The organism is Actinobaculum suis, from assembly GCF_900102025.1.
In the GTDB taxonomy this organism is placed as follows: Bacteria; Actinomycetota; Actinomycetes; order Actinomycetales; family Actinomycetaceae; genus Actinobaculum; species Actinobaculum suis.
This window is the reverse complement of sequence record NZ_FNAU01000001.1, coordinates 173,015-230,685: the sequence shown is the minus strand read 5'-3', so window position 1 is coordinate 230,685 and position 57,671 is coordinate 173,015. Positions and strand designations below refer to the sequence as shown.

The 57,671-nt window shown below is 57.4% G+C and carries 33 protein-coding genes (2 of these 33 running past the window's edge); 29 read left to right on the top strand and 4 right to left on the bottom strand.

All coding sequences use genetic code 11. The features are described 5' to 3' along the window. From BLT47_RS00905 to BLT47_RS00870, 7 genes are all read left to right on the top strand, one after another. On the top strand, positions 1-292 hold the final stretch of the coding sequence (locus tag BLT47_RS00905) for a GNAT family N-acetyltransferase (RefSeq protein WP_049618793.1). 350 nt of this gene lie to the left of the window's left edge; 292 of the gene's 642 nt are visible here — the last part of the coding sequence; its start codon lies off the left edge, out of view; it ends in the stop codon at positions 290-292. Positions 293-728: 436 nt separating this feature from the next. Then, entirely contained in the window at positions 729-2,333 is a 1,605-nt protein-coding gene (gene tig, locus BLT47_RS00900; RefSeq protein WP_256332487.1) for a trigger factor, read from the top strand. A gap of 479 nt (positions 2,334-2,812) precedes the next feature. After that, the gene (locus BLT47_RS00890) at positions 2,813-5,743 is read left to right on the top strand and encodes a metallophosphoesterase family protein (protein ID WP_074660727.1); all 2,931 of its coding nucleotides are present in this window, start codon (positions 2,813-2,815) and stop codon (positions 5,741-5,743) included. Between the two features lie 625 nt (positions 5,744-6,368). Continuing rightward, a complete protein-coding gene (locus tag BLT47_RS00885; protein WP_049618790.1) occupies positions 6,369-6,986 on the top strand; it encodes a ClpP family protease in 618 nt (205 codons plus the stop codon). Between the two features lie 87 nt (positions 6,987-7,073). Then, the gene (locus BLT47_RS00880) at positions 7,074-7,700 is read left to right on the top strand and encodes an ATP-dependent Clp protease proteolytic subunit (RefSeq protein ID WP_049618829.1); all 627 of its coding nucleotides are present in this window, start codon (positions 7,074-7,076) and stop codon (positions 7,698-7,700) included. Positions 7,701-8,116: 416 nt separating this feature from the next. Next, positions 8,117-9,385 carry an ATP-dependent Clp protease ATP-binding subunit ClpX gene (clpX, locus tag BLT47_RS00875; RefSeq protein ID WP_049618789.1) on the top strand — a complete coding sequence of 423 codons (1,269 nt, stop codon included), beginning with the start codon at positions 8,117-8,119 and terminating at the stop codon, positions 9,383-9,385. Between the two features lie 501 nt (positions 9,386-9,886). After that, a complete protein-coding gene (locus BLT47_RS00870; RefSeq protein ID WP_049618788.1) occupies positions 9,887-10,195 on the top strand; it encodes a chorismate mutase in 309 nt (102 codons plus the stop codon). Between the two features lie 425 nt (positions 10,196-10,620). On the opposite strand, the gene BLT47_RS00865 is transcribed toward BLT47_RS00870, so the two are convergent. The 3 genes from BLT47_RS00865 to valS form a co-directional block, all read right to left on the bottom strand. After that, positions 10,621-12,438, bottom strand: coding sequence for an AMP-dependent synthetase/ligase (locus tag BLT47_RS00865; RefSeq protein ID WP_074660725.1), 1,818 nt, complete (start codon positions 12,436-12,438; stop codon positions 10,621-10,623). 383 nt (positions 12,439-12,821) lie between these two features. After that, complete coding sequence (locus BLT47_RS00860) at positions 12,822-14,579, bottom strand: AMP-dependent synthetase/ligase (protein WP_083329975.1); 1,758 nt, start codon at positions 14,577-14,579, stop codon at positions 12,822-12,824. A gap of 1,147 nt (positions 14,580-15,726) precedes the next feature. Then, a complete protein-coding gene (gene valS, locus BLT47_RS00850) occupies positions 15,727-18,423 on the bottom strand; it encodes a valine--tRNA ligase (RefSeq protein WP_074660720.1) in 2,697 nt (898 codons plus the stop codon). Between the two features lie 344 nt (positions 18,424-18,767). Here valS and proC point away from each other — a divergent pair, with 344 nt between their 5' ends. Continuing rightward, positions 18,768-19,610, top strand: coding sequence for a pyrroline-5-carboxylate reductase (proC, locus tag BLT47_RS00840; protein ID WP_231583022.1), 843 nt, complete (start codon positions 18,768-18,770; stop codon positions 19,608-19,610). A gap of 692 nt (positions 19,611-20,302) precedes the next feature. After that, positions 20,303-23,524 carry an isoleucine--tRNA ligase gene (ileS, locus tag BLT47_RS00835; RefSeq protein ID WP_256332486.1) on the top strand — a complete coding sequence of 1,074 codons (3,222 nt, stop codon included), beginning with the start codon at positions 20,303-20,305 and terminating at the stop codon, positions 23,522-23,524. Positions 23,525-23,721: 197 nt separating this feature from the next. Here the strand turns inward: ileS and BLT47_RS00830 are convergent, their stop codons facing one another. Then, positions 23,722-25,794, bottom strand: a complete 2,073-nt coding sequence (locus BLT47_RS00830) for an HAD family acid phosphatase (RefSeq protein WP_143021728.1) — start codon at positions 25,792-25,794, stop codon at positions 23,722-23,724. Positions 25,795-26,694: 900 nt separating this feature from the next. On the opposite strand from BLT47_RS00830, the gene BLT47_RS00820 reads away from it, so the two are divergent. The 20 genes from BLT47_RS00820 to ffh form a co-directional block, all read left to right on the top strand. Next, positions 26,695-28,020, top strand: coding sequence for a thymidine phosphorylase (locus BLT47_RS00820; RefSeq protein WP_074660710.1), 1,326 nt, complete (start codon positions 26,695-26,697; stop codon positions 28,018-28,020). A 272-nt stretch (positions 28,021-28,292) separates the two neighbouring features. Further along, complete coding sequence (gene deoD / locus BLT47_RS00815; protein WP_065414641.1) at positions 28,293-29,021, top strand: purine-nucleoside phosphorylase; 729 nt, start codon at positions 28,293-28,295, stop codon at positions 29,019-29,021. A gap of 308 nt (positions 29,022-29,329) precedes the next feature. Continuing rightward, the gene (deoC, locus tag BLT47_RS00810) at positions 29,330-29,956 is read left to right on the top strand and encodes a deoxyribose-phosphate aldolase (protein ID WP_065414660.1); all 627 of its coding nucleotides are present in this window, start codon (positions 29,330-29,332) and stop codon (positions 29,954-29,956) included. Between the two features lie 116 nt (positions 29,957-30,072). Continuing rightward, complete coding sequence (locus tag BLT47_RS00805) at positions 30,073-32,034, top strand: phospho-sugar mutase (RefSeq protein WP_074660863.1); 1,962 nt, start codon at positions 30,073-30,075, stop codon at positions 32,032-32,034. Positions 32,035-32,120: 86 nt separating this feature from the next. After that, positions 32,121-33,197, top strand: coding sequence for a BMP family lipoprotein (locus tag BLT47_RS00800; RefSeq protein WP_049618780.1), 1,077 nt, complete (start codon positions 32,121-32,123; stop codon positions 33,195-33,197). A gap of 484 nt (positions 33,198-33,681) precedes the next feature. Next, on the top strand, positions 33,682-35,202 hold the full coding sequence (locus BLT47_RS00795; RefSeq protein WP_049618779.1) for an ABC transporter ATP-binding protein: 1,521 nt from the start codon (positions 33,682-33,684) through the stop codon (positions 35,200-35,202). Next, entirely contained in the window at positions 35,199-36,755 is a 1,557-nt protein-coding gene (locus BLT47_RS00790) for an ABC transporter permease (protein WP_074660707.1), read from the top strand. Before BLT47_RS00795 ends, BLT47_RS00790 begins: the two co-directional genes overlap by 4 nt. A gap of 3 nt (positions 36,756-36,758) precedes the next feature. After that, on the top strand, positions 36,759-38,057 hold the full coding sequence (locus BLT47_RS00785) for an ABC transporter permease (RefSeq protein WP_256332485.1): 1,299 nt from the start codon (positions 36,759-36,761) through the stop codon (positions 38,055-38,057). 206 nt (positions 38,058-38,263) lie between these two features. Next, positions 38,264-38,698: a cytidine deaminase gene (locus BLT47_RS00780; RefSeq protein WP_074660702.1), complete on the top strand. Its 435-nt coding sequence runs from the start codon at positions 38,264-38,266 to the stop codon at positions 38,696-38,698. 968 nt (positions 38,699-39,666) lie between these two features. After that, positions 39,667-42,759, top strand: a complete 3,093-nt coding sequence (locus BLT47_RS00770; RefSeq protein WP_074660696.1) for a CshA/CshB family fibrillar adhesin-related protein — start codon at positions 39,667-39,669, stop codon at positions 42,757-42,759. A 195-nt stretch (positions 42,760-42,954) separates the two neighbouring features. Next, positions 42,955-44,484 carry a SpaH/EbpB family LPXTG-anchored major pilin gene (locus BLT47_RS00765; RefSeq protein ID WP_176764462.1) on the top strand — a complete coding sequence of 510 codons (1,530 nt, stop codon included), beginning with the start codon at positions 42,955-42,957 and terminating at the stop codon, positions 44,482-44,484. A 377-nt stretch (positions 44,485-44,861) separates the two neighbouring features. Further along, a complete protein-coding gene (locus BLT47_RS00760) occupies positions 44,862-45,905 on the top strand; it encodes a class C sortase (RefSeq protein WP_074660861.1) in 1,044 nt (347 codons plus the stop codon). Positions 45,906-46,120: 215 nt separating this feature from the next. Next, positions 46,121-47,917: a bifunctional folylpolyglutamate synthase/dihydrofolate synthase gene (locus BLT47_RS00755; protein ID WP_231583019.1), complete on the top strand. Its 1,797-nt coding sequence runs from the start codon at positions 46,121-46,123 to the stop codon at positions 47,915-47,917. Positions 47,918-48,032: 115 nt separating this feature from the next. After that, complete coding sequence (gene ndk, locus BLT47_RS00750) at positions 48,033-48,446, top strand: nucleoside-diphosphate kinase (protein WP_049618772.1); 414 nt, start codon at positions 48,033-48,035, stop codon at positions 48,444-48,446. Beyond that, on the top strand, positions 48,412-48,603 hold the full coding sequence (locus tag BLT47_RS09240) for a hypothetical protein (protein WP_176764457.1): 192 nt from the start codon (positions 48,412-48,414) through the stop codon (positions 48,601-48,603). The genes ndk and BLT47_RS09240 overlap by 35 nt, the downstream gene beginning before the upstream one ends. Positions 48,604-48,782: 179 nt before the next feature. After that, positions 48,783-52,643 carry a chromosome segregation SMC family protein gene (locus BLT47_RS00745; protein ID WP_083329974.1) on the top strand — a complete coding sequence of 1,287 codons (3,861 nt, stop codon included), beginning with the start codon at positions 48,783-48,785 and terminating at the stop codon, positions 52,641-52,643. Positions 52,644-52,867: 224 nt separating this feature from the next. Continuing rightward, positions 52,868-54,181 carry a hypothetical protein gene (locus BLT47_RS00740; RefSeq protein ID WP_143021725.1) on the top strand — a complete coding sequence of 438 codons (1,314 nt, stop codon included), beginning with the start codon at positions 52,868-52,870 and terminating at the stop codon, positions 54,179-54,181. A gap of 130 nt (positions 54,182-54,311) precedes the next feature. After that, complete coding sequence (gene ftsY, locus BLT47_RS00735) at positions 54,312-55,481, top strand: signal recognition particle-docking protein FtsY (RefSeq protein WP_065414632.1); 1,170 nt, start codon at positions 54,312-54,314, stop codon at positions 55,479-55,481. A gap of 86 nt (positions 55,482-55,567) precedes the next feature. Next, positions 55,568-56,473: a diacylglycerol/lipid kinase family protein gene (locus BLT47_RS00730; RefSeq protein ID WP_074660688.1), complete on the top strand. Its 906-nt coding sequence runs from the start codon at positions 55,568-55,570 to the stop codon at positions 56,471-56,473. 357 nt (positions 56,474-56,830) lie between these two features. Further along, on the top strand, positions 56,831-57,671 hold the 5' portion of the coding sequence (ffh, locus tag BLT47_RS00725; RefSeq protein ID WP_049618768.1) for a signal recognition particle protein. The gene runs 809 nt beyond the window's last position; only the first 841 of its 1,650 coding nucleotides appear in the window; its start codon is at positions 56,831-56,833; the stop codon falls past the right edge of the window.

Below are 57,671 nucleotides of genomic sequence, written 5' to 3'. Positions count from 1 at the left end.
AATTCAGTGGCAGCTTTCGTGGTGTCTTGATCGTGAAGTGTGGGGCATGGGTTTGGCCACGGAAGCGGCGTTGAAAGTGCGCGATTACATGTTTGGGGTGATCAGGCTTCCGGTAATTGCGGCCTGTGCTCCGGCTGTGCATGGGGCCAGCCTGCGCGTCATGGAAAAAATCGGCCTCAAAGACGCGGGAACGTACGAGGAAAAGATGATGCCCGAAGAGATGCGGGAAACCGTGGTGCGGGCCATGAGTTACGAAGAGTGGCTTGCACATATCCAACACGCGCTCGCCTGAGGGCGAGTAGGTTTTCTTTGAGCGCGCACAAATCGCGGAATTAGTACGAGAGCGCGCACCCACTTGCGACTAATTCCGCGATTTACGTATCCACGAATGGCTTAAGTAGACACTCTCGAATCGCGGAATTGGTTTGAAGCTTGGTTTGTGAAACGAAAACGCGGAATTGGTGCGGAGGAGAGAAATGGAAGGCTTTTGGCTCATCGCGCGCAAAGAGCTCGTGTGTAAGAATCCTCACGGCCAGTTTTCCCTCCGTGCCGACTAATTCCGAGGTTTGCGTAACGCGCTCCACTTAAAGCGCGGCCCTATGGGCGCGCACGGAACCGCGGAATTAGCTTAGAATTAGCGGGTATGCCTGAACGCGAATGCGCTTCAGGCCTGTCAGTGGCCACGTGCCTTCAAGCGGGGCGATTTTCGCCCCTTACATACGTAGTACATGGAGAAAGTAGTGAAGAGCTCCTACGAACTTCTCGAAGAGACCCGAGCAAAGGTGTCTATCGAGGTTCCCTTCGAAGAATTTAAGCCCGAAATTGATAAGGCTGCCAAGAAAATTGGTAAACAGGTCCAGATTCCCGGCTTTAGGCGCGGGCATGTTCCCACGCGCGTGTTGGAAGCCCAAATCGGGCGGGAAGCGATCGTGGAGCAAGCCGCGAACGACGCTATGGACAACTATTACACGCAGGCACTGACCGAAAACGAGTTGGTGCCTCTCGGGAGCCCGGCGGTCGACGTCGTCGAACTTCCGCTCGATCCGGGTTCCGAGACCCCCTTCTCCTTCGACGTTACCGTGGATATTCGCCCCGAGATTATCCTTCCAAACCCGGCGGATATTACGCTCGAAGTCGATCCGGCTTCGGTGAATGAGGACGACGTCGAAAAGGAACTCACGGACCTGCGGGAACGTTTCGCTTCCTTGAAGACGGCGGATCGGGCCGCGGCCGACGGGGACTATGTGACAATCGATTTGACGGCAACGATTGCAGGCGAGGAAGTGGATTCCGCTTCCGGCGTTTCTTATCGCGTGGGTGCCGGCAACATGATTGACGGTTTGGATGAGGCTCTTACCGGCCATAGCGCTGGCGAGGAAGTCACCTTCACTTCGACGCTGGTTGGCGGCGAACACGAAGGTGAAGAAGCTGAGGTTTCTGTCAAGATTGAAAAGGTACAGGAACCTGATCTGCCGGAAGCTGACGATGACTTCGCCCAGATGGCGTCGGAATTTGACACGATCGAGGAACTGCGCGCCAGCTTGCAAGAAAAGGCAGAAAAGGCGGCGAAGGAAGCCCAGATTGCGCAAGCGCGGGGCAAGTTGCTCGAGCACTTGCGGGAAGTCGTGGACGTGCCGCTTTCGGATTCGCTGATTGATGCCCAGGTTGAACAGCATCTGCAGGCCGAAGGTAAGGAAGGCGACGACGAACACGGCGAAGAGATCCGTGACGACCTTGCTTCCAGTCTGCGCGATCAGCTCATGCTTGACGTCCTGGCCGATAAGTTCGGCGTGCAGGTGCAGCAAGATGAGCTGCTCAACTTCTTGGTGCAGCAGTCTCAGTTGTACGGCATGGATGCGAACCAGTTCCTTTCCGCGGTTATGCAAACCGGCCAGGTGGGGGCCTTCTCCGGGGAACTTACTCGCGGTAAGGCGCTCATTTCTGCCCTGCGCCTAGCCACGGTAGTAGACACCGACGGGCAAGACGTAGACGTTATCGCGGTAGTTGGGGAAAAGCCGGAAGAAGAAAACGCGGAACCTGACTTCTCGCAGGAACGCAAGCGTCCGGCCCCGAAGAAGTCTGCGGCCAAGAAGGCGGCGGCTAGCACCGCGAAGTCGGAAGAAACCGACGCCGCAGCGGAAACCGAAACCGCGGAAGCGGAAACTGTAGATGCGGGTGACGACGACGCTTTTGATCCGGCTGATGCGAAGATTGACGACGTAATGGAATACGTCGAGGGCCAGGACGCGGCGGAAGTGCAGCGTGTGCTGGAGGCTGAAAAGGCTGGCAAGGCACGCAAGTCGCTCATCGCCAAGCTGGAGAAGCTGATCTAATCAGGATCTAACGGCGGCCCGAAGCCCTCCCGGATTGGATACAAGACGGGGAAGCTAAAAGCCAAAATGTAATACCGAAAAGCGCGTGGGGGTGTGCTCAGAGCACACCCCCACGCGCTTTTCTTTCCCCAGGGGGACCAATTCCGCGATTTCGGTGTGTCGGGCGCGGGCTTCGGTGTGTCGGGCGCGGGCTTCGGTGTGTCGGGCGCGGGCTTCGGTGTGTCGGGCGCGGGCTTCGGTGTGTCGGGCGCGGGCTTCGGCGCGTCGGTTGGGGTTCTCTGTGTAACTGGTGTGGGACGGTGCGCTTCTTCTTTTCTTCTCGTGTGGCGTTAGTTGCACCGGGGTGACGAGACGCTCTCGCGGAAACCGCGGAATTGGTGCACCGAGTGAGCGGGTGCCGGAATTTCTTTCTTGGTTACCAAAAATTTACGAGGATTCCGTACTTTTAACGCGTCAACCACGCGATTGGAAAGGCAAACATGCAATCCTCGAAACTGCGCAAAACGGTGGCGGCAATGGTTAGCTTTGCTTTCCTGCCGGCCGCCTTGTGGGCCGTGCCGACGCCGGCCCAGGCGGAGCCCGTTCTGCAGCCAGGGGTGGACTCGCCCGCCTTGGCTTCTACGAACGAAAACCCGACAGTTGTTGACGGGCGTACCGTCCCGTTAGATCCACGGCCCGGCTTCCGGGTTCTTCCGTATCTGCAACGTCCCTCGGATACAGGGATAACAATCAATTGGTTTACCGAACTTGGAACGGAAGCGAAAATCACCGTCACCGGTCCGGGACTGCCTGCAGAAGGAAAAACCGAAACAGTAGCCGGTGTGCATAACCCGGTCAACGATTATCAAGATTATGAACTGACGCAGGGCGATCTTACCCGGAACAAAGAACTAAGAGTTCCGCAAGGAGCCTGGATCCGGGCAGATAAGCCGTACAAATACAGCGTCGACCTGACCGGCTTGCAAACTAATTCCGCGTATCAGTACACCGTAGAGGTGGATGGGTATGCGCATTCTGCATCTTTCCGTACGCTTCCTACTCCAGGTAGCGAACTCGTAGAGCCCATACACATTATTGCTTTCTCGGATACTGAAACTGACCCGATTGGCCGGGTGACCTACCGCGAATGGGAACAGACCTTGAATCTTGCGGAGGGCTCGGAGGAGCGACCCGGTGCCGGTTCTGCTTGGGATCAGAAATTCGGTGGTAGTACGCGTAACGGAAAATATGCCGTGAATTACGCGGTGACGGAGGATCAGGCGCAACGACTAAATAATGCAGCTATTGCGCAAGCCGCGCCGGATCTGCTTCTGCTCCCCGGTGATATCGCGGAAAGAGCTTCCTCGCAAAGCCATTGGGATGAATGGTTCCGCTATTTCGCGGGGGATCAGGGCCATATTCTTGACTCTATTCCGGTGATTACTTCTCTCGGTAACCACGAAGTTTATGGTTACGGAACCCCGGAGGATCGGACCGCGGTGATTCGGGCGCGCGCCGCTTATAACCAGGTTTTTGATACCCACGGTTCTGATAATGCGAATGCTCGCGATGCCTACCATCGCACGGATTACGGCCCGATTACCGTTATTTCTTTAGATTCGACGAACGGTCAGCCGGACCAATCGCCTAATTCGGATTCCGCGCCAGCCCCAATGACGGGTAATGACGCAAATATTACAAAGGAACAACTCGGTACCGACACGCAGAACCAGTTTACGATGGAGGAAATTAGGCGCGATTTCCCGAAAACGGTAGAGCTGGGCTGGTGGGGAGAGGGGCAAGACCCTAATTCTGTAGATCAGCCCGATTTTATGCCGGGTTCCGAGCAGTACAAGTGGCTGGAAAAGCAGTTGCAGGACGCGCGTGCGAAGGGACAAACGATCGTCGTGCAGTACCACCACGTGGCCTATTCGAATGGCGTGCATGGCACCACGATGGGCCATGAACATGCGGACCAACAGCCGGGAACGCCGATGCGCCACCTGCAGCCGCTTTTTGAAGAGTATGGTGTGGCCGCGGTGTTTTCTGGGCATGATGAAATGTTCCAGGCTTCCTATGTTGATGAGAATAACGACGGCGTGGGCGTCTACCACTGGGATGTGGGCGTGGCTTCGGATGGGCTACGCGGCGAGAAGATGGTCCAGCAGGAGGATGGCACTTACGCACCTTTGCGTTTCAACACGCATTCGGTGTGGATGGCCCAGGCGGATGAACCCGAAAAGTGGGAGACCAACGAGGCTGGAGTCAAGCATTTGGTTTCGGGCGGAAAACATTACGGACATCTAGATATTACGATCGCTCCATATACGGGGCCGGCCCTCGATTCTGGCAAACAACCAGCAGCGAGCATGGTGATGACACCGATTTCGCTGTTCCCGATTTTGGACGATAACTATGACCTCGAGCGCGTCGAGCGCCGCGTACTAGAATCCGGGATCCAAACGGTTTACCTGGATGACAATGGCCTCCCGCTTGCCGGCAAACCCGTTTCTACTAATTCCGAGGTTTCTGCCGAGGGCGGGGACGAGGTAAAGGACGACGCCGGCCAGACTGGTGCCGACGACGTCGGCCAGACCGGTGCTGAAGGTGCCGAGACCGGAACAGAGACGGGTGCTGAAGGTACCGAGACCGGTGCCGAGACTGGCGCTGAAGACGTCGGCCAGACCGGTGCTGAAGGTGCCGACAAACCTGCCGTTGAAAAGCCCGCTGGTGTGTGGGCGGTTGAAAATGACGCGCGTGGTGTGTTGTATGTGAATGCGTGGGGTCAGGGTAAGGCGGATCGTACGGTTAACTATGGTAACCCGAACGATGAAATCATCTTTGGTGACTGGGATGGTGACGGTATCGATACGCCGATGGTGCGCCGGGGCAACCTCTTCCTGGGCACGAATGGGTTTAGTGGTGTTGCCCAGTTCGAGTTTGCCTACGGTAATGCTGGTGATGAAGTCCTGGTAGGGGACTGGAACGGTGATGGTAAGGACACTGTTGCCGTAGTTCGCGGTAACCAAGTGTTCGTGCGTAATTCGCTGACCAGCGGTGTTGCTGACGCGGTTTACGGTTATGGCAACCCTTCCGATACCCTTATTGCGGGGGATTGGAACGGTGATGGTAAGGATACCTTGGCCGCTGTGCGTGGAAACGTTTTCTACGTGCAAAGCAAGCTGGAAGATACCAAGGCACCGCTTGAGTTTGCTTATGGTACTGCTGGTGACCGCGTGATTGCTGGTGACTGGAACGGTGATGGCAAGGACGGGGTTGGCGTTGTACGCGGCAACCAGTTCTTCTTGAAGAACGAATTGGTTTCTGGCGTGGCTGATGAGGTCTTTGCTTATGGTAATGCGAAGGATGTTTCGGTGGTTGGCGATTGGGACGGGGACGGAATTGACACCCCGGCCGTAGACCGCCGCTAACACGAAGCTAACACCGCTAGCGCCGTAGCTAACACCGTAGCTAGCGCCGTTGCTAACATAACGCCGGTTTTGAGCCGCTAACGCCGCTAGCGCGGAAACAATACGCTGGCGCCTAACAAGTAATGCGTAACGCGCTAGTGCCAAAGCAAACTGCTAGCGCGGAATCAAAACGCTAGCAGTGCGTAAGTAAACCGCTAGCGCCTAAGTAAATACGGAACCCGGGAGGTGCGAGGCCAGCCAGGCCCCGCACCTCCCGCTTTTTCTCCCGCGCACTAATTCCGCGATAAATGCGGGTTGGCACAAGAACACAAACCGCGGAATTGGTACCTAGAGGGTGGAGAATATGGGGCCGGGCAGGTCCGCTATGTGCCGCCTGCAGACAAGCACATCCTTACCCGCATAAATGAGCGATGGGGCGCAAGCAGCAAAAGTGGGTCTTGCCCGAGCAAGGCCTTCGGAATTGGTACTATGCGGGAGATGCGAGTAACCATGCGCCATAAGCGAAAAAGGGGCAACTTGGGATGATTCCGGTTTCATTCGACCGTTAAAGTCTTCAGTGGTGTTCAGGGCTCCAGTGGTCGCAAGGTGCCCGAAGGAAGGAATCTAAGTGCAAAACTCTGCAAGAATGGCAGCGGAGCAACCGAATATGCTCGGTGACTCGGTGTACCAGCGGCTCCTAAAGTCGCGAATCATTTGGTTGGGTTCTGAGGTTAAGCAGGAGAACGCAAACGAGATTTGCGCGCAGCTTATGCTTCTGGCGGCGGAAGATCCCGATAGCGATATCTACCTGTATATTAATTCTCCTGGCGGTTCCGTTACTGCTGGCATGGCCATTTATGACACGATGCAGTACGTGCAACCCGACGTCGTGACTGTGGGCATGGGCATGGCCGCCTCGATGGGCCAGTTCTTGCTTTCCGCTGGCACGAAGGGGAAGCGGTACATTACCCCGCATACGCGCGTGCTGATGCACCAGCCATCGGGCGGTGCGGGCGGCGTCGCGGCCGATATCCGGATTAACGCAGACCTCATCTTGGCAATGAAGCGTGAACTTTCGGAATTGAATGCTGAGCACACTGGAAAGAGTGTGGAGCAGATTCTCCAGGATTCCGAGCGCGACCGCTGGTTCACCGCCCAAGAGGCCTTGGAATACGGCTTTGTGGATCACATTATTCAACCGTCTCAGGCCATGCTCAAGGGTGAAAAATCAGACTCTGATAACAATGCGGAAGGCGATAGGTAAATGAATATCAATTTTAGTTCGGCGGGTGATTCACTGCGCGCGTTTGCCGGTTCCTCCCGCACCCTACCCGTGGGAAGGGCCTCTGACATGCCCGAATCTCGCTATATTCTCCCGGATTTCGAAGAACGCACCCCGTACGGGTATAAGCGTTCGAATCCGTATACGAAGCTTTTTGAGGATCGTATTATCTTCCTTGGTGTGCAGGTGGATGATGCGTCTGCCGACGACGTAATGGCACAGCTTCTGGTACTTGAATCGATGGACCCTAATTCGCCGGTGACTATGTACATCAACTCGCCGGGTGGCTCCTTCACGGCCCTTACTGCGATCTACGACACGATGCAGTACATCAAGCCGCAGATTCAAACGGTATGCCTGGGGCAGGCAGCTTCGGCCGCAGCGGTGCTGCTTGCGGGCGGTTCTCCGGGACGGCGCTTGGCTCTGCCCAATGCACGCGTCTTGATCCACCAACCGGCGATGGAAGGCACGCAGGGCCAGGCCACCGACATTGGGATTATTGCAGACGAGCTTGATCGGATGACGGACTGGCTGGTCAACACCTTGGCCTTCCATTCTGGGCAAGACCCGGAAACCATTCGTTCCGATATTCAGCGGGACAAGATTCTTACCGCGCAGCAGGCGAAGGAATACGGACTCGTCGATCAGGTGCTCGAATCGCGCAAGGAAGAGACTCCGGCGCAGATCGTCAAGTAGCACCGGCAAGTAGTATCGCCAAGTAGTATCGATCAACTTTTGTAAGAAGGTCCCGGGAAGTGTAGTGCCTCCCGGGACCTTTGCGTACCTATCTCCGCATACCAATTCCGCGGTTTCGGCGAAGCCGTCAACCAATTCCGCGGTTTGTGTTGGTGGGTCATTGATTTCGCGGTCCCAGAAATATGGTGTGCCGATTCCATTGGTCCAGAAGCATGGCCACCAATTCCGCGTTTTGTGGGGTATTTCGAGAATTTTCGAGCGCGGCGTCGTTATTCATGGTTTGGCCTGCGCAAATGTTATCGGCCTCGGCTGCGTGTGCTCGGCGCGCCACGAACAGGTCTAACGCTTCTTCCGCAGGAATTGTATTGTGGTGGTGTCGTTAGGAAAATGTAGGCGACCAAGGAGAATGTTGTTTTATGGCGCGCACGGTAGACGCTGCGGAAACCCTGAAGTGTTCGTTCTGCATGAAAAGTCAGCGGCAAGTTAAGAAGCTGATTACCGGTTCCGGAGTCTACATTTGCAATGAATGCATTGAGCTGTGCAATGAGATTATTCAGGAGGAGCTGGGAGACGGGGAAGGGAAACTCGCGCCGTCGAAGCTGCCAACTCCGGTCGAGATTTTCGATTTCCTCAACGAATACGTGATTGGCCAAGAAGAAGCCAAACGTACCCTTTCGGTGGCGGTTTACAACCACTACAAGCGGCTTCGCGAGCTAAATAAACCAAAGAAACAGGCGCAGAAGAACGACGTCGAAATTGGTAAATCGAACATTTTACTCCTTGGACCTACAGGAACCGGGAAAACATATCTGGCGCAGTCACTGGCCCGTATGTTGGACGTCCCGTTCGCCATTGCGGACGCGACGGCGCTGACTGAGGCCGGGTACGTTGGGGAAGACGTCGAAAACGTCTTGTTGCGGCTTATCCAAGCCGCCGGTGATGACGTCAAACGCGCCGAAAGTGGCATTATTTATATCGACGAAATCGATAAGATTTCGCGCAAATCGGAAAATCCTTCGATTACGCGTGATGTTTCGGGCGAAGGCGTGCAGCAGGCTTTGCTCAAGATTATCGAGGGAACGGTAGCTTCGGTTCCGCCGCAAGGTGGGCGAAAGCATCCGCAAGGCGATTATATTCAAATCGATACGTCTAATATTCTATTTATTTGCGCGGGCGCTTTTGATGGAATTTCGCAGATTATCGCGCAACGGGCCGGCAGTGGCGGGATCGGTTTTGGGGCACGCTTGCACGACGTAGAGGCCGCACCGGACCAGCTCGCTGACGTCACGCCAGATGATCTCCATCGTTTCGGGCTGATCCCCGAGCTAGTGGGGCGGTTGCCGGTGATCGCCACCGTAAACGCGCTTACCGAAGCTGATCTTATTAAGATCCTCACCGAACCTAAGAATGCGCTAACCAAACAATATCGGAAGATGTTTGAGTTAGATGGGGTGGGGCTGGAGTTCGACGACGACGCACTCCAAGCAATGGCGCACGAGGCCATGGAACGCGGCACCGGCGCACGCGGACTCCGCTCGATTATGGAACGGGTGCTGGCCAGTGCCATGTTCGAAGTGCCTTCGCGCGAAGACGTTTCAGACGTGGTGGTGACGCGAGCTGCCGTGCTCGGGGAAGACGATACGGAATATATCTTGAAGGGAATGGCTTCAGACAAGACCGCCTGAGTGGCGTTGCCGGGCCGTCTAAGTGAGTGGCGTTGCCGGGTCGTCTAAGGAAGCTGCCTCTGCAATCGGGGTTGGCCCCCGAACGGTTTAGGTCGGGGTTGGCCCCCGAGTAGTTCAAAACGCATTGACTAGCTGCTAACCATCCGTGCCACTAATTCCGCGATTTTGGTGGAGGTTGCGCCAGCGCTTCTACACGAACCTGAGCGAAGGCTGGCTTACTTACACGTGCCGGCTACGCACGGGTTTTTGCTGATGCATGGGGCTGGCTTACACGCGCGCTTTCGTTTACGTGCGGCTCGGTGGGCGCGGGTGCTGGTCGATTCATCGTTAGCGTCCTTAACCCAGCGTTCGTGCGGCTCGGTGGGCGCGGGTGCTGGCCTTGGCTCGGGTCCTACTTATGTGTGTGGCTTTGTTTTACGCGCAGGCCCGCGTTATGGTCGGTACTCGTGCACTGCCACATGAAATAATTGCCTCTGGAAAACGATAACTAGGAGAGAAACGATGGTCGCGGAAGAAAGTTATGGAGTCCCGCCGAAGCTAGCGGAGTTTCGCCGGCAGCTCGACCAAATCGATAGAGAACTGGTAATTCTGCTCGCCCGCAGATTTCGCGTGACGGACGCCGTCGGGCATTACAAAGCGGAAAACGAGATGCCACCCGCCGATCCAGAACGGGAAAAGCGGCAACGGCACCGCATGCGTGAGCTGGCCGAACGCGAGGGATTGGACCCGGACTTTGTGGTGCGTATCCACTCGACCATCGTGGATGAAGCAACCGAAAACCACCGCCGCATCCAGCGCGACCAGCAATAAAAATTATCTAAAACTGGCGGCACCGCGCGAGTTACATTCGCGTGCTGGAAGCAGAGATCTGAACATGAGGCAATAAGAAAAAGGAAAATCGACGACGCCGAACGTCAAGCGGCTGGTGAGCCCCGCACATAGGAAATCAGGGGATGGGGCGTGGTCGGATTCGCATCGCCTGCTCTCGGCGGATTCACATCGCCCGCTCTCGGATGGGCTCGCAGCCGCGCAACTGGCACAGAAGGCCCAACCTTCACTCGGGGCGCGGTACGCCAGACCCGCAACCGCGGCGGGGAAGTTTGCTTCTGAGCTACCAGGCACAGAAAGCCCAACCCTCACTCGGGGCGCGGTAGTGCGCTGAACTGACATGCATATACCAGAGCGGCCCGCGCGTAAAGATGACGCGCGGGCCGCCTAGTCTGCATCTTTCCTCTTTACTTTTGTGGCTCGGTGCCGTAGATCTGCTCGTCGATAACATTCGCGAAATCGCGGAGCACGAGCGCACGCTTCACCTTCAAAGAAGCCGTGAGATACCCATTTTGTACCGTGAAGTCGGTAGGCAGGATAACGAACTTGCGGATAGATTCTGCCCGGGAAACATGCTGGTTGGCGCGCCTGACCGCGCGGTCAATCGCGTCAATAATCTCGGGGTCTTGAGCTGCTTCAACAACTGACTTCGATTCCAGTCCTTTGTTCTTCAGCCACACCGGCAGCATCTCCGCGTCGAGCGTGATTAAAGCGCCAATAAATGGTTTCTCATCGCCCACAACCACCACTTGAGAAATTAGCGGATAGCCGCGCAGGCGGTCCTCCAGAGCGGCCGGAGCCACATTCTTCCCACCGGCAGTAACAATCAGCTCTTTCTTGCGGCCGGTGATCCACACGTATCCGTCCGAGTCGATATGTCCCACATCGCCGGTGCGGAACCAGCCGTCCGCGGTGAGAGATTCCGCGGTAGATTCGTCGTCGTTATTGTAACCAACAAAAACGTGATCACCCTTGGCAAGGATTTCGTTGTCTTCCGCGATAGCGACGTGGCACCCCGGATAGGCCGGACCCACGGAACCGATCTTTTGGTGGCCAATGCGGTTAACCGCGGTGGGGGCGGAAGTTTCGGTGGCACCGTAACCTTCGAGCACGAGGATGCCAATTCCGCGGAAAAAGTGGCCGAGCCGCTCACCGAGCGGGGCACCCCCAGAAATCGCGTAAGAAATATGGCCGCCGAGTTTAGCGCGAATTTTGCGGTAGACGAGCCGTTCGCCCAAGGCGTGGGCAGCACGCAAAGCTGCTGAGGGGCCGGCGTCTGTGTCCTGCGCGCGCGAATAAGCAATGGCTACCTTGGCGTAATAACGGAAGATCTTTTGCTGTGGGCCGGAAGCCTGTGCGTCTGCCGCGTTATAAATCTTTTCGAAAACGCGTGGCACGGCCAATACATATTCCGGTTTGAAAGACTGTAGGTCCGCGACGAGGTTTTTCGTATCGGGCGAATAGGCAATTTCGCCACCCTGGTAGAGCGCTACCAGATTGATGAAACGTGCGAAAGAATGCGCCATGGGTAGGAATAGAATGGTTCGCTTTCCGATCAGGATCGGGGCGAGGCATTCGTCGAGGGGCCCGTTCATTGCCACGTGAAGAAGGTTGCGATGCGTAAGCTTTACCCCTCTCGGCTTTCCGGTGGTGCCGGAAGTGTAAATAATCGTGGCTAGATCGTCTGCGCGAATCGCGTCGGTGCGCCGGTCGATTTCGGCGTCGAGATCTACGGAACCGGTGGCTGAAATCTTAGTGAGATCGTCGTTTTCAATAACGTAAATGTTTTTGAAGTGCGCGAACTCGTCGAGCATAGGTGCGAGGGTGGCGCGCATTTGTTCATTTTCGACGACGCCGAAGGTGCAGGCCGCATCTTCAATGATCCAGCGCGCTTGGTCTGTAGAATCGGTTTCATAGATTGGGATGGCTTGGGCGCCGATGGACCACAGGGCGAAATCAACGAGCGTGAACTCGTAACGCGTGTGGGACATGAGCGCCACGTGATCGCCCGGTTGTACGCCCATGGCAATGAACCCTCGGGCTAGGGCGCGATAAGCGGATTCAAACGTGCGCCAAGTAATCGATGCCCAGCCCGCATAAGACCTGACCGCGATTGCCTTCCGATCCGGCTGTTCGCGCGCAATATTACGGAAAAGCCAAGGAATGCTCATCTCCTCGGTAATGTGGATCTTTCCCGGCGTGAAGCTTTCAGGGCGGTCCGCCATATTCCCTCCAGATTTTACTCTAACTCAAATTAACCTACGGTTCCGTAACTAAGGTAACCGCTTGCGCGACCCGAGGTAGTGAAGATTTGATAAAAAATGCGTATATTCACATTTGGTCTTGCGTCTTCCGGCTCGATCCTGCACCACCAAACCTAAACCCAGAGACACCAATTCCGCGGTTTGTGCCGGGGCTGGCGCAGTTTGGTGCGGCTGGGTATGAACCTAAACCGCGGAATTAGTATCCCAGAGCGATGCTCAGGCACCAATTCCGCGGTTTGTGCGCAAGCGAACTTGGTTTGGTGCCGTTGAGTGTAGACGCAAACCGCGGAATTAGTAATCCAGAACGGCGCTCGGGGACCAATTCCGCGGTTTGTGCTCGGGCCTTATTTCCCGCCGTAAATCTCGTTTTCGATCACGTCCGCAAAGTCGCGTAATACCAGCTCTCGCTTGACCTTTAACGCAGGGGAGAGGTATCCGTTTTGGGGCGTGAAATCTGTGCTAAGAATCGTGAATTTCCGGATTGATTCGGCGCGCGAAACCGCGGAATTAGCACGTTGTATGGCGCGGTCTACAGCGGCCCGCACTTGCGGGTTTTCGGCCGCCTGTGCGAGCGACATCGGTGGCAAATTCTTGTTCTCTAGCCAGATCGGGAGCATATCGCGATCTAAGGTTATTAAAGCGCCAATAAAAGGCTTATTATCGCCCACTACTACTGCTTCCGAAATTAGTGGATGCGAACGCAGGCGATCTTCTAGCACCGCAGGGGAAACATTCTTCCCACCCGCGGTCACAATCAGTTGCTTAATTCGCCCGGTAACGTAGATGAAACCATCTTCGTCAATGCGTCCCAAATCACCGGTCTTATACCAGCCATCTTCCGTGAAGGCTGCGGCCGTGGCCTCCGGGTCATTCCAATATCCATCGAAGATGTGGTCACCTTTGGCCAGGATTTCGCCGTCGTCGGAAATCACCGCGCGTGTACCCGGATACGCCGGACCCACGGAACCAACTCGCATCCGCCCCGGCTGATTTACCGATATTGGCGCACATGTTTCTGTAGCTCCGTAACCTTCATAGATGGTAATGCCAACGCCGCGGAAGAAATGTGTTATCCGTTCGGAAAGTGGCGCTCCGCCAGACACCGTATGAGTGAGCTTGCCGCCCATCGCTGCCCGAATCTTCGAATAAACGAGCTTGTCGCCAACGGCGTGTGCCGCACGCAGGCCAGCGCGCGGTCCTTCCGGGGTCTCCAAAGCGCGTGAATACTCGATCGCTACCTTGGCGTAGTAGCGGAAAATCTTCTGCTTTGTGCCCGAATAGCGCGTGTCCAAAGAATTATAGACCTTTTCAAAAACCCGCGGCACGGCGAGTAAAAATCCTGGTTTGAAACTCTGGAAAGAGGAAACTAGATTCTTCGTATCCGGCTCATATGCAATGGGAACCGAATGATAAAGCGTCCCCACATTGATGAATCGCGCGAAAACATGCGCTAAGGGCAAGAATAGTAGCGTGCGCTTATTGGGGAAGAACATTTCCCGCATATTGTTATTCAGGGGTCCGTTAATTGCCTGGTGAAGCAGGTTCCGATGAGTGATGCGAGCGCCCTTTGGCCGCCCGGTCGTACCCGAAGTGTAAATAATCGTTGCTAAATCCGAAGCCCGCAAAGCGTCGATTCGTGCGTCCAACTCAAGATCCAAATCCCAAGAACCGAGCCGGATAATTCGAGTAAGATCGTCGGCCTCAATCACGTAGATTTCCCGTAGCGGGCCGGTAGTCGTCAACGGCGCTAGCATTCCGCGCATCTGTTCGTTTTCGACGACGGCGACCGCACAGCCCGAGTTTTCAATGATCCACGTTGCCTGCTCGGCAGAATCGGTCTCATAAATCGGGACGGAGACCGCGCCGATGGACCACAAAGCAGCGTCGAGCAAGGTGAATTCGTATCGGGTATGGCTCATAATGGCCACCTTGTCTCCCGGCTCGATCCCATCCGCAATAAATCCGCGCGCCAAAGCCCGGTACTCCTGTTCAAAAGCCCGCCAAGTAATCATGGCCCAGGTTCCGTACTCGGTTTTTCGGCCGATAATTTCTTGATCGGGCATATTTCGGGCATTATTACGCAGCGCCCGCGGGATAGACATCTCCTCGGTTACTTCCACCGCACCCGGGGTAAAACTCACGGGATTTCCGTGCCGTGTTGCCTTCTCGTAGCGGATAGGAGCGGAATGCCGAGTTGTGCCCGACGCCGTTGCGGCCGAGTTCTGCTGAGCGCTCTCGGTTGTGTGGGCACCGGCTGTTTTGTTGGTGGTCGCTTCAATGCCGGCAGGTTCTGCATTAGTCGGCTTCGTGCTGGCCGGCTCGGTGAGGGGCGGCGCGTTGTGAAGCGGCTTAGAATTAGACGTTTCATGATCATTTGGCACATTTCGGGTCGGCTCGTTTTGCGCCGACGCACGGGTGGCCCGATTGGTGTTGGTGATAGACACTGAATCAGCATTTTCGGCAGCATCTACATTGACGCTGCTCTGCGATGTGTGCTCGGTTCGATCGTACAAGCTCACATGTCCCTCCGTTCAAGACACCGTAACTCTAGCGGAGGTCAACGGTGTGCACATAAAACTCAGATAATTCTTCTGCGAGTGGAGACGGAAAACAGCGGAGCGGAGAAAACACGCGGAGCCGGAAAAATACAGTGGAGCCGGAAAATAGCGGCGCCGGAAAATACAGCAGAGCGGAGAAAACACGCGGAGCCGGAAAACCGCGGAGCGGAGAAAACACAGACACCTGGGCGGGCGTTACTAGCGCATCCATTGGTGGACAGTGCATCTAGTAGTGAAGTAGCGCATCCAATAATGGAGCCGGTCAAGGAATCTAGTGCATTGGGCGGAGGAAGTAATCGAGGAATTAGGGGGAAATAATCGCGGAATTAGTAGTGACGCGTGCAGCTGGTGCAAACCACCCAAAGGGGAACGAAAGGGTCCGGTGCGGGAATTCGAGAATTTGAATTCCCGCACCGGACCCGGTTATTAGCTAGGTCTAGGCGGATGTCCGAAAGCCTAGGAGCTTCCGGGGAGTTTCCCCAGCGGAGTCTCCATAGGAGCCCCTAGTAGGAGCATCCTGCGTGGAAACCCCAGTAACAAAGCCCTAGCGCGACATTCTGTTCGGAAGCTCTAACAGAAATCCTGGGCGCAGCTTCCTGCTTGGTTTTCCTTACAGGAACGCAAAGGCTTGGAAGTCCTAAGCAGAATTCCAAGGGGAAACCAATAGCCACAACCTCGCCATAGCACTAGGCTATTTTTTCTTCTTTTCCTTGGGCTGTGGCGGATCGAGTCGCGATGCTTCGGCGTCCGCTGCCAGTTGCGATGTTTCTAGCTGACCCGCCTGGAACATGAGGTCCCCGCGCACATGCGCGGCCCCAACCAGATCCGGGCGCACCTGTTCGAGCGCGTCCTCCAAGCCTGGCACTGCGTTACTGTAGATCAGCACCGCATGTTCAAAGGTGGTACGTTGCGAAACCTTCGCGGCCGTCTTCAGGCCGCGCAAGGCCGCCAGGGCCTCGCCGGCAATTGCCAGAAGATCGGCGTCGCCCCCAGCGGCCGCCGTGCGGATTGGTTCGGAAACTGGCCAATCAGCGCGGTGCACGGAACCGGTGCGATACCAGCTCCACACTTCCTCGGTGGCGTAGGGGATGAACGGCGCAAGTAAACGCACGAAAGTATCGACGCCGATGCCGAGGGTGACGCGTGCCGATTCTGCTCCCGTGCTTTCGCCGTAAGCTCGATCCTTTACCAGCTCCAGGTAGTCGTCGCAGAATTCCCAGAACGCGGATTCGGTGACTTCGAGCGCTCGCGCGTGATCATATTCGTCGAAAGCCGTCGTCGCCGTATCCACCACATTTGCCAACTTGGCCAGGAAAGCGCGGTCGAGCGGTGTCGTAACTTTAGACAAATCGAGGTCAATCTGCGGCCCGCGACCGGTGCTATCCGGCCGCCCAAAAACGCCGAAAGCAAACTTCGAGGCGTTTAGCACCTTCAGCGCCAGGCGGCGGCCCACCTTCATTTGCTGTTCGTCATAAGCGGCGTCGGTTCCCAAACGCGCAGCGGCGGCCCAGTAACGCACCGCGTCGGCCCCGTACTTTTCGAGCAAAGCCATCGGGGTAACCACGTTACCCTTCGACTTCGACATCTTCTTGTGATCGGGGTCCAGGATCCACCCAGAAATCGCGGCGTGCTCCCACGGGTTTTCCCCAAATTCAAGATGCGCGCGCACCATCGAGGAGAACAGCCAGGTGCGGATAATGTCCTGCCCCTGCGGGCGAACATCCATCGGATACACCTTATTGAACAGTTCTTCGTCGGTAAGCCACCCGGAGGCGATCTGCGCGGTAAGTGAGGAAGTGGCCCACGTGTCCATAATGTCCACTTCGGCCGCAAAGCCGCCCGGCTTCCCGCGCTGTTCCGCGGTATAACCGGCTGGCACGTCCACCGTGGGATCAATCGGCAAAACGGCCTCATCCGGCACCAAAACCTCGTCATAAAGGGTTTCGCCATTTTCGGAGATCCGGTACCAAACCGGGATCGGTACGCCGAAGAAACGCTGGCGGGAAATTAGCCAGTCAGTGTTCAGGCCCTCCACCCAGTTTTGGTAGCGCACGGACATAAACTCCGGGTGGAACTGCAGCTTTTTGCCTGCGGCAAGCATATTTTCACGCAGTTCCTTGCCATTGCTTTCCACGTAGGAGCGGCCGCCGTTGCGGATGTACCACTGGCGCGAAGTGACGATTTCGAGCGGCTTATCGCCCTTTTCGAAGAAGTTCGTCATACGCTTGGTGGGCTTTGGTTCACCTTGCATTTCGCCGCTGGCCTGCGCGGCTTCCACTACGATCTGACGAGCGGAGAAAGGGGTCTTTCCGGCCATATTTGCGTAAACCTCGCGACCATGCGCATCGGTAATCCACTCGGGGGTATCGCGAATAATACGGCCGTCCTTGCCGAGGATGGCACGGGTAGGTAGGTCTAGCTCACGCCACCAGGTTACGTCGGTGACGTCACCGAAAGTACAGCACATCGCAATGCCGGCGCCCTTATCCATTTCCGCATCGCGGTGGGCAAGGACGGGCACTTCCATGCCGAAGATCGGGGTCTTCACGGTGGTGCCAAACAGGTGTTGATAACGTTCATCATCCGGGTGGGCGATGAGCGCCACGCAAGCCGGAAGCAGTTCCGGACGCGTCGTTTCAATTGCTACATCTTCACTTTCCCCGTGGAAGAGGAGCGTGTGGTAGGCGCCGTCGTACTCCCGGGCCTCCAACTCTGCCTGCGCGACCGCAGTTTGGAAAGTAACATCCCATAAGCCAGGCGCTGCCGCCTGGTAGGCCTCGCCGCGCGCAAGGTTACGCAAGAACGCGGTTTGGGCTACCTTTTGGGCCTTATTACCGATTGTCTGATAATGCTGTTCCCAATCGATGGAGAGGCCGAGGTAACGCCACAGTGCCTCGAATTGCTTTTCGTCGTCAGCGGTAAGTTTCCAACACAGTTCGATGAAGTTACGCCGCGAAACCGGTACCTGATCGCGGTACTTAATTGATTTGCCGTCGCCGCCTTCGTGCGGGGGCGTGAAATCAGGATCATAAGGAAGGGTCGGATCACACCGGACGCCGTAGTAGTTCTGCACCCGCCGCTCGGTAGGCAATCCGTTATCGTCCCAGCCCATCGGGTAGAACACGGCCTTGCCACGCATCCGCTGGTAGCGGGCCATCGTATCGGTATGCGTGTAAGAAAACACGTGCCCGATGTGGAGGCTGCCGGAAACGGTGGGCGGCGGGGTGTCAATCGAGTAGACGTCGGCGCGCTCGGCGCTCCGGTCGAACTTATAAGTTTCGTTCTCATCCCAGGCCTTACCCCATTTCTGTTCGAGGCCTTCGAGATTCGCGCGGTCCGGTACCTCCGTGTGATCGAGGAGTACGGACGGTTGGGTGAATTTAGTCATGGGCTCATTCTGTCACGCTGGCGCGGCGGCACGCCGTGGGTGTGGTAAGTATGACGGCCTGGCGGGTTTTTACCAATTCCGCGGTTTGTGTTGGCTCCAATTCCGCGGTTTGTGTTGGCTCCAATTCCGCGGTTTGTGCGTTCCTACTAATTCTGGGGTTTCTGTGTTGCCGCTGGTTGCACAGTTTGTGCGTTCCTACTAATTCCGAGGTTTCTGTGTTCCTGCTAATTCCGCGGTTTCGGCAAGTTTTTAGCAGCAGGGCCGCGTTCTTAGCAGCGGGGCCCCGCGTCGCCAAAATCCGGCTGCGGGCCAAACTCTGAGCTAAGCCGCCACTCCCAGTAAGGTTGACGGGAAGAGTTTTCGCAGAAATCACGGAAAGAGTAGCCATGATTGGTTTTATCGGAATTGGCAATCTTGGTGGGGCTTTGGCCCGTGGCCTTATCGCGGCGGGCACGGATCCACAGCGCCTAGTCGTCGCCGCCGGCAAGCCCGCGCACGCGCGTACGTTCGCAGCGGAAACCGGGGTGAACGTTGCCGCTTCTAACGCGGAATTAGTGGCGCAAGCCGGGCGCGGCGCAATCATCGTTCTTGCCGTAAAGCCGCAGATTATTGGCGCGGTTTTAGAAGAAATCCGGGCGGAAGCAAGCCGGCAACAAAGCGTAATTGTTTCGGTCGCAGCTGGGCGGGATCTGGGATTCTTGGCCTCGCATCTGGAAGCCGAACAAGCGATAGTGCGGACCATGCCAAATGTGTGCGCGGCAGTCGGCGAGTCGATGACGGGAATTGCGCGCAACGAATTTGTGAGCGATACACAGCTCGCCCAGGTACGCGAGATTTTTGCGGCGGTGGGTCAAGTTGAAGATATTGACGAAGACCATTTTGGGGTCTTTTCCGCGCTCGCGGGTTGTTCACCCGCCTACGTTTTTACCTTTATTGACGCCCTTGCCAGGGCGGGGGTAAAAAATGGCCTGTCCAAGCAACTTTCGAGCCGGATAGCTGCGCAGGCGATGCTGGGGGCGGCGCGAATGGCACTGGAGTCCGATCTGTCTGCGGCCGACCTTGCTGATCTGGTGCAATCGCCCGGCGGGACCACCGTGGCCGGGGTAGTGGAGCTCGAACAACGTGGTTTTGGGGCGGCTATCGTGGCCGGCGCCCAAGCTTCCATAGATAAAGACCGAAGCATGTAACGGCGTACAATTTATTCTTTGTTGCGGGTACGGCGCTGAGAATTGTGGGTACGACGCCGCCGCACAAATCGCGGAATTGGTAGCAACCTCAGCTCGTTTGGCACCAATTCCGCGGTTTGAGCGAACAGTATTGCCATTATCTACGCATCCGGGCCGTGCTTGTACCGCAAGAATCGCGGAATTGGTGGCGACCTAAATCGCGGAATTGGTGGCGACCTAAATCGCGGAATTAGTTCGCGCGCACAAACCGCGGAATTAGTTCGCGCTGGGTTTTCCGCACCTGAAGAATTCGTACCCGTACACAAATCGCGGATTTAGTCGTGCCGGGGGAGCGTGGCGGACGTCAATGTGCATTACCGCAAACGCGCGGTACAATAAGCGGCGTTGGCTTTGACCCGGCTGTCGATCCGTTCCCACGCGGTTGCTTGCGGAGCGAATTGCAGGTATCACCGGCGAGCTTTCTGGAAGAACGGAATTGTACGGTCCTCCTTCGCTGTTCTTGTGTGCACGAATCGCGAACCGGGCGCCGTCGTTCTTATTAGACCCGGAACGGAAGGGCCCGTTATCGCCCCAAATAAGCGGCGTACGCATAGTTGGTAGCGGCTGGCGTTACGCAAAAGAGGTGGTACCGCGGGTGCCGGGAAACCGGGCTCGTCCTCAACAGTATTGATGAGCGAGTTGAGGAGAAGCACGTGAAGTACCCGCTTCACCGCGAAGGCGGCGTTAAAGCCAGCCCGAATTTCCCCGAACTGGAGGAGCAGACTCTCGCGTTCTGGAAAGAAGATAAAACTTTCCGAGCGTCAGTAGACCAGCGTCCTTCTGGGGACCACGGTTCGAATGAATTCGTATTTTATGATGGCCCGCCTTTCGCAAACGGGTTGCCGCACTACGGGCATCTACTCACCGGTTACATTAAAGACGTGGTGGCCCGCTTCAAAACGATGGAAGGCCGGCATGTAGAACGCCGTTTCGGCTGGGACACCCACGGGCTTCCTGCCGAGTTAGAAGCTATGCGCCAGCTCGGCATCGAAACCACCGATGAAATCCACGATATGGGCATCGCGAAGTTCAACGCCGAGTGCCGCACGTCCGTTTTGCGTTACACCCAGGAATGGGAAGACTACGTTACGCGGCAAGCCCGTTGGGTCGATTTTGAAAACGACTACAAGACGCTTGATACCCCGTATATGGAATCCGTAATGTGGGCGTTTAAGACCTTGTATGACAAGGGCCTGGCCTACGACGGATACCGGGTTTTGCCCTACTGCTGGCACGATGAAACACCGCTTTCAAACCATGAACTACGCATGGATGACGACGTCTACCAAGACCGTGAAGATCTCACCGTCACCGTGGGGTTGCGTCTCGAAACCGGTGAGCTCGCGCTGATCTGGACCACGACGCCGTGGACGCTTCCGTCCAACTTGGCGATCGCCGTGGGGCCGAATATCGAATACGTGGTGGTACGCCCCCGCGAAGGAGATTGGGCCGGCGAAAAGTTCGTGCTCGCCGCTGCCCGGCTCGAAGCATATAGCGCCGAGCTCGGCGAAGATCCAGAAATTGTGGAACGCCTTACCGGAGCCGATTTGGTGGGTCGTTCCTATGCGCCGATCTTCGACTACTTCCTGGACCGGCCCGCAGATGAGGCGCCCGGCCCGCAGGCCTACCACGTTATTGCTGGCGATTTCGTCACTACCGAAGATGGTACCGGGCTGGTCCATATTGCCCCGGCCTTTGGTGAAGACGATATGAACGTGTGTAACGAGGTGGGTATTCGCGCCGTCGTGCCCGTTGATGAAGGTGGCCGGTTCACCGCGGAAGTTTCCGACTACCAAGGTAAACAGGTATTTGATGCCAATAAGCTGGTGATTCACGATCTGGCCAATCCAGAAAGTGGGCCGCTGGGACGGCGCGAGCCGCACGACCGCTCCGTCCTCATCCAGGTGAAGAAATACGTGCACTCTTACCCGCACTGCTGGCGTTGCCGCAAACCCCTGATTTACAAGGCGGTTTCGTCCTGGTTTGTTAAGGTCACGGCTTTCCGGGATCGGATGGTGGAGCTCAACCAGCAGATCGATTGGACCCCGAGCCACATTAAGGACGGGATTTTCGGTAACTGGTTGTCTGGCGCGCGCGACTGGTCGATTTCGCGGAATCGGTATTGGGGTAGCCCGATCCCGGTGTGGCGTAGCGATGATCCGAATTATCCGCGCACCGACGTATACGGTTCCTTCGCGGAATTGGAACGCGATTTTGGCAGGTTGCCGCGCAATGAGAAGGGGGAAGTGGATCTGCATCGCCCGTATGTGGATGAACTAACCCGCCCAAATCCGGATGACCCGACCGGTAAGTCGACCATGCGGCGTATCCCTGACGTGCTGGATTGCTGGTTTGAATCCGGCTCCATGCCCTACGCCCAGGTGCACTATCCCTTCGAGAATAAAGAGTGGTTTGAAGATCACTATCCGGGGGATTTCATTACCGAATATATTGGGCAGACTCGCGGCTGGTTCTACACCATGCACGTGCTGGCCACCGCGCTCTTTGACCGCCCAGCCTTCCGGACCTGTATTTCGCACGGGATCGTGCTCGGTTCGGACGGGCAGAAGATGTCGAAGTCTTTGCGCAATTATCCGGACGTGTACGAAATGTTTGACGAGGTAGGCGCGGATGCAATGCGCTGGTTCCTCATGAGTTCAGCAGTGGTGCGCGGCGGCAATCTTGTGGTCACCGAGAAAGGCCTGCGCGATACCGTGCGCACCGTCCTGCTCCCCGTGTGGAACTCCTGGTATTTCTTCTCCCTATACGCAAATGCGTGTGACGGCGGGGAAGGGTACCGGGCTCGCACGGTTGGTGCCGATGATCTGGACCGACTCGACGTCATGGACCGCTACCTGTTGGCCTCGGTAAAGAATCTGGCTGATACCGTACGTAGTAATCTTGATGATTATGCGATTACGGATGCTTGCGAGGCAGTGGAAGCCTTCCTGGATTTGCTAACCAATTGGTATGTGCGGACCACGCGCGACCGGTTCTGGAATGAAGACGAAGCCGCTTTCGATACGCTGTACACCGCGCTAGAGGTACTCATGCGCGTTATGGCGCCGCTTGCCCCGCTGGTTACGGAGGAAATCTGGAAGGGCCTGACGGGCGGACGTTCGGTCCATCTGGAAGATTGGCCCGAACTGCCGGAGGCGTGGGCGGACGAATCTTTGCGCACAGCCATGGATGAGGTGCGGGAAGTTGTTTCTGCCGCCCATTCTTTGCGCAAGACCCATTCCCTGCGGGTACGTCAACCTTTGCGCCGAATGACGATTGTGACGGCTAAGCCCCTGGCACCCTTCACGGATCTCATCGCAGCGGAGGTGAACGTCAAGGAGGTCGAACTCAAGGACGCCGAGCATTCAGGGATGCAGATTGTGCAGGAACTCGCGGTTCTACCGCGCGAACTGGATCAAGATACGCGCAAACTTACCAGTCAGCTGTTTAAGGCAGCGCGGGAAGGCGCCTGGGATCTAGGCGACGACGGCGTAGCCGTCTTGCATCTAGATGGCCAGGATGTGCAACTTGCGCCCGGCCAGTTCACGGTGACCGTCCGGGTAGAAGCGGAAGAAGGAACGGTGGCAGCCGCATTGCCTTCGGGATCCTTCGTGTCGCTCGATACCGAATTGGACGCCGAGCTCTTGGCAGAAGGCTATGCCCGTGATGTAGTGCGGGCGGTGCAAGATGCCCGCAAGGCAGCTGATTTCGAGGTTTCTGATCGGATTCGTTTGCGCCTGGAAGTGCCCGAAGAGCATGTGGCAGATGTGGAAACACATTTGGACATGATCAAGCACGAAACGCTCTCGGTAGAAGCGAGCGTGGCAGGCGGGGACGCAGAGAAAGGCATCGTGGCCCACGTGGCCCGAATCTAAACAAAACGATCTAGCCGGCCTTGAATATGACACTGGTCCGTGGCTACCTTTCGGGGTAGCCACGGACCAGTGTTATTTCCTGCCGGGATTAAAACCCAGCTAGCCAAATCCCTTTTATTCTTTGACGGTTTTAGTCTTTTACCATTTCCCCCTTACGTTTTCCCTTGCGATATATAGGTTTTGCCCTTACATTGCCCTTACGGCAAATAGTACGTAGGGTTCGGGATCTTATAAGCACTATCGGCATAGCCGCCGCGCAAATCAGAGTACTGATCGCCGAAGTTCGCCACGATCCGGTAGCCCAGATCGTTTTCCAAATGCCGCCGCGTGGAGCTCTTAAACTCAACCGTCGTGCACTTTTCCTTTTCGCAACTCACGTAGCTGGGGAGCTTTTCCCGCTTCGAGGAGGCTTTCAGGAAAAGCTGGGTAGGAGCCGGATAACCGGCCTCGCTAAGATTGCGCAACGTAACATCCCGGTAATCTTCACTGCGCCCGGTAAGCCCAATGAAATCGCACCCGCCCGCGCGTGCTTCTTGCACAACGTCAACCATTCCGGGCACGGCCGGCATGGAATGATAGTCAGTTTTCAGGTATTGCTCCTGGAAAGCCGGGGAGAAATTGAATTCCATGGTTTCTTCCATGTCATACATCCACAGGGCCGTATCGTCCATATCGAGCACAATTGCCGGCTTTTCCCCACGCGCGGCAGCCGCCGCACACTTGCCCCGCACGTCCTGTGCGGCCGCAGCATGCTTTGCCTTCGTTTCCCGAATGTAAGGAGAATCTTCCCGGTTAGCCACCATCTTTCCGGTGTCATCGCGGTGCGCAGCATAGTATTGCCGAATCGTCGCCTTGACCACGTCCACGTTCGGAATGCTGTCGCCGCGTACCCCCGCCGCTTTCCCGGTGGAACCGTCGGCAGCTACCGTGTAGGTCACGGTTGCCGGGTCCATGCCGGCGGCGTCGTCGTGCGCCTTGCTTTCGGCATCGAGGTTGGGGCTAGGCAAGTAGTAGGAAGGGTTGGGTAATTTGATCCAACTGTCTGCCCGGCCGCCTTGCAAATCCGACCATTGATCGCCAATATTGGCCACGATCCTATATCCACGCTCATCGCGCAAATATTCGCGGGTGCCCGCCTTGTATTGGACCGTCGTACACTTTCCGGCCTTGGTATCGCACCGGCCTTGCGCCACCAAATAATCTGGCAGGGGCGCTCCCACAACAAACTTGGTGAAGAACAAATCAGGCGTGAACAGAGGGTTACCCGCTGCATCAACGTAGCCAGCGACCCGTAAATTCTCTAACGTATGCGCTTTTTCGTTATCCTTACGCCCCGTCAGCCCAATAATCTCACACCCGGAAGCGCGCACTTCCTGCACCAACTGCACCATGCCGGGAGTAGCCGGAAGCATATGTTCCGCAAAATATGCATCCTGTTTAGCCTGGCTGAAGAAGAAGTGCATGTAAGAATCTTCCATGTCGTACGTCCACAGCGTCGTATCGTCGGTATCGAGTACGACGGCGGGACGCTCGCCCGCATTAACCGCAGCCTTGCACGCGGCCGCAATTTCCGGTGTCTTTTGCGCGGTCAGTGCCGTCATTTCGGAAATATACGGGGAGGAAGTTTTATTGGCGACGCCGTCCGCACCGGCCCCATAGTAGGCGCGGACGGTTTTCTTCATAATGTCCCAGTTGAGGATTTCGTCCCCGGCGAGGGTCTTCCCGGACGAGCCATCCGCTTGCAGAGTGTACGTACGGGGTACGGACATCCACGATTCATCTGCGGCAGGCCGATCGACCGGCGTGGCAGGAGCCGGATTAGCGCCGGGCTGTTGCGGGGAATCACCTTCCTTCCCAGTTTGGCCACCTACTGGCTTACCAGCAGGGTTGTCAGTTTGCGCGCCCGCTTGCACATCGGTTTGGCCACCAGTTTCCCCGCCGCCGGCCACCGGCCCGTTGTTGGGCGCCTTAGCGTCTGTTCCCGGAGCGGCTGCCGGCTGACTTTTGGCCGGTCCAGCGGGCTTGCTGGCCGGCGCCTTACCAGCTGCTTTATGCGCTTTGGAAGCGTCATAGTGGTAGCCGGCCGGGCAATCGCGTTGTGGTGCGTTGGCACTGGCATTCGCATCTGGCCCGGTGAAGGGGAGTAATGCCAGCAGGCAGGCTGCGCTCGCGGCCACTGCCGTTCGGCGTCGCCCCCGCACTGCGAGACCAACAGCAATGAGAACTACCGCAAGCAGAATCATGCCCAAGAGCAAAGGACCGCTCTGCACTAAATCTTTCACACAATAGCTTGGTACCAAGATATCTCCCTACTCGTCGTCGAGTGGAACCGCGGTTAGGCGGTTGTGGATAGAGGGATAGCGAGGCAGGAGCGTGGAAACATGTGGCCGTGCCCCGCCAAACCGCCAGCGTGAAAGATACGAATGGGTTTCCGCGCCTTCCCGCAGGTACGGCAAGGAAAACATTACTCGCCGAAAGCTAGAAAGGCAGGCAAAATTTCGCGACTTTTAAACGCAGTTTGAAATCGAACATTTCGCGCCACGAGAGTTTCGAAACATGTCGCGTTGCCGGCCATTCAAAAGTTCGCGCGCACAAATCGCGGAATTGGTAGGAAGCGCAAACCGCGGAATTAGTGGGAACGCAAGTTGCGGAATTGGTGGGAGGCGCAAACCGCGGAATTAGTGGGAACGCAAGTTGCGGAATTGGTGGGAGGCGCAAACCGCGGAATTAGTGGGAACGCAAGTTGCGGAATTGGTAGGAAGCGCAAACCGCGGAATTGGTAGGAAGCGCAAACCCCGGATTTAGTACGAACACAAACCGCGGAATTGGTAAAAGCCAAGGTGGGAACGTTTGCAAGGATTGGTTTTGACAATTGATATGCTCTGAAATACCATAAAAGCAAGGATTACGGGGAACGGCGAGTTTAGCTCACAGTTCGCACGAACCATGTATAGAGATATACCTCTACGTGCTCACCGTTCGGTTGAGCCCCCGGGGTGCGCGTAGAATGTACGTGTGCTTTCTCGAGTGCCAAGAACCGTTTTAGGGCCGCCCGGCGAACGGTGTTCGCAAATCGCCCATTCGCCTTTTCCGTGTATTCCGAGAGGGAAAGCCGCGCCGTTGCGCGCGGCACAACCTGCGCAATGAGGCGCGGAGAGGAAAAGAGTCAAATGGCTGAAAACCTGCACGCTGATTCCCGAGCCCAGAGTCCCCAAAGTTTTGCCGCCGTCGATATTATTCGGCAGAAACGGGATGGCGGCGAACTTAGCCCCTCCCAGATCGCATGGGTGATCGACGCATATACGCACGGGGCCATGGGCGATGAGCAAATGGCAGCGCTCGCCATGGCAATTTTCTTCCAGGGTATGAACCCGGAAGAGATCCAGAACTGGACGCAAGCCATGGTTGATTCCGGGGAAATAATGGACTTTTTCAATATTTCCCGCGCCACGGTCGATAAGCATTCCACGGGTGGGGTGGGCGATAAGATTAGCCTTCCGCTAGCTCCGCTGGTCGCTAGCTTTGGGGTAGCAGTGCCCATGCTTTCCGGGCGCGGGCTCGGGCACACCGGCGGCACTCTAGATAAGCTCGAATCAATTCCGGGCTGGCAGGCCGATGTCTCTCCAAATCGAGTAATTGAGATCCTGGAATCGGTGGGATGCATGATAGCCGCCGCAAGTGCGGAGTTAGCACCTGCGGATAAGAAGATTTATGCGCTGCGGGATATTACGGCAACAGTCGATAGTATCCCGCTTATTGCTTCTTCGATCATGTCGAAGAAGCTCGCGGAAGGTACTGCCGCCCTGGTCTTGGATGTGAAGGTCGGTAGCGGTGCTTTCATGAAGGACCTGGATAATGCCCGCAAACTTGCGGAAACCATGGTGCAAATGGGCAATCGCGCTGGCAGGCAGACCCGGGCTTTCCTCACGGACATGTCCACTCCACTCGGGCACAAGGTTGGAAATGCTTTAGAAGTTGCGGAGGCAGTGGAAGTCTTGGCGGGCGGCGGCCCGGCCGACGTCGTCGAACTTACGGTTACCCTCGCGAAAGAAATGTTAGAACTTGCGGGTGTGCGCGACGCCGATCCACAAGCCGCGCTCCGCGATGGCCGCGCCATGGACACTTGGAAACAAATGATCCGCGCCCAGGGCGGCGACCCTGATGCGCCGCTTCCACAAGCTCGCGAAACTCTGACGGTGAAAGCGCCGCGCGCGGGAATCATTTCGCGCCTCGACGCCCTCGATATTGGACTCGCCAGCTGGCAACTAGGTGCCGGCCGAGCGCGTAAGGAAGACGCCGTCCAAATGGGAGCCGGGGTCGAGATTCATGTGAATATCGGGGAGGAGGTTACTGCAGGGCAAAAACTCTTTACTTTGCACACGGATACGCCCGAAAAATTCGCTATCGCACAAACGCACGTGGAGCAGGCATGCAGCGTAGTAGATCCCGGCACACCGGTGCCCGAGCGCAAGATCGTGCTCGGCAAGATCATCTAACCGCGGCTGCCCGCAGAAAACACGCTCGCAAAAGGTTATGAAGCGTGAGGCGAATGCCGATCAAAAAGACTTGCCGCAAGTAGTCAATACTGCAAGCGGCGCAATGAGTGCATTGTACGCATTGCAACCGTTGGTAACCGTAAAAATTGACGCACATAGCCAATCGCCAGGCCGCACGGCAAAGACAGGCCGCAGGCAGACACCCAGCCGAAAGGTATGCAGCCAGCCGAAAGGCATGTACCCAGCTCGCAAGGTGGGTTAGAGAAAGGAATATGATGGCCAGGAAAGAAACTCCGCATATTAATCCGAATGGGGCGCCGATTGCGCAGACGGTGTTGCTCCCGGGTGATCCGTTACGGGCGAAGTTTGTGGCGGATAATTACTTGGATGATGTGGTGCAGTTTAATTCTGTGCGTAACATGCTCGGTTTTACGGGTACGTATCAGGGGCATGAGGTCTCGGTGATGGGGTCGGGGATGGGGATTCCCTCGATTTCTTTGTACGCCTGGGAGTTGATTCATGATTTTGGGGCGAAGCGGCTGATTCGGATTGGTTCGTGCGGGGCGATGCAGCCCTATATGCGGATGTTTGATGTGGTGGTGGCAATGAGTGCTTCTACTAATTCCGCGTTTTTGGACCAGTACCAGTTGCCGGGGACTTACGCGCCCACGGCTTCGTGGAAGCTGCTTTCGGCGTTGATGAAAGAGGCGGAGAAGCGTCCGGAAGTGACGGTGCATGTGGGTAATGTGCTTTCTTCTGATGTTTTCTACAACTTTGATCCGCAGGTGAGTGAGAAGTGGGCGCACATGGGTGTGCTTTCCACGGAGATGGAAACCGCGGGTCTGTATGCCACGGCGGCGGAAGCCGGTGTGGATGCCTTGGCGTTGTTTACGGTTTCTGATTCCTTGGTTTCGGGGGAGGAGACGACGGCGGAGCAGCGGCAGACTGCTTTTACGCAGATGATGGAGCTGGCCTTACCTCTGGCCGGATTGGACGCATAGCCAGCCGGCGGGAGCGCTGGGAGTAGTTCTCCTGCCCGAGGGGCTTGACAGCGAGAAATAATTGACCCGGCGGGAGCGCTGGGAGCAGTTAGGAACAGCAAGGAAGTGTGCGAGGCCCGCACCGCGGGGTGGATGCCGGCCGCACAAATCGCGGAATTAGGCGCAAACACAGGCCGCACAAATCGCGGAATTAGGCGCAAACACAGGCCGCACAAATCGCGGAATTGGTGTGCAGGGCGGGGCCGCGTGCAGAAGACGCAGGAAAGACTGAGGTACGGAAAGTGTTGAAACGGTACGATGTAGCGAAAATGATTGACCACACACTGCTCAAACCAGAAGCGACGGCGCAAGATGTGGACGCGCTTATCGCGGAAGCAGTGAAATTGGGGACGTATTCGATCTGTGTATCCCCCTCGATGCTTCCTTTGGAATTGCCAGAAGGGTTGCATCTAGCAGTGGTCTGCGGATTCCCTTCGGGCGCGCACCAGCCGGAAGTGAAGGCCGCGGAAGCGGCTTTAGCAGCTGCACAGGGGGCCGAAGAAATCGACATGGTAATTAATTTGGCGTACGCGAAAGCTGGCGAATATTCGAAAACGCAGGCGGAAATTGCCGCGGTGCGGCAAGCAGCACCGCACACCGTCCTAAAAGTAATCATCGAATCCGCAGCTCTCACTGATTCCGAGATTATTGCCGTCTGCCAAGCTGCCGAAGCTGCCGGAGCAGATTTCGTGAAGACCTCCACCGGATTCCATTCCGCCGGCGGGGCCTCGGTACACGCCGTCGAACTAATGAAGCAGACGGTCGGCGACAGATTGGAAGTGAAAGCTTCCGGCGGGATTCGTGATGCGAAAACAGCGGCGGCAATGATCGCGGCGGGCGCCACGCGCCTGGGACTGTCAGGATCAGCCAAGGTCTTGGAAGGATTCGCAGAATAATGAGCGAGGAAACAAGCGCAGGCGCCGCAACCGAAGCAATGCGCGAAGATGCCGCAACCGAAACAACTCCCGTAACGCCAGATAGCGCCGATGTAACGCCAGATAGCGCCGATGTAATGCCAGATGGGGCGGATATAACGCCAGATTTGGCGGAGGTTATTGCGCGGGCGCGGGAGTGGGCGCTTCATGATCCGGATCCGGTGACGCGGGCGGAGTTAGAAGCGGTTTTGGCGCGGGCCGAAACTGATGCGGCCGCGGCGCAGGAGTTGCGGGAGGCTTTTGCGGGGCCTTTGCATTTTGGTACGGCTGGTTTGCGGGGCCGTATGGGCTTTGGCGAGTCGCGGATGAATCGTGCCGTGGTTATTAGGGCAACGGCGGGTTTGATGGCATGGCTGAAAGAGCGGGTGCGGGAGCCCATTGTAGTGGTGGGTTGTGATGCGCGGCATGGCTCAGCTGATTTTGCACGGGCAGCGGTGCAGGTAATTTCGGCGGCTGGTGGGCGAGCTTTGGCTTTGCCGGAGCGGTTGCCGACGCCGGTTACGGCTTACGCGGTCAAAAAGCTGGGAGCCGATGCGGGCGTGATGGTGACTGCTTCGCATAATCCGGCTCAGGATAACGGTTACAAGGTCTATTTGGGCGGGCGAGTAGCTGGCGGTCCGGGTGCGGGTGTGCAGATTGTGCCTCCGGTTGATACCGAGATTGCGGATTTGATTGCGGCGGCTCCGCCGGCCGATGAGGTTGCGCAGGATCGGGAACGGGTGAGCGCCGTTGATGTGGTGGCCGACTATGTTGCCGAAACCGCGGAATTAGTACGTGCCATGGTTAGCGCGGGCACGGCTAGCCCCGGGACGGCCGGCGCGAGCTGTGCTGATTCGGGGAGTGCTGATGTGAGTGCGGCCGGCTCCGGCGCGGATGGCCCGCACGTTGCCGGCGCGCAAACAACGAACGCGGCTGAAAATAGCACCGGTGCGGATGTACCGGGTGCGGATTTGCGGATCGTGTTGACACCGATGCACGGGGTTGGAGCCCGGGTAGCACTGGAGGTTTTGCGAGCGTCCGGATTTGCGCATGTGCATGTAGTGCCGGAGCAGGTTGAGCCGGATCCGGATTTCCCGACGGTGGCTTTCCCGAATCCGGAGGAGCAAGGGGCACTGGATTTGGCTATTGCCCTGGCCCGAGAAGAGTCTGCAGATATTGTGCTGGCTTTGGACCCGGATGCGGATCGGTGTTCTGCCGCAGTGCCCTGGGGCAGTGCGGGCCAGTGGCGGCAGTTGTCTGGTGATGAGATTGGCGCCCTGTTGGGTAACTGGATTGCCAGCAAAACCACTCCGGCCGCCCCCGCACAAACCGCGGAATTGGTGGAACAGGTGGCTGGTCCGGGTAAACAGATGGCTGGGCCGGGTACAGCCCTGCGGGCACAAACCGCGGAATTGGTGAGCTCGCGGCGAGTGTTGGCGAACTCGATTGTCTCGAGCCGGTTATTGGCTGAGATCGCGCGTAAGCACGGTTTGGATTATGCGGTGACGCTTACTGGTTTCAAATGGATTGCCCGAGTGCCCGATTTGCTTTTTGGCTACGAGGAGGCGATTGGTTTTTGCGTAAATCCGGGGGCAGTTGCCGATAAAGATGGTGTGAGTGCGTGTGCGCTGCTTGCCCGCATTGCGGCGGATTTGAAAGCCCAGGGTAGTAGCGTGCAGGCCTATTTGGATGAGATTGCGCGTGAGTATGGGTTGTATGCCACCGCGCCTTTGACCTTCCGGGTTGCTGATTTGTCCTTGATTAGCAAGGGTATGCAGCAGCTTCGTGCTAATCCGCCGCGGCAGTTGGTTGGCTCACCGGTCACTGTTTTTGCGGATCTAGCGGAAGGGTATGGAGAGGTTCCACCTACCGATGGGATCCTCATGCTTACCGAGGCGAATGACAGAGTAGTTGTTCGCCCCTCTGGCACAGAGCCGAAGCTCAAGTGCTATTTAGAAGTGGTATTTGCCCCATCACAGGAAATACCGCGCGAGGAAGCCGCAAAACGCTTGGACGTTCTTAAAAGAGACGTTGCCAATGCCTGCGGATTTTCGCTATGAAAGGAATAATCGCTGTACCTTTGTATGTGTCGCAGTAGCGGCAACGGGACAAACGGACACGATATTACGTACGAAGGAGTACCCGAATGAAAAAGAGCAAAATAGCGGCACTGCTTTCCGTGGCAGCAATGGTGCTAACCGCTTGTGGTGGGGGCGGCGCCAAAGGCAGTGGTGACGCCAGCGCAAGTGGTGAAACGGCAAAGAGCGATTACACCGCGTGTCTAGTTTCCGATGAAGGCGGATGGGACGATAAGTCCTTCAACCAATCTGCCTACGAAGGCCTCAAACAGGCAGAAAAAGATTTCGGAATCTCCATAAAGACTTCGGAATCAAAGGATTCCTCTGACTATGCGCCAAACGTGGAACAGATGACGAACGGTGGCTGCAACCTAATAATTGGGGTGGGCTACTCCCTGAACGACGCGATTACTAACGCTGCCAATCAGAACCCAGATATCCACTACGGCATCGTTGACGATATGCTCACGAAAACCGGGGATAACGCGCGTTCCCTCGTTTTCAACACCCAGGAAGCTGCCTACTTGGCCGGGTATGCGGCGGCCGCATACACAAAGACCGGAACCTTGGGTACTTTCGGTGGCGCAAAACTTCCTACCGTCACCATCTTTATGGATGGGTTCGTGGATGGCGTAGCCAAGTACAACCAGGATAAGGGCACGAACGTTAAGGTGATTGGCTGGGATAAGGAGAAGCAGGAAGGTCTGTTTACCAACGATTTCTCCGATCAAGCCAAGGGTACCCAGTTCGCCCAACAGCTCATGAACCAGGGCGCGGACATCATCATGCCGGTAGCTGGCCCGGTGGGCCTGGGTGCGGCAGCTGCGGCACGGTCAGCCGGTAACACGCTCATCGTGGGTGTGGATTCGGATTGGCACACTTCCACCGAGTACGGCGATATCGTCCTTACTTCCGTCATGAAGGAAATCGGTAGTTCGGTCCACAAGACCGTGGAAGACGGCATGGGCGGCAAGCTTGATAAGGCGCCATACGTGGGCACTTTGGCCAATAAGGGCGTGGGTATAGCTGATTTCTACGGCCGCGAACTTCCAGCTGGTCTGCAAGATGAGCTTACCCAGCTCACGAAGGATATTTCGGACGGAAAGATCAAGGTCACCTCGCCTTCCGCTTACGAAGTAAAGTAACGACGCCGTAGCCGGGGCTACACGCGGCCTCGACTAGGGGAGTGGGCCGGGCCGGTGGGTATGCCGGTACTGGGATGCGCTTCGGCCCGGCCCTACGGCGTCGTCGGGAAACCGCAGCGCGCGTTTGAAACCGCGTCCAAGTCGGTTCGTGCCAAAAACGCGCCCGGACCCGCATCGGGCCCCACCTGGAACCCTTAACAGGTTCTCACCGGGGCCCCTCACCGGGAAGCTGCATTAGGGTCCCACTGGGAACCCTCGTCGGGAAGCTGCATTAGGGTCCCACTGGGAACCCTCGTCGGGAAGCTGCATTAGGGTCCCACTGGGAACCCTCGTCGGGAAGCCGCATTAGGGTCCCACTGGGAACCCTCATCGGGAAGCTGCATCAGGGTCCCACTGGAACCCTCACCGGGGCTTCTCACCGGGAGTCCTCCCGGTCTACGGCTCCGGCATTGCGTGACATGAAACAGAAGAAAGGTGAGCATTCGTGAAGCTAGAACTACGGGGCATTACGAAAAAATTCGGCTCGCTTATTGCCAATGACCATATTGATTTGACGGTGGAGCCAGGCCAGATCCATGCCCTCCTAGGTGAAAATGGCGCCGGGAAATCCACGCTAATGAATGTCCTTTATGGCTTATATAAGCCGGATGCAGGGCAGATTCTGCTCGATGGGGAAGAACAGAATTTCAGTTCCGCGGGCGACGCGGTAGCGGCCGGGATTGGCATGGTGCACCAGCATTTCATGCTGGTCCCGGTTTTTACTGTCGCGGAATCTGTGGCCCTCGGCTATGAGCCGATGGGAAAAGCCGGTTTGATTAGCTTCAAGCAGGCCGCGCGGCAGGTGCGCGAGCTGTCCGCAAAATTTGGCTACGATATCGACCCCAATGCCAAGATCGAAGATCTGCCGGTGGGGGTGCAACAGCGCGTGGAAATTCTCAAAGCACTGTCCCGGAAAGCGGAAATTTTGGTGCTTGACGAACCCACTGCGGTGTTAACGCCGAAAGAAACCGACGAGTTGATGGAGATTATGCGTCAGCTCGCAGCCGGTGGAACGTCGATTATTTTCATTACTCACAAGCTGCGAGAAGTGCAGGAAGTGGCCGATAAGATCACGGTTATCCGCCGTGGGAAAGTGGTGGGGGAAGCCTCGCCAACTTCCACGCAGGCAGAACTTGCCACCATGATGGTAGGCCGCCCGGTAATTCTCAACATTGACAAGAAGCCGGCCGAACCGAAAGAAGGCGGCCTGGAGGTTTCCGATGTGTCGCTCCTTGCGGATGACGGTTCGGTAGCGCTCGATCACGTGAGCTTCAACGTGCGGCCCGGGGAAATCCTCGGTATTGCCGGCGTGCAAGGCAATGGCCAAACAGAATTAGCAGAAGTTCTGCTCGGTTCTCGCAAACCGGACGAAGGCACCGTGAGCGTGGACGGGCGCAATGTGGGCGGGGAATCGGTGCGCCGGCGCCTGGATTCCGGGCTCGGCTATATTCCCGAAGATCGCCTCGCGGATGGCATGATCGGCAGTTTCTCGGTGGCAGAGAACATGGTGCTCAGTAAGTACCGGGTAGCTCCCTATTCACGGGGGCCGGTGCTAAGGCGCGACGTCGTTATCGAACACGCCAAGCAACTTGCCGAACAGTATGATGTGCGGCTGTCTTCGGTCAACGACCCCATCTCCACGCTTTCGGGCGGGAACCAACAAAAAGTTGTGGTAGCCCGCGAACTATCACAGGATTTGGAACTTTTAGTTGCCAATCAGCCCACGCGCGGGGTAGACGTAGGCTCCGTGGAATTTATTCACAGGCGTATCGTTTCGGCGCGGGATGCGGGCGTGCCCGTGGTCCTTATTTCCTCGGAATTAGACGAAATCTATTCGCTGGCAGACCGGATCGCCGTGTTTTACCGGGGGCGGGTTATCGGCATCGTGCCCCCGGATACTCCGCGCCAGGAGCTGGGTCTAATGATGGCTGGTTTTTCTAAGGAACAGGAAGGGGAAAGCGAATGAGGGACACACCATCCGCGAAAGTACCAACCCCGGCCACGGAAGTAGCGTCAGGAGCGGCCGCCGGGACGACGCCGGCAGCCGCGCCCGGAAGCGCCGGGGCGACGCCGGCAACGGCGCCTAAAGTTGCCGGTACAGCGCCGGCAGCGGCGCCTAAAGTTGCCGGTACAGCGCCGGCAGCGGCGCCTAGAGCCACCGGCGGAGTGTCGCGCTTGCGGGCAATATTCCACGTTATTAGCCGCTCCGGAGTACTGGTATTCATCCTGGCTTTCGTAATCGCCCTCCTTATCGGTGCGGTACTGATTGCGATTTCAGGTTCTAACCCGCTGGAAGCATACGGGGCGATGTTCCGCGGCGCGATTTTCAATCCGCAAGCGGTTTCGGTGGCCCGTATGTTCCAGCCTTTGGCAACCACAATTAGTTCCGCGGTTCCGCTTATTTTGGCGGGCCTGGGTTTGGCACTGGGCTTCCGGGCCGGGCTTTTCAATATCGGTGGTCAAGGTCAGCTGATCTTCGGGGCGATTGCTGCTGCCTGGGTCGGTTTCGCCGTAGATCTGCCAAGTGGCATGCACGTTTTGGTGGCCTTGATTGCGGGCATACTTGGCGGGGCAGCATACGGGTTTATTCCCGGTATCTTGAAAGCTAAAACCGGGGCATCCGAAGTGATTATGACGATCATGCTCAATTCGGTTGCTGCTCTCTTCTTGGCCTTTATTCTCACGAAGCCGTATTGGCAGGTTGGTAATAACCAGCCCCGCAGCCCGCTTCTGGCCGATTCGGCACGGTTCCCAATTATTATTGGGCCGCCGTTCAATGTTGATATAGCGATGCTCGTGGCCGTGCTAGCCGCTGTTTTTGTGTGGTGGTATTTGGAACGGTCTACTTGGGGATTCGAACTGCGTGCGATAGGTGGTAACCCGACGGCCGCCGCCTCAGCGGGGATTTCCATTAGTAAGGTCACGGCCTTAACACTGACTCTTTCTGGTGCCCTGTGCGGGACGGCCGGTGCGATCCAAGTCCAATCAAATATTGGATACCTGGATGGCGGGGTTCCCGGGTCTATTGGTATTGATGCTATTACCGTGGCACTTTTGGGCCGTTCCCGGCCGCTCGGTACTTTCTTCGCCGGGCTATTGTTTGGTGCTTTCAAAGCTGGCGGGCGGCTTATGCAGATTGAAACGGGGGTGCCGATTGACTTCGTGTTGGTGATCCAGTCGGTTATCGTTTTGCTCCTCGCAGCTCCGGCACTGATCCGCTGGATCTTCCGCCTTCCCGAACCGGACCACCTGACCTTGCGGCAGCTGGTCGCCGGGCAGGGAGAAAAGAAGGCGCTAGCAACCGTGCAGCCCGCGGGTACAAGCAAGCCTGCGGGTACAAGCAATCCTGCGGGTACAAGCAAGCCCGCGGGTACAAGCAAGCCCGCGGGTACAAGCAAGCCCGCGGCCACCGCTAAGCACATTGATATGGCCGCGGGCAAAGCCGAGCCCGGCGAAGCTGAAACCGCGAAGCACGCCGACTCCCAGTCAGCTTCGGGCACGTCACAGAAGGGGGCATAGGAAATGAGTACAAGTACCATGACGCAAGCGCCTGAGATTAGCCCGGTCGGCCACGAAGTAGTGAAACGCCGGGGCTGGAAGCTTCCAATTACTTACGGCATTGCGACTCTGCTTTTGCTGTACTTTACACTCCGCGCAGAAGGCGTAGCCACGTACCGTTTGGCGGCCTCAGATAATGACCGTATCCAGATTCCGGATTTTTCTTTGAATTCGGCCACGGTCTGCCTGGTGCTTACGCTTCTGAGTGCGGCAATGTGTGCCTACTCTATTTATCGCACGCTTAAGCATCGCCCCTCTGGAGCTTTGCCCGCGGTGGTGGTGGGGCTGAGCGTAGTGCTCGGCTTCCTCACCTGGTACGGAGGTGGATCGGTAGGCACGATTACGATTACGGCCCTGCTTGCCTCTGCCCTCGCTTTGTCTACGCCGCTAATTTTCGGCTCGCTTTCGGGCGTCGTTGCGGAACGCGTAGGCGTGGTCAATATTGCGATTGAAGGCCAGTTGCTAATCGGAGCCTTCTGCGGCGTCGTCGTAGCAACTTTGACCAATAGCCCGTGGATCGGTTTACTGGCCGCGGGCCTAGGCGGGATGCTGGTGGGCGTACTGCTCGCCTTCTTCGCCATTCAGTACAATATTGATCAGATTATTATCGGCGTGGTGCTCAATGCCTTGGTGTTGGGGTTGACCACGTTCTTCTTCTCCACCACGCTTTCGGAACGGCCCCAGGAACTAAATTCAGCTGCCGTTAATATGCAGAATCTGAAGATTCCTATAGTGAGCGATATTCCGATCATCGGACCGGTGCTCTTCAACCAGACCCCACTCGTTTACATCATGTATGCGGTGGTTATTCTGTTGACGATCTACCTGTTCCGTTCGCGTTGGGGTCTGCGTTTGCGGGCGGTGGGAGAGCACCCGCACGCGGCAGACACGGTTGGTATTGACGTACGGAAAACGCGGTGGAAGGGCGTGCTACTTTCCGGCGCAATTGCCGGTTTCGGGGGTGCGTACTTCACGATCGGGGCTTCGGTTGGGCATTCCTTTACGCAGAATATGTCTGCCGGAAACGGATATATTGCCTTGGCCGCCATGATTTTGGGTAAATGGCATCCGGTGGGTGCGGCCGCAGCTGCGCTCATGTTTGGTCTTGCCAATGCGATTTCGATTCTCTTGCCGACGCTCGAGCTGCAGGCGCCTTCGTCTCTGATTTCCATGATTCCTTACCTGGTGACGATCTTCGCTGTGGCAGGGTTCGTGGGCAGGTCGCGGCCGCCAGCTTCGGAGAACGTGCCGTACTTCAAGTAACGGTTGTGGTAGTTGGTACGTGCAGCACAGGCGCGCAAGTTGCTGGTTGCTGGGCGTACCGGGAAAACGGCCCGGGGTAGCAGTGGTTGCATTGTTGCCCCGGGCGGTTTGGTAAATAGACGATGCCGACGCCGCAGGCACAGGCGCCCGGGCCGGCATAACGGAGAATGCCGTTTCGGCAAAACTAAGGTTGATGGAGGTAAACAATGGTACCGGCAGTAAATTCGCCCGAGGTGGGTGCGGAAGTTTGGGAAAAGCTCCATGCGGAAGCAGTGGAGGCAATGCGAACTGCTTATTGTCCATATTCAGGTTTTCCGGTGGGCGCGGCCGCCTTGGCTACTGACGGGCGGATTTATACCGGCGCGAACGTGGAGAATGCTTCCTATCCGTGCGGGCTATGTGCAGAATGCGGGCTGGTTTCCAGCCTCGTGCGGGCCGGCGGCGGCAGGCTAGTAGCTTTTACCTGCGTAGACGGAAGGGAGCGGGCAACGGTGCCCTGCGGGCGGTGCCGGCAATTGCTACACGAACATGGCGGGCCGGAAATGCTCCTAAAACTGCCCGGTGGTATCGCGCCCCTGAAAGAAATCCTCCCGCAAGCCTTCGGTCCTAGTGACCTCCTGGATTTCCCCAACCGGCACTAGTAGGCCCCGCCGCAATAATCTTCCCGGTGGACTAATTCCGCGAAATTGGACAGTGGAACTAATTCCGCGAAATTGGACAATCGGTGGGCGCAACATAAAACGCGGAATTTGTAAATAGTGGGTGCTACTAATTCCGCGGAATCGGTCAGTCGGTAGGGGAACGCAAATCGCGGAATTGGTGAGTGCGAGAGTTGTTTACCAAGTCGCGGCAGGATTTTTGGGCAGCGCAAAACAAACGCCCGAAAAACTCTCGCCATTAATCAAGTGTTCAAACACACGCGTCTGTGCGTCCATTAATTGTGTGAAAAATATTTTACGAATCTGCAGGTCAAGGCCTAGTTTTGGCGCTAGAGAACGGTGTTAGTATGAAAGCCGTTTACAGCGATCACCTGTTTTCCTGTGGTTTCCTGCGGTTTACAGGGTAGGGCACAGCATAGGGCGCGGCCGGTTGGGTGCTAAATAAAAAATCCTTGGCTTGCGGCCCTGCGAGGAAAACGCGAAAACTGTGCGGTGCCGGAGTCACGCCCGGCGGCGCAGTCAGTTCGGTAGATCCGAGCGGTTCGGTAGATCCGAGTCCACGAAATCCGCCAGAACCGCGGGAACGGGAACCCGAACCGCGGGAACGGGAACCCGAACCGCGGGAAGCGGTCCGCATACGGACGGTGGTTGCTGAAGCGCAAAACTGTCTTGGCCGACCGGTTGAGGCAGAATCTCGCCTCACCCGGGAGAATCTGATGAACCATGGTCAAATATCGCGCGGGCACCGCAATGCATCTTGCCGAAGTGCACGATGCCGAGCACGCCATGCCTTCGCGGTAAGCCCGCACCAGCCGGCCGTTTTCTTTGGCCGGGTCGCAAGCTGGCACGCGGGCGAATCCTCTACTCAGGCTGCTAGCCGGCACGCGAGCAGGAAAGCTCGCCGGCGTAAAGGCCTCGCACTCACCGCCTGCCTTTCCATATTGCTAAGCATGGCCAACTTTTTCGTTACCCCGGCCATGCCCCAGGCACACGCCGAATTCGCGGAAAGTGGCCAAAGCCCGTACCGCGGCATGATTGACTGGGTCGATTGGGACTCCGCGGTAGACGGAATTAAAAACGAGGGCGGCACTACAATTCCCGCTTCGGCGTTCCCGCTTAAGCAAGAAAGCCGCACCCAAATTGGCGACGGCGTCCTTGTCACCACCTGCGTTGTGAATGGCGGTTATGCGGATCGAGCTACGTGGCGGTCGAACAGCATCGAAGCGTATCGTCCCGGTTGGAATTACAACGGTGTCCCAAGGCCTAATGATCGCGGCTACCAAGGCGATGCTTTCGACCATTTCTACGGCAAAGAGCGAGTAACCGATAACGGCATTGTTGACAACCGCGGTTTAGCGGCTGGTATCGGCGGGAATGCCGGCTATCGGCGCTTCGATATTTCTTGCTCCACGCGGATGGAACGTCCCGGAATGGCACCGGTGGAAGTGCCGATCAAAGGAATGGTTTTCGCCAATGCGGAAACCATCGACAATGTTGAAGCCATAGGCATCGTTCCGGCGGTACAACCGGGTAAAGATCTCTCGTGGCGCCTGCTTGAGAGCAGCAATATGTGTTCGGCGTCGAATCGCCAGTACGTACATCGCGGCAATCTTTACAGCGATGTTTTCGATATGTACAGCGGGGCACTCAGTTCGCCGGTGGACAATAACGGCGGTCTCCACCCGAATGCAAAACGAAATCGGCGCTTCTACTACAGCGAACAAAATATTATTACGAAGAAACCCGCAACCCCGCCAATTCCGAATGTAACGCCAGAATTCTCTAACAGCCTTCGCACAGACGACGCCGTTATGCTCAGCTCTCCGAATGAAAACTGCTGGGTCCAGCGGAATCGTTCCAACTACAATGCCGGCAACTCCATTAATCCGCGCAACACTTTCGACTATCGCGATGAAACCGGGCACAACCGGCCCGAATCAGACTTTTATGGTCCCTTTACTACGCTGTATGCCGATAACGCATATGGCGCGGAGGTCATGTTCCAGAACAACGGGGGAAATGACATCGCTATCGGCGTCGTACTTGGGCTAGATATGGGGGACGCGCCGCAAAGCTACTCGAATGCGGCGGCGCTCAACCAACCCGATATTACGGGCGGGGAGATTCCGTGGGGCGAAGTCCACGATGCGCTTGAGCTTGAGAAAGCGCGCCTCGCTCCGGTTGCAGAACCGCGTTTTGGGGATAACGTCGATATCGATACCGCCGATTATGCACACGCGCGCGGCTCTTGGTACACCACGCGCGGAGATGACGATATTTCTTCTACCGGTGCTGTTGACGATGAGGATGGGATTACTGAACCCTTGCTCGTCTACGCGCGCCCCGATACGGCCTACCGGAAAGCGGTTACTTGTACCGGCGAGGACGCAAATGTAGCTGCCTGGCTGGATTGGAACGGCAACGGAACTTTCGAAGAGAAAGAAAAAACGACCACAACCTGTAATGGTGGCGAAGCGGACCTGGATTGGTACGTTACTGGAGATATGGTCGATACTTCACGGCCGCCCGGGATGTATCCCAGTGCTTTACGCATGATTATTTCGACCGACGCCCAGCCTTTGCGCTACAACGGGATGACCCGCGACGGCGAGGTGGAAGACCATGCCGTTACCCTGGTAGTTCCGGGCGTGACCGTACAGAAGGCCATTGTTGATCAAAACGGAAAACCCGTGCAGGCACCGCCGGGCACGCTCGCGGATTGGCAGTTCACTCCAACCCAGAACGGTCCGAGCCTTCCTGCCGGCGATCCAGAAGCGGGCAATATTGCCTCCGCGCCGCAGGCTACGAACGCGGATGGCACTATTACTTGGCCTTTGCAGTTCAAGCCAGGAAATCCGAAGAACCCGATAGAACTCGGTAGTACGATCACGGGTTTTGTACCTGCCGATCCGATTACTTTTACGGAAACACAAAAACCGGGTTTCCGGTTCTACGACGATGGGTCTGGGGCATCATGTACGGCGCCCACTCAGCCCGCTAATGAGCGGTGGCAACCCGGGCATCACCGAGATACTTATGCTTGGTCAGATCCGCAGGTTTCTACGCAGCCGGCGCCGAACGGGTTCACACTTAGCGGGGCCGATCCGGGAACCGTGCTCAACTGTACGGTAACCAACCAGCCGCTGGGGCAGATCAGCGTCAAACCAAGTATTGATAGTTCTGGTTTGCCGCCGGAACAAGCGGGCGGGTTCACGCCGGATCCGGGCCTGCAATTTAATGGCGAATACAGTTGTGTGCCACCCGAATTCGATCCGGCTGGTCAGCAGCCAATCACGGGTACTTGGGGTCCGGTTGCCGCGGGAGAAACGTGGACTTCCGATCCGAGGAAGGACCGCATTCCGGTGGGTTCTACCTGCACGGTTACCCAAACTGGGGTGCAGAGTACGACGCCGGACAACTCGGCCGCGCATCCAATGGCCGGATCATCAAAGTACCGCTGGGATGAAACGCAACAGCCTGGCCCGGTAGTGGCGGCAAATGCGCAGGTATCTGGGGACGCCGTGCCAGTTGCTGAGGTAAAGAACCCGGTGTCTGCGCTGGCCGCTGCGGATCTGATTTTCCGGAAGACGGATGCGCAGCAGCGGCCGCTGGGCGGGGCCGAGTTTTCGTTGCAGGGCGGGCCGGGGCCGGCAGGTGCAACGGATGAGGTGGATTTGATTATCACCGATGCAACGAGCGCGGAAGAGGCTGCGGACGGCCCGGATGTGGATGCCACGGAGGGCGGCTTCCGGGTGAGCGGGTTGCCATTGGGCACTTACACGCTGACGGAAACGCAGGCTCCGGGTGGTTTTGCAAAGCTCAAGGATCCGATCACGTTTGAGATTACGGACGCTGATGTGGATGCGGGCAAGAACTTGGGTGATGTGGTCAATGAGCGGGTTTCGGCGAGCGGCTTACCGGGCTTGCCGATTACCGGCGGGACGGCTGCATCGCTCTTCATCCTGGGCGGCGTGGCAATTGTGGCGCTGGCTGGGATAGCCGGACTGGTGGCGTTGCGACGCCGGCAGGCGGGAGCTCAGTAAGTACGAGGATTGGGCACTAATCGGAAGGAAATATTGAGGCAGAGGATTCCACGCGAGCAGGGCTACGGCCTTCGCCGTGAGACTACTGCATCTAATAAGGCAGAGATTCCACGCGGGCGGGGCTACGGCGTCGTCGGAGGAACACTCTGAGGAATCGTAATAACCGGAAACGAAAACTATTCGTAAGGAATGAATATGTCGAGGAAAACGAAAAGCTTCCGCGCGCGGATGGCGGCGCTCGCTGCGGGCGTGCTCACCGTCTCTTTCGCGGGCGGGATTGCCGGAATGGCGGCGCTCGCTCCGGCCGCTCACGCAGAATCGGGCAATATCAACCCGGACGCCAAGGGTTCGATCACGATCCACAAGTTCGCTAACCCGGATCTGGGTAAGGCGGGCGATGGTACGGAGCTAAAGGACGGCGAAAAGCCCACGACGGAGCCGATTAGCGACGTCACCTTTACTTATGCGAAAGTAAAAAACATCGACCTTTCGACCAATGTCGGCTGGACTTCGGCCCAGTCGTTGACGGTCGACGCTAACGGAAAGATCACGGGCAAAGGACCAGCTAGCCCGAAGACTCCGGAGTCTCTGGTAGAGATGGAATTCACGACCGAGGAAGCAGTTGATTTCCCGGCGACGGACAAAGAAGGAAAGGCTACTAAGGCCGAGTTGCCAATCGGTGTTTACCTGGTAACGGAAAAGTCGGCTCCGAAGAATGTGACCGCGAAGAGTGCTCCGTTCTTGGTGACGATCCCGTCCCCGAATAAGGCGGCTCAAAACGGCTGGCTTTATGACGTCCATGTGTATCCGAAGAATACCGTGCTCAATCCCGATGACCTGCCAGTCAAGAAGGTTCTCGACCAAGACAAGGTGCATTTCCCGGGGGATGAGGTTGCATGGCAGATCACCCAGAAGGTGCCGGCTCTCGGTACTACTGAGAAACTATCCACCTTCAAGGTAATCGACGACCTTCCGGAAGGCGTTAATGCCGTTACTGAAGATAAGGTCACGGTAGAGGTATTGGGAACCGATAACCAAAAGGTAGACGTTACGCCGCAGATTTCAATTGAGGCCTCGACCAACACGGTTACGGTTGACTTTGCGAATGTTTTGGACCAACTGAAGTCCGGATATACCGTGAATGTGACTATTCGTGCTACTGTTGCCGATTCCTTGAACGGGCCACTGACCAACCAGTCGCAGACCGTGATCAACAATGAGACGTATAAGTCGTCCAACCCAGGTAAGCCTGGTACTGAAGAACCGACTACGGTTGACTTTTCGACTCTGACCATCAAGAAGGTCAATGGTCAAAACCTGACCCTCGATGGTGCCACCTTCTCTATCCAGCCGGCTGTGAAGGACGGATCGGGACCGGATGAGAAATTTGATCCCGTAGAGATAACTACCGCTGAAGGTGGGGTAGCAACCCAAAATCTTGCGGTAGGCAAGTACTGGGTGAAAGAAATCAAGGCTCCGGTTGGCTACGAAATTGATAAAAAGTGGGCTGATGGGCAGCTTGTCAATGTCGTGGCGGATGCGAATACCAACGTACAGACGATCACCAACCTCACCGCTGGTGATGCTGGTAGCAAGCTTCCCGGCTTGCCGCTGACCGGTGCACAGGGCGCGCTGATCCTCGCCGTCGTGGGTGTGGTGCTTATCGGCCTGGGTGTTTGGGCCGGCGTGGCTTCGGTACGCCGCCGCAAGGCCGAACAAGAGTAAACCCTAGTTAGCTAGGTCGCCATTTATTCCCCCGCATCTTTCTCCGCTTGGGTTTTTCCTGCGGGGTAGGTGCGGGGGAATATTTGCCGGCTTCCATTTTCCATTTGGTTCTCGCTTTCCGCATTTCACTTGCCACATCTCGCTTTCCGCATTTCACTTGATTCCACCTGTCACATTTCGCGTTCCATGACCACTTCGCTTCAAAACCCGCGAAAGAAGACCAAAAACCCGAGAAAGAAGGTGCGTCCAGGATGTCAGATAATCCGCCCGCAAAAATTCCTGAAACAGCGCCCGAACCCACACCGCGGCCGGGTGCCGGCGGTACGAAAAGCTTTACTCACCCAGGTCCCGAGGCCAATACGCCAGTAGCATCGGGGGTGCCTGCACAGTCGGCGCTACCTGCACAGGAAAAAGCTTCGAAAGTGGCTGCCGTAGCGCCGGCTCATAAATCTCGCACTCGTCTTGGTGCTTATCTTCTGCCTGCAGTTGCCGCGATCCTAGCGCTCGTCGGTGTTACTGTTTTCCTTTATCCACAGGCTGCACAGTGGGTGAATCAGTATCGCCAGGCCAAGCTGGTTGATGCCTATAACGCCTTGGCGATCGCGGCTGACCCACCCGCAAATGAGCAGATTGCGCGCGCCGAAGAATATAACCAAGCTTTGCGGGGCGGGGGAATGGTCGATATTGCCGGTCACGTACCGACCCTGAACGAGACGCAGGCCAGTATTAAAACTCCGGAAGAATATGGCGTACTTCCCTATGAGGAACAACTAAAAGTACAAAGCGACGGTTTGATGGGGCGGATCAAGGTACCCGCGGCCGACGTCGACCTACCTATTTACCACGGAACTTCGGATGCGACCCTGCTCCGCGGTGCCGGCCACCTGCAAGGTACCGCGTTGCCGGTGGGCGGGGAAGGTACCCGCACGGTGATCACGGCACATCGCGGACTGGCAGAACAGGCTATGTTCACGCACTTGGACCGCGTGGAAAAAGGTGACGAGTTTTCGATCGAAGTTTTTGATGAAGTGCTGGTCTACCGCGTGGTGGATATTCAAGTTGTGGAACCAGAAGATGTAGAGAGCATTAGGGCTGATCCAAATCGCGATCTGGCGACGCTCATCACGTGCACTCCGTTAGGTATTAATACGCAAAGAATTGTGGTTACCGGGGAACGGGTGCTTCCCACCCCGAGCGACGCCGTGGCCGGTGCTCCGAGCGATCTACCGCACTTTCCATGGTGGATCGTATGGTGGTTGCTTGCGTTTGTATGCTGTTGCGTTTTCTATTTCTATGCGGCGCCGCGTCGCAAAAAGAACGCAAAACGGAAACCGGCAGCGCACCTAAGCCCGGCCAGCGGGACGGGTCGGGCCGGTGGGACAGGTCGGGCCGGTGCGATGGGTCAGGCTGGCGGCGCATAGTATGGCCGGCGGCGCATAGGTGCTAGCGGAGAGTAGCAGGCAAGCGGCACAGCGGAAACCGGCGGCACATAGCTGAAACCTCTAGCGCGAAATTGCCTGCCCTGCCCAGCACAGTGATGAGCTAACACTTCGGGCACAGTGATGAGCTAACACTTCGCCAGCACAGTGATGAGCTAACACTTCGAGGTGAAGTGATTTCGGGGTAGCCTTGGGCGGTGTCTGCACAGGAGGATTGGATGAAGAAGAACGATGGTTCGTCTTTTGGCGTGAGTGGCGCGAACCCAGGAAGCGCTGCGAACCCGGTGAACAGTGCGAACCCGGGAAGCGGTGTGAACCCGGGGAACAGTGTGAACTCGGGGAATAGTGTGAACCCGGGAAGCAGCGTGAACCGGGAAAGTAGCGCGAACCCGGAAAAAGCCGCGATAGAAAATGCCGAAATTCGTAAGATCATAGAATTCAATGCCCTTGATGACGCGGAGCAAGAACGTGCAGCTGCCGGAGAGGCGGAAAACGCAGAGGAAGCGGAGCTGAGTGAAGCTTTGCAGATCCTCTTGGGATCGGAATTAATCGCCGGGCCGGATCCGAGCGTCGTCGAAGACGTGAAGGCACAACCCGAACCTGAAACGGGACCGCTCGCGGACCTTGCGGCAACCGCAGCTTTGGATGCCGAGGTGGACGCAATCTATCAGCAGATTCTTACGCGCGCGCCGGAACATAAGGTGCAACCGAGTTTGCAACGCGTGCGGGACTGCTTGGATATGATGGGTAATCCTCAAAACTCGTACCGGAGCGTGCACGTCACCGGTACGAACGGGAAAACCTCCACGGCACGGATGATTGAAGCACTACTACGCGAAATGGGTCTGCATACTGGGCGTTTTACTTCCCCACATTTGGAGAACGTACGGGAGCGGATTTCAATTAATGGCGCCGCAATTTCGCGGGAAGATTTCATTCAGGCGTGGGAAGATGTGGCGCCTTTCGTGGAGCTCGTGGATAAACAGAGTGTGGAGGCAGGCGGGCCGCGGATGAGCTTCTTCGAGGTGTTCGTGGTAATGGCATACCAGGCATTTGCGTATGCGCCCGTGGACGTGGCCGTAGTAGAGGTCGGCATGGGCGGGGAATGGGACGCCACGAATGTTATCGATTCTTCGGTAGCAGTATTGACGCCGATTGCTTTGGACCACCAACGGTGGTTGGGAGCTTCGGTGGAAGAAATTGCACATGAGAAGGTTGGGATTATTAAACCGGGAGCGGCGGTTATTAGTGCGACGCAAACCCCTTCGGTGCTCGATATTATTGCGGATAAAACTCGTGCGCAGCACGGTCGTTTGGAAGTTTATGGCCGCGATCTGGAAGTACTGAACCGGGAAACCGCAGTTGGCGGGCAACTGATTTCTATTCGTACCCCGGCCGCTACTTACGAAGATATTCCGCTGGCTTTGCGCGGAGATTTCCAGGCGGAAAATGCGGCTTTAGCTTTGGGAGCGGTGGAAGCTTTCCGCGATGGTGGCGCGCTTTCTGGGGACGTAGTGGAACACGCTTTTATGGCAGTTTCTTCACCCGGCCGCTTGGAAGTGGTGCGCTCTTCTCCCACGGTTGTGGTAGATGCTGCGCACAACCCGGCCGGGGCAGAAGCTACCGCCCGGGCGCTCGCGGAATACTATCCGGGCCGGCGCGTTGGCGTGATCGCCATGATGGCAGACAAAGACGTAGAAGGCACGCTCGGTTTCTTTGAACCAATTTTCGAATCGGTAGTAGTTACCGATATGCCGACCACGCGGGCTATGGACGCAGACGATCTGGCAGAAATTGCGCGCGATGTTTTCGGAGAAGACCGCGTGAGCGTAGAACGCAATCTGATGAACGCCATCGATACGGCGGCCGGCCTCGCTGAAGAAGACAACCCGGAGCCGATGATCACGCCGGTGGTTGTAGTAACCGGTTCGATTGAACTGGTTGGCGAAGCCCGGCGGCTCATGGGTAAAAAAGCCCCTGACGGCGCCGAATAACTAATTCCGCGCTTTGTGTGCGGCTGGCATAACGGGCGGAAGAGTACACATTGGTGCAGATACCCACGTAGCGGACTTGTGTGCACAGCCGGCAAATTCATGGGAGGATCGCCTCATGACCGAACGGGTATTTATAATCGTGAAACCGGATGCCCTGGAGCGCGGGCTTTTGGGTGAAATTTTGGGCCGGATTGAAAAGAAGGGCTTTGCTTTCGAAAAGCTCGAGCTGACGAACCTGGATAAGGAACGGCTGGGACAGCATTATTCCCACATTACGGATAAGCCTTTCTACCCGGATGTAGAAAGCTACATGACGTCTGGGCCAGTCGTGATTGGCGTTGTGACCGGGCATGGAGTGGTAGCGGCGGTACGGCAAATTGTGGGTGCCACCGATCCGCTCGAAGCACAGCCGGGCACCATCCGCGGCGATTTCGGCCGGTCCTGGGAAGACGGAAATATGCGTAACCTTATTCACGCGTCGGATTCCCCGGAAAATGCGGAAAGGGAAATTTCCATCTGGTTCGCATAAACGCGGAAAAGACAAATCAATAATCAGGCTGGGTGCGGGCGCCATGCTCGTACCCAGTTTTTGTTGCCAGCAGGCCGCAGCCGGCAGCATGGCACAAACCGCGGAATTGGTTTCGGGAAGCGGCGCGGCCGCTCCGCACGAAACCCGTAACTACTAATTCCGCGAAAACTGCCCCACACAAACCGCGGAATTAGCCCCGAGGTCCGAGAACCGGGCCCAACACAAACCGCGGAATTGGTGCTGGCGGCCGGTACCGCGGCTCGCCATTGGGTGGCGTCCGGGCTTGCGCGGGCGGCATCGATTATCCTTGATGCCGTGCATTTGAAGTCGTTGGTCATGCGTGGATTTAAATCCTTTGCTACTTCGACGACGATGCGTTTCGAACCCGGAATCAACGCAATAGTTGGGCCCAATGGTTCCGGAAAGTCTAACGTCGTCGATGCTCTCGCTTGGGTTATGGGCGAACAGGGAGCCAAATCCCTGCGCGGCGGGCAAATGTCGGATGTTATTTTTGCCGGCACCGCAAAGCGTCCTGCCCTCGGCCGCGCCGAAGTGTCACTTACTATCGATAACTCAGACGGTGCTTTGCCGATTGACTACGTGGAAGTGACAATCACGCGGCGGCTTTTCCGTAATGGTGGTTCCGAATACGAAATCAACGGTTCCCCAGCCCGCCTCCTCGACATCCAAGAACTGCTTTCCGATACCGGTATGGGCCGGGAAATGCACGTCATTATCGGCCAAGGCCGGCTCGACCAAGTGCTCACCGCCACCCCGGAAGAACGCCGCGGCATTATTGAAGAAGCAGCCGGGGTACTCAAACACCGGCGGCGCAAAGAACGCGCCTTACGCAAACTCGAAGGCATGAAAGAGTCTTTCACCCGGGTAGAAGATCTCAGTGCGGAACTGCGCCGCCAGCTCGGACCTTTGGCCAAACAAGCCGAAGCTGCGCGCCGCGCCCAAGTTATTCAAGCCACGGAAAGGGATGCCCGTGCGCGCCTATTAGCTGACGACGCCGCCCAACAGGCCGCGCGCATGCAAGCCGATACGGTGAGCGAGGCCGAAATACGCGAATTACGCGCAGAAAACAAGCAAGAAACCGCGCGGGTGCGCGAAGAAGTCGCCGCCGCCGAAGCCGCGGTCGCAAAAGCCGCTCCAACTGTTGCTCAGTTCACGCGCCAGTGGCAGCAGGTGAGCTCCCTGGAAGAAAGATCGCGTTCCTTAGTGCAACTAGCGCAAGAACGGCAACGTTCCCTACGCGCGGCTACGGGTAGCGCAGAGCGCGGCGAAAACCCGGAAGATATACGGGCGCGTGCCCGCAAAGCTCGTGCGGAAGAAGAAGAGCTGAGCGCCCAAGCAACCGCCGCCCAAGACGTTCTCAATGCGGCGATTAGCCAGCGTGAAGAAGCCGAAAGTAAAGAACGGGAAGCCGATAGCGCCTACGCGGCTGTCAACCGGCAGATTGCCGACCAACGAGAAAACGCGGCCCGCCTGGCCGGCCAGCTCAATACGGCCCGCACTCGCCTGGAAGTACTTACCAGCGAAAAAACGCGCGTAACTGCGGAACAGGAAGCCGCCGCGCAGCGTGCCCGCGCGGCCCAAAAAGCGGTCGCGGAAGCAGAAGCGGCCCTCGCCGGAACTAATTCCGCGGAAACTGACAATTCCCTCCAGCAAGCGCACGAGGCCGCCGCGCAGCGCCTCGCCAGTGCCAAAGCAGCAGAAGACAGCGCCCGTACCACTTTGAATCAGGCCCGCGAACGGTTAGCTTCCGCGCGCGCCACAGCTGAAACCCTCGCGCAGTCTTTGGCACCCGCAGATGCCACGGCTTGGGCCTTGCCCCATGCTCGTGGGCTCGCCCGTGAATCTGTGACCGCGCTTCCCGGGTGGGAGGCAGCAGCCGAAGCAGCGTTGGGTGGCGCGGCTAGCGGCGTCGTCGTAAATACTCTCGCCGACGCCGTAGACCTGCTGCGGAAAGCTCACGCCGAAAAAGCAGGCCACCTAGACATCACTATTGCGGCCGTGCCGGGAGCACCCGAAAACAGTTCCGCAGATGTTCCCGAAAACGCCTCCGCAAAAGATCCCGCTGACGCCGCCGCATCCACGGCAGCCGCCGCTGGCACCCCCGCATCCGCCGCCGCATCCACGGCAGCCGCCGCTGGCGCCCACACATCCGTTCCTGAAAACGTTCTGGATCAAGCCCTCGAAGCGGCATTTACGGCAACTGCCAGCACAATTGACACCGAAGCCGCGATTCGGGCGCGTGACGCTTTGCAGTTTTCGGGTCCGGCCGCTGCGGCTTTGCGCGCACAATTAGCCGGCACGGCGCTCGCGGCGGATTTGGTGACGGCTCGAAAACTTGTGGAAGCTGGCGCTCCGCGCGTGGTCACGGCGGCTGGCGAGATCTTGGAGGCGGCGCATGTGCGGGGCGGACAGGGGAGCGGGGCGGCGGTTTTGGCTCGGCAGGCCCGCTACGAAGAGGCCCGGCAGGAAGTAACCGAAACCGAGACTGTGGTGGAAACCGCTACGCAAGAGCTTGCGCGGGCACGGGAAGAAACCGCTTCCCGGCAGGCAATACATACCGAAACGGGTGAGCAACTGGCTTCGCGTGATTCTTTCGTCGCCGCCAAAACCGCGGAATTGGGAGCCTTGCGGCAAACCCTGGCGGCCGCGCAGGCAGAAGAAAACCGCGCCGTGGCGCGTTTGGAAGCTTTGGCGCAAGACATTGCCAAACAAAGCGACCGGGTATCCGAGCTAGAAAACCGCGTGGCCACTCAACAAAATGCCGACGCCGTTGAGCTTCCACCCGGTATCGAACTTACGGTTTTCGGCGCGGGCGCGGTTGCGTCTGCTAGCGCGGAGGCATCCGGAACCCCTAGCTCACAGGCGCCCGGAACTTCGCATTCTTCGCCCTCGCAAGTTCCGCAAACTCCGGAAGCGTTGCTAGCACAACTGGAAACCGTAAAACAAGCAGCGGCGCAGGCGGCACGGCTGGCACGGCAACAGGAAACGGAAGCGCGTCTTGCGGTACGTACGAAGGAAGAACGTTACCGGGCGATTATGGGCCGGGCCGATGCCTTGGACCGGAGTGCCCAGGCGGCGGAGGAACGCATCGAGCGAGAAGCGCGCGCGGCGCAACGGCGGGCGGCCGCGGAAAAATCGGCAGCGCAGGTCGAACTGTGGGCGCGGCAAGCACTTTCTCATGCTGCGGCCTTGGTGGCCAATATCGACCAGCAACGCCAGCGGGCGGAAAAGGAACGGGAGGAACTGGACGCCGCGCTCACGGCCTTGCGTTCCCGGCTCGATTCTCTCAATTCTCGCGGGCGGGAGCTTGATGATGCGAGCCATCAACGGGAACTAGCCGCATCTCAACAGCGTTTGCGCTACGAGCAGCTGGGGGAAAAGTCAGCGTCGGAGCTGGGTATGCCACTGGAAACTTTGGTGGCGGAATACGGCCCGCATATGCCGGTTCCCACCGCCGAGGGTGAGGTTCCTTATGTGCGTGAAGAGCAAGAGAAGCGGCTGGCGAAGGCACAACGGCAACTGGCGCGCTTGGGTAAAATTAATCCCCTAGCTTTGGAGGAACATGCTGCTTTGGCGGAACGCCAACAATACTTGGCAGACCAATTAGCGGACTTACGAAAAACCCGGGCGGATTTGCTGGAAATCGTCAAGGATGTGGATACACGCGTAGAGACGATTATGACTTCCGCGATTGCCGATGTTTCTGCCCGCTTCGTGGAAGTATTCGAAAAACTGTTCCCGGGTGGTGAAGGGCGGCTTGTCCAAACCGCGCCGGAGGACGTGCTGACCACGGGAATCGAAATTGAGGCGCGCCCGCCCGGTAAACGTGTGCGGCGGCTATCTTTGCTTTCCGGTGGGGAAAGGTCGCTGACGGCGATTGCCTTCCTAGTGGCGATTTTTATGGCCCGGCCATCCCCGTTCTATGTGATGGATGAGGTGGAAGCGGCGCTCGACGATGTTAATCTTTCCCGCCTCCTGCAGATTTTCTCCATGTTGAAAGAAAACTCGCAGCTGCTGGTTATTACCCACCAAAAACGTACGATGGAAATCGCCGATACGATTTACGGCATTTCGATGCGCGAGGATGGGGTGTCTACCGTTGTCTCGCAACGCCTCGCGGAAGTGCTACCGGAATCCACGTCTGAAGAGAATGCCACCGCCGAAAACCAGCCGTAAACAATTCTCAAACTTCAGATTTCCAATTCGTAACTTTATTCAGCGGTACCTGGCTTGTTCGTTATTAGCGAGCCGCGAAGGGGTGTGCAACCCGGGGGCGAAGGAGCATTATCAGTGCCAGAACGCCAGAAGTTACGCAAACGTAACCCAAGGTTATGAAACTGCAATGGTGACACTCGAAGCAATAACGTAATTTCGGGCCAAACACTTGAGATAATCAGATCGTGTTGGTTCTCTTCATTGTTTTTGCTGTGATCGTCGGCGTAGTCGTCGTCGCTATTGGAATAACTTTGAGCCCCCGACGGTGGAATCCTACCGATTGGGTGTCTGAATCGTGGCAAGCAATGCGTGCGGATGAGCTCAACCTTGATCAATACAAGGTGGAAGCTCAAGATGAGCGCGTCGCCTCTATGTTTGAAGAGTTCCCGCGGGAATCGGAGGCCTATATTTCGGCGGAAGCTGTGGAGGACCAGCTCGATCGCTTCCGCCGGGCAGAGAAGAATGTTTCGCGTAAGGCACGGCAACGGTTGCGCGGTGGGACGGAGCGATTGCGGGATAATATGCAACGTCCGCAAAATGACCAGGTAACGGCGGATTCTCCGGGCTTACAGAACCACACGAAACCCGTGCAGAACCACACATTGCGCCCGCAGGATCACACGTCGCCCACGCAGAACCGCACGGCGCTCGCGCAGAACCGCACGGTGCTCGCGCAGAACCGCACGACGCCGCACAACCTACCTGCCGCAAAGCAAACGGTTTCGCCCGCTTCGGCGGCCATACCAACACCAACCGTTTCGCGTAGCGGCGCCCCGAATTATGATTTCGCTACTAATATGCCGGCGGTTGCGGTTCCGCGCCGGCCGGCTGCCCGCCCTTACGCGGAACGCTGGGCCGATGGGTGGCAGGCGATGGAAGCGCGGCGCACGCGTACAGACAGTGAGGCTCGCACCGCGCCGGTAGGAACGACGACGCCGGAGCCAGCCACTTTCAACACCGCTTCCAATACCATCTCTACGGAGGCGGAGCCTGCAGCAGATAGGCCGGAGGAAAGGCCCGAAACTGTTGCTGCTGCGGTCCCAGAGGCGCAAGCAGCTCCCGAGATTCGAGAAACGGAAGAAACCGGCATCGGCAGCGAAGGTTTCGAAGTGAAGTGGCCGAGCCTGCGCGAAACCGCCGCAGCAACTGAAACTCCGGCCCCGGCCGCAGTTTCCGCGGTGGCGGAAACTGCTACGTTTGTCGAAACTCCCGCCGCAGCGGAAACTGCTGCGCCGGCAAAAACACCGGCCCCGGTAGAAACCTCCGCTCCGGCCGAAGCTGCTGCGCCCGCGGAAACTTCCAACCCGGCGGAAGCTTCGGTGTTGGCAGAAACCGCGGAATTGGTAGAAGAGCCGCGGCCGGTGAGTTCGCTTGAAGATGCGCAACGCGAAGCCGCTATGAACCGGGAAGACCTTTTGGCCTGGCTCGACAAGGCCGAAGCAAGTGCGTGGGAACCGTCCTCCGGTAAGATCGAATTCCCTGACCGGCGTACGGCCTAACACGCCGCACCAAATAACCAGCTTGCACTAAAAAACCAGTTTGCCCCGGCGGGTGCCCGGTTGCTCATATTCACGAGTTGCGTGGGCAATAATGCTGGAAAAGCAGTGTGAGCTCTGCGAAACTGGCTAGGTGGATACTCCAGTCATTATTGCAATTGTCATCGCCGTCGTCTTGGCACTCCTCCTGGTGCCCCTGCTCGTTTCTGCGATCCGGAAGAACGCGCGGCGGGAAGAACTCGAACGGCAAGCCACCCAGGCGGAAGCACTCACCACCGCGGAAACGGAAACAGCATCCCCTGAAACTGCAGAAGAAACGCCTACCACCGTTACCGCCGTCGCTATCGAACAGCCCGAATCGGTACCTTCGCGCATGCAGCGCTTGCGCGCCCGGCTGGCCGGCGCCGGCGGCTTTGGGCAAGCTATCCTCTCGATTATTTCGCGGGGCGATCTAAGCGCCGCCGATTGGGAAGAGCTGGAAGATACGCTCCTCATGGCGGACGTCGGGCTCGAATCCACCGAAAAAATCATGGACAACCTGCGCCAACGCGTGAAAGTGGCCGGCACTCGCGACCCAGAAGAAGTGCGCCAAATCCTGCGCGAAGAACTACTCAGTTTCGTTGGTCCCGATATGGATCGGTCACTCAACCTGGCCCGGCATGAAGACGCGGAGGGAGCCGTCCACCCGGCTTCGCTCCTCATGGTGGGTGTGAACGGTACCGGAAAGACGACGACGGTTGGCAAGCTCGCCCGTCTGCTGCGCGCCGAAGGAAAAACTGTACTCCTGGGCGCGGCGGATACTTTCCGTGCCGCCGCGGCTGACCAGTTGCAAACCTGGGGAGAACGCGTGGGCGTGGAAACCGTACGCTCCGATAAGGAAGGTGCCGATCCGGCGTCGGTAGCGTTCGACGCCGTACACCGCGCCGATGCGGAAGGGCTTGACGTAGTGCTCGTTGATACCGCGGGACGGCTGCAAAACAAGGCCGGGCTCATGGACGAGCTGGGCAAAATCAAGCGCGTTATGGAACGCACAGCACCCGTCAGCGAAGTATTACTCGTGCTGGATGCCACGACGGGCCAAAACGGAATGCAACAGGCACGAGTTTTCGCGGAAGTCACCGGAATTACGGGAATTGTGCTGACCAAGATGGACGGTACCGCGAAGGGCGGCATCGTTATTTCTGTGCAACGCGAACTGGGCGTGCCGGTGAAACTGGTGGGGCTGGGCGAAGGGGCGGACGATCTGGCGCCCTTCAATCCGCAAGATTTCGTCGATTCCCTGCTCGGTATAGAAGAAAAATAGCGCACGAGGCGGCACGGAGCACCGGAAAGCACATAGGAACTAGGTGTAGGTTCCGGCCCGCGCCGCCCTAAAGCTATGTGACGAATATGAAGATCAAAAACGTAACTTTGCTGTACCGCCCGGCGGCCGTACGCCGGTATGCAAGCAAACTTCGCAAGTTCGTGCGCGAACTGGAAAAGCTGGGGGTCACCGTCCACCAAACGATGACCGGAAACTCGCAGGTCACGCAGATGGTGGTACGGGAACGCTTGCGTACCCGCGATACCGATGCGCTCATAATCTTCGGTGGAGACGGTTTTTTGCACGCTGTTTTGCAAGAGACCGCGGGAACCGATATGCCGTTAGGTATTATTCCGGCGGGAAGTGGGAACGATTTCGCGCGGCATTTGCGGATTAGCAAAGATCCGCGCCGCGCCGCCGCGGTGATTGCCGCCGGAAACGCTCAGCCGCTGGATCTTGGTTACGTGGAGCCGCTACCCGCGGGAACTCGCACCGGCCAGTGGTTCGCCACGATTGCTTGTATTGGTTTCGATTCGCGCATTGTTGCCCGCACAAATTCGTTTAGCTGGCCGCGTGGCACCCTCCGGTACGTGATTTCCCTCCTTGTCGAACTGCCTAACTACGGGGCCGTCCCGGCGCAAATATATGCGGACGGGGAACTGGTACATGACGAGCGGATGACTTTATGCGCGGTCAGCAACACCCGTTTTTATGGCGGCGGATTCCCGATCGGCGTCGGTGCGCAGCCCGACGACGGCGTACTCAACACGACAGTAGTGGGCGGGATTGGAAAAATCCGGTTGGGCGCAAATATTCCGCGTCTGTTCACCGGCGGTTTTACGAAAGTCCCCGAAGTGAAAGTAATCCGCGGGCAAGAAATCATCGTGGCCGGGGCACGTGGGCTTACCTGCCATGCCGATGGGGAAGCCGTCTGCCCAGCGCCATTCCGCGTGCGAATTGTGCCCGGCGCGTTGCGCTTCCTGGTGCCCTAAACGCACGCGTGCCCGCCGCAAGACCGCGGCGGGGAACATACTGGGAAACGCACTGGGAACCGCGCCCCAAAACCGCGCTGCGAAGACCGATCCCGAAGGCCCACCCCGAAACCGCGCCGGGAAATCCTGCGGCAAAAACGCGTCGCGAAAACCACGCCGGAAAACCTACAAAAAGCTGGGAAAGAAAGAGGGTTTTCCCACCGGGAGGGCGCGGACGGGCGGGACCGCGTAGACTTATCCCCAGATTCGTATCCTTGCCGGGTGCCGGGAGCGGTGCTGGTAGGCCGCGTGCCGCGGGGCCGCGCGCTGGCGGGGATGTGACCGTAAATGGACGTAACTGATTGACCGAGGCTGGACTTGTTTAATTCTCTTTCCGATCGCATTACCGGAGCATTCAAGAATATTCGCAAAAAAGGGGTTCTCACCCAGGCGGATGTGGATAAGACCATCACGGATATCCGCCGCGCCCTCCTGGATGCAGATGTGGCCCTGCCGGTGGTCCGTGAGTTCACGGCTAATGTCCGGGAAAAGGCTACGGGAGCGGTACGTTCCCAGGCGCTCAACCCTTCCCAGCAGATCGTCAAGATCATCTATGCCGAACTCGTAGAAATGCTGGGTGGGCAGGCCAGGGATCTCAATTACGCCCAAGGCCGGCCCACGGTGATTATGCTCGCCGGGCTACAAGGTGCCGGTAAAACCACGCTCGCCGGCAAGCTCGGGAAATGGTTGCAGACGCAGGGCCGTAAAACGCTCCTCGTGGCTTCCGATTTGCAGCGGCCCAATGCCGTCCAACAGCTCCAGGTAGTAGGGGAGCGTGCGGGTGTGGACGTGTGGGCGCCCGAACCGGGGAACGGGGTTGGAGATCCGGTAGAAGTTGCCCGGAGCGGCGTTGCCCATGCCGATAGTGAGGGATACGCGGCGGTTATTGTTGATACGGCCGGCCGGCTCGGTATCGACGAAGTCCTCATGAAGCAGGCGGCAGATATTCGCGACGCGGTGAACCCGGACGAAGTTTTCTTCGTCATTGACGCCATGGTAGGCCAAGATGCCGTAGCTACCGCCAATGCTTTCCAGGAAGGCGTGGGCTTTACCGGCGTCGTAGTTACCAAGCTCGACGGCGATACGCGAGGCGGTGCGGCACTTTCGGTCCGCGGCGTTACCGGGCAGCCGATTCTCTTTGCTTCCACCGGTGAAAAAC

What these genes read in the sequence shown, in the direction of transcription:
- BLT47_RS00785 (WP_256332485.1), top strand. Translation starts at nt 36,759, where the DNA reads ATGAGTACAAGTACCATGACGCAAGCGCCTGAGATTAGCCCGGTCGGC.
- clpX (WP_049618789.1), top strand. Translation starts at nt 8,117, where the DNA reads ATGGCGCGCACGGTAGACGCTGCGGAAACCCTGAAGTGTTCGTTCTGC.
- BLT47_RS00820 (WP_074660710.1), top strand. Translation starts at nt 26,695, where the DNA reads ATGGCTGAAAACCTGCACGCTGATTCCCGAGCCCAGAGTCCCCAAAGT.
- BLT47_RS00885 (WP_049618790.1), top strand. Translation starts at nt 6,369, where the DNA reads ATGGCAGCGGAGCAACCGAATATGCTCGGTGACTCGGTGTACCAGCGG.
- BLT47_RS00730 (WP_074660688.1), top strand. Translation starts at nt 55,568, where the DNA reads ATGAAGATCAAAAACGTAACTTTGCTGTACCGCCCGGCGGCCGTACGC.
- BLT47_RS00790 (WP_074660707.1), top strand. Translation starts at nt 35,199, where the DNA reads ATGAGGGACACACCATCCGCGAAAGTACCAACCCCGGCCACGGAAGTA.
- deoD (WP_065414641.1), top strand. Translation starts at nt 28,293, where the DNA reads ATGATGGCCAGGAAAGAAACTCCGCATATTAATCCGAATGGGGCGCCG.
- BLT47_RS00770 (WP_074660696.1), top strand. Translation starts at nt 39,667, where the DNA reads ATGGCCAACTTTTTCGTTACCCCGGCCATGCCCCAGGCACACGCCGAA.
- BLT47_RS00865 (WP_074660725.1), bottom strand. Translation starts at nt 12,438, where the DNA reads ATGGCGGACCGCCCTGAAAGCTTCACGCCGGGAAAGATCCACATTACC.
- BLT47_RS00805 (WP_074660863.1), top strand. Translation starts at nt 30,073, where the DNA reads ATGCCAGATGGGGCGGATATAACGCCAGATTTGGCGGAGGTTATTGCG.
- BLT47_RS09240 (WP_176764457.1), top strand. Translation starts at nt 48,412, where the DNA reads ATGCGGAAAGGGAAATTTCCATCTGGTTCGCATAAACGCGGAAAAGAC.
- deoC (WP_065414660.1), top strand. Translation starts at nt 29,330, where the DNA reads ATGATTGACCACACACTGCTCAAACCAGAAGCGACGGCGCAAGATGTG.
- valS (WP_074660720.1), bottom strand. Translation starts at nt 18,423, where the DNA reads ATGACTAAATTCACCCAACCGTCCGTACTCCTCGATCACACGGAGGTA.
- BLT47_RS00800 (WP_049618780.1), top strand. Translation starts at nt 32,121, where the DNA reads ATGAAAAAGAGCAAAATAGCGGCACTGCTTTCCGTGGCAGCAATGGTG.
- tig (WP_256332487.1), top strand. Translation starts at nt 729, where the DNA reads ATGGAGAAAGTAGTGAAGAGCTCCTACGAACTTCTCGAAGAGACCCGA.
- BLT47_RS00745 (WP_083329974.1), top strand. Translation starts at nt 48,783, where the DNA reads ATGCGTGGATTTAAATCCTTTGCTACTTCGACGACGATGCGTTTCGAA.
- BLT47_RS00880 (WP_049618829.1), top strand. Translation starts at nt 7,074, where the DNA reads ATGCCCGAATCTCGCTATATTCTCCCGGATTTCGAAGAACGCACCCCG.
- BLT47_RS00765 (WP_176764462.1), top strand. Translation starts at nt 42,955, where the DNA reads ATGTCGAGGAAAACGAAAAGCTTCCGCGCGCGGATGGCGGCGCTCGCT.
- BLT47_RS00780 (WP_074660702.1), top strand. Translation starts at nt 38,264, where the DNA reads ATGGTACCGGCAGTAAATTCGCCCGAGGTGGGTGCGGAAGTTTGGGAA.
- BLT47_RS00860 (WP_083329975.1), bottom strand. Translation starts at nt 14,579, where the DNA reads ATGTCTATCCCGCGGGCGCTGCGTAATAATGCCCGAAATATGCCCGAT.
- BLT47_RS00870 (WP_049618788.1), top strand. Translation starts at nt 9,887, where the DNA reads ATGGTCGCGGAAGAAAGTTATGGAGTCCCGCCGAAGCTAGCGGAGTTT.
- ndk (WP_049618772.1), top strand. Translation starts at nt 48,033, where the DNA reads ATGACCGAACGGGTATTTATAATCGTGAAACCGGATGCCCTGGAGCGC.
- BLT47_RS00890 (WP_074660727.1), top strand. Translation starts at nt 2,813, where the DNA reads ATGCAATCCTCGAAACTGCGCAAAACGGTGGCGGCAATGGTTAGCTTT.